The organism is Neptunitalea lumnitzerae (genome assembly GCF_027924185.1).
Lineage (GTDB): Bacteria > Bacteroidota > Bacteroidia > Flavobacteriales > Flavobacteriaceae > Neptunitalea > Neptunitalea lumnitzerae.
In genome coordinates this window covers 1-57,671 of record NZ_BRVO01000003.1, presented here as the reverse complement: position 1 = coordinate 57,671, position 57,671 = coordinate 1, and the positions used below count along the sequence as shown (strand labels likewise).

Below are 57,671 nucleotides of genomic sequence, written 5' to 3'. Positions count from 1 at the left end.
TAGGCGGTAGCCCAATGACTGGAGGAGTATGGTCACCTACGTTAACTAGTGGTACTGGAGTTTTTGATCCGGCAGTGGATGCACCAGGTGTGTACACTTATACGGTAACGAGTCCTGGTAGTTGTTCGCAGAGTAGTTCTGGGGTTAGTGTAGATGTTGTATATGATGTTTCTTCTGGTTCTTATACTGGGTCGCAAGATTTGTGTGCCGTTTCTGGTGATGTTGATTTATTTGACTTTTTGGATGGGTCTGAAGATGCTGGAGGAGTTTGGTCAGATAATGGAGGTAATGCCGTTACAAATCCTATTGATGTATCAAGTTTTTCAAATGGTAATTATACCTATACTTATACAGTTACCAATGCATGTTTTTCTTCTGCAACTGATATTACGTTTGAGATATCTGTGCCAATTACTTCTGGTGTTTTTACTACTACAGCAGAAGTTTGTGTTTTAGATGGTACCTTTGATTTATTTACTTTATTAGATGGATCACAAGATATGACAGGAAGCTGGGAAGATAGCTCTGGTAATCCAGTAAGTAATGTAATTGATATATCAACCTTTGCAACAGGTATTTATGATTATGAGTATTCAGTAGAAAATGTTTGTGGTACATCTTCAACTACGGTGAGTGTTAGTGTATTTAATCCACCGAATGCTGGTACGTTTACAGGAGCAGTTGTTAATTGCTCAACTACAGGTCAATTTGATCTGTCTACTTTATTAGATGGTACTCAGGATACAGGTGGAACTTGGTTAGATAGTACTAATACACCAATAGTAAACCCTATAGATGTTGCCAATTATGCAGCAGGGTCTTATACATATACTTATAGTGTAACTAATGTTTGTGGAAACGATACAGAGGATGTGACAATTGTCTTCCCTGAAGATCCTGATGCTGGTACAAACAGTACTTTTGATATTTGTATTACTAGTGCCAGTGCAGATTTATTTACACTTTTAGGAGGTACACCTGATTCAGGTGGGGTTTGGTCTCCAGCATTAAGCAGTGGAACAAATATCTTCGATCCTTCAGTTGATACTAGCGGTACCTATACATATACAGTAACTTCGTCTGGAGGATGTTTACAAAGCAGTGCTTCTGTAGTAGTAACAGTTCATGATGTGCCTCATTCAGGGGTGTATACTGGTTCTGTTGATATATGTAACAATACAGGTAATTTTGATTTATTTACCTTATTAGATGGTAGTGAAGATGCTGGTGGTCAGTGGTATGATAGCTCTAATAATGCAGTAGCTAATGCTGTTGCTTTAGCCTCATTAAGCATTGGTAACCATACGTATACATATAGTGTTACTAATTTTTGTAATACAGTTAGTACAGATGTAACATTTAATGTTCAAGAATCTATAACAGCCGGTGTTTTTGGTGGTGTGCAAAATGTTTGTGTAACTGCTGGTACTTTTGATTTATTTGATTTATTAGATGGATCTCAGGCTGCAGGCGGACAATGGACAGATGCTTCTAACAATGTGATTAGTAATATAGTTGATATTTCATCTTTTGTTGATGGAGTTTATTCTTATACATATTCGGTATCTAATTCTTGTGGTAGTGATGATACAGCAGTTAGTTTAGCTGTTTTTACGGCTCCGTCTTCTGGTGTGTTTACAGGAATTCAAGAAAATTGTACAACAGCGGGTGTTTATGATTTGTTTGATTTATTAGATGGTACTCAGGATACAGGTGGTACTTGGTATGATAGCTCAAATACGGCAGTAAACAGTAATGTAGATGTTAGTGGATATTCATCAGGTACTTATGATTTCATTTATGAAGTTACCAATGTATGTGGTACAGAATCTACAACAGTTACATTAATGTTTCCTGATACGCCTGATGCTGGTACAGATGGTACAGTTGCTTTTTGTCCTGCAGATACGGGTGCAGATTTATTTAATTCATTAGGAGGTTCACCTGAAACCGGTGGTGTTTGGTCACCTGCATTAGCAAGTGGTACCGGATTTTATGATCCAACAGTAGATGCACCTGGCGTATATACATACACAGTAACTACTTCGGGTGGTTGTTTACAAAATAGTGCAACTGTAACTGTTTCTATTTTACCATTGGCTAATTCAGGTACTGCAACGGGTATACAACAAGCGTGTGCTAATAATGGTACTTTTGATTTATTTACGTTGTTAGATGGTACGCAAGATGCTGGTGGTACATGGTATAATATTGATGGTGTAGCAGTTACTAACCCATTAAATATTTTAAGCCTTGTAGAAGCTTCTTATACATATACATATACAGTGTCTAGTGCGTGTGATACATCTTCTACAGATGTAACAGTAGAAATTTTTAACAATCCATCTTCTGGTACATTTACTGGCTCGCAGTTAGTTTGTCCTTCTGATATTACGTTTGATTTATATGCTTTATTAGACGGAAGTGAAGAAGATTATGGTACCTGGATTGATGGGGCTAATAATGTAGTTACTAATCCTATTGATGTTAGTTTATTAACATCAGGAACTTATGAATATACCTATTCTGTTCTTAATGTTTGTGGTACTAGTGCTACACAAGTATCTTTTGAAGTGCCTAATTTACCAGATGCGGGATTAGATAGTACTTTTAATATTTGTCCTAATTCACCACCAGTAGATCTATTGGTTAATTTAGGTGGTACCCCAGAAACCGGAGGTGTCTGGAGTCCTGCGCTTGCAAGTGGTACAAATACTTTTGATCCAAGTGTAGATGCTGAAGGAATCTATACGTATACGGTTTCATCAGCAGGTAATTGTTTTCAAGCTAGTGCTCAAATGGAAGTAATATTTGATCCATTGCCAAATTCTGGTGTTTTTGCTGGACCACTTGACGTTTGTCCTAGTGCGGTTACTTTTGATCTTGAAACATTATTAGATGGTTCGCAAGATGCAGGTGGAACATGGACGGTAGCTTCTACAACTTCAGTAGTTTCAAATCCTTTAGATGTTTCAGGATTTACATCTGGTACCTATAGTTATGATTATACAGTTTCCAATATTTGTGCAGATTCAGTAACAACAGTTAATTTTGTGGTTCCTGATCTACCTGATGCAGGAGGAAATAGCGCGGTAGAATTTTGCATAACTGGTGCTAGTGACGATTTATTTAATTATTTAGCGGGTACGCCTGAAACTGGTGGTACTTGGTCACCTGCTTTGGCTAGTGGCACAGGAGTGTTTGACCCTAGTGTTGATGCAGCCGGTGTATATACTTATACGGTTACTTCTGCAGGCGGCTGTTTTCAAAATAGTGCTGAAGTTTTAGTAAATGTTTCTTCGGAAGTTCCACATGCAGGTATTTTTACAGGTATTGAAGATGTGTGTATTAACTCTGGAACATTTGATTTAATGACCTTACTATCTGGGTCGTCAACTAATGCAGGTACTTGGGTAGAAACAAGTACAGGAAATATAATTACCAATCCTTTAGATGTTAGTAGTTTTTCTACAGGCGTATATACATATACTTACCAAATATTAAATTCATGTGGAGTTTCTGAACAAGATGTGCAAATCAATGTTTTAGGAGATATTCAGTTTGATAATAGTAGTATCGCTATTCAGTCACCTGTATGTTACGAAGGTGATGCCGAAGTAACGCTTACTAACACTAATATGATAGATGGTGTATATGATATTTATTATACACTATCTGGGGCTAATAACCAACCCTCTCAAAGTATACCTGTAACTATGACAGGAGGATCTGGTACATTTTATTTACCAGGGACTACAGATTTGATTAATGAGGGTACTACTACAATTACTATAGATGCTGTTGATTTTGTAAGTATTAATGGTTGTAACTTTACTGTGGTAGGAGTGTCTGCTGATATTGAAGTAGTGCCACTAATAGACATTTCAAGTAATCAATTAAGTGCTGATAATATTTGTTTTGGAGAAGACGTAATAGTACTACTTTCTGGAACTAATTTAGTTGACGGTACGTATGAAATAGAATATCTGTTAGAAACTACGGGTAGTACTGCTACTTATACAGTTACCGTTGTAGTAGCTGGTGGTGATGCAACAATTATAATACCTGCTGCAAATGTACCAATAGAAGATGATGCGTATTTATTTGAAATTACAGCTATCACTAATTTAGATTTAGGCTGTGCTAATTTAAATGAAAATGCAGCTACTATTTTTGATGTGTATCCATCTTCGGGCATTAATTATTTAGCAACAAAATTAGAAGCGGAGGATACTTGTATAAACTCTGAGGGATATATTACTATTATTAATAATACTGTAGCTGACGGAAATTATGAAGTATCATATGATTTATCTGGAGCTACTATTTATTCAGCTACTAATGTTTCTGTAACATTTGTAAATGGTAGTGCTTTATTAACCATACCAGAAGGAATTTTAACAAGTGGTGGAACAGTGACCTTTTCTATAACATCAATGATTGTGGATGATTTACTATGTCCTGTTACTTTTACAGATATTTTCCAAGTTGATTTTGAAGTGATACAAGGTGAGGCTCCTGTATTAATGGATGAAGGAAATATTTTCTGTTCTCAAGATTTTCCAGTCATTAGAGTATCTGATTTAAACAATAATCTGGAGGCTCCTGTGGATAATGTTTTATGGTATACTACTATAGATGGAACTACACCATTGGATAATGACGCTGTGTTAACAGAAAACCAAACCGTTTATGGTGTATATGTAATGTATGCTATTTGTAGTGCTGTAGAAAGATTACAGGTTACTATTGAAGTAGATTTTTGTGATATAATTATACCAGATGGATTTTCGCCTAACAATGATGGTGTAAATGAAACATTTGACATTAAAGATTTAAGATTATATTATCCTGATTTTAAAATAGAAATATTTAACCGTTACGGTAACATTTTGTATAGAGGAGATTACAATACACCAAACTGGAGTGGTAACGCTACAGAAGGTGGTGTTATTATTGGAGACAATAAAGTACCAGCTGGGGTATATTTCTTTATACTAGAACTTCATGATGAAGAGAACAGAGTTATTCAGGGACGCTTATATTTAAATAGATAGAATTTCAACATTTATAATAAATGAAGAACAATAAGATATTAGTGGTTTTAATTGTTGCGCTTTTCTCACTTGTAGCAAAAGCCCAACAAGATCCTCAGTATACACAGTATATGTATAATATGAGTGTGATAAACCCTGCTTATGCAACAGACAATCCTGATATTGTTAATTTAGGAGGTATTTATAGAGCACAATGGATGAGTATTGAAGGAGCACCTAGAACAGCTAGCTTTTTTGTTCATACCCCTCTTTCTAGAAAAGTAGAAATGGGACTTTCTGTAGTGCATGATGAAATTGGTAATATTGTTAATGAGAATAATGCTTATGTAGATTTTGCTTACGTATTATCTTTATCGGAAACATCAAGATTATCGTTTGGTTTAAAAGCAGGAGCTACTTTTTACGATACTGACTTTAGTAACTTTGTACTTACTGATGATATGCCCGATACTGCCTTTTCTGAAAATATTAGTAGAATTTTTCCAAATGTTGGGGCAGGGGTATTTTATTTTAGTGATAAATATTATTTAGGATTATCTGTACCTAACCTTTTAAAATCGCACCATATAGAAAACCAAGATGGTATTTCGTACCAATCAGTAGAAGATTATCATTTCTTTTTTACCGGTGGATATGTTTTCAATTTAAATGATAACCTTAAGTTTAAGCCTGCTTTTATGGCTAAAACTGTGTTTGATGCTCCAATGTCGTTAGACGTAACTGCTAACTTTTTATTTAATAATAGAGTAGAAATGGGAGCAGCTTATAGATGGGATGATGCTGTTAGTGGTTTGATAAATTTTAGATTGTCACCTAGTTTACGTATTGGTTATGCTTACGATCATACATTGTCTAATTTAGGAAGATTTAATTCTGGATCACATGAAATTATGGTATTATTCGACATCAATAAATTAGGTAAGAATAATGGCTTTGATATATCACCCCGATTCTTTTAACAATACTTGCAAACCTCATGAAGCATAATTTTACTTTAATATTATTTTTTATTGTTTTTGGAGCTTTTGCTCAAGAAAAGCCCTCTGAAAAAAAAGCAGATATTTTGTTTAAGAGCAGAGCGTATCTGGAAGCTTCAGAAATGTATGAAGGATTACCTAAGAACGAGCATATACTTAAAAATCTTGGTGATTGTTACTTGTATAATTCCATGATGGCAAAAGCGTCTGAAGCGTATGGTAAATTGTTTTCAGAATATAAGTCGGATAGTATACCTAAAGAATACCTGTTTAGATATGCACACGCATTAATGGGAACTGAAAGCTATGAGAAAGCAGATTCTATTATGGGGTTATATGATACAAGTAAGTCTTATAATACCAAAGAATTTATTGATAGCTTAACTAATGTAGTGCCTTACGAATATAAAATACAGTTTTTGTATGAAAATTCTAAAGGCGATTTTGGTGTTGCTTTTTTAGGAGAGAAAGTAGTTTTTGCTTCTACTAGAAATAAAAAAAGACCTGTATATACTTGGAATGAAGAGCCTTATTTAGATTTATATATTGGGGCAATAGGAGATAATGGTAAACTTGATAGTGTACAATTGTTTCCAGACAAAATTAATACCGATAGTCATGAAAGTTCGCCAGCTTTTACTAAAGATGGTAAGATTATGTACTTTAATAGAACGGCTGATAAACGTGTTAAAATAGGAGGACAGAAGTTTGCCTCTGTACGTATGTTTAAAGCAGAATTGGTAGACGGTAAATGGACTAATGAACAGGAGTTGCCTTTTTCTTCTGAGAAATGGAATACAGAACACCCTACTTTAAGTCCTGATGGTAAAGTTTTATACTTTGCTAGTGATATGCCAGGAAGTCTTGGTTCCTTTGATATTTTTTATGTAACTATTAATGACGACGGATCTTATAGCTTTCCTATAAATGCAGGTTCAGCTATTAATACTAAGCATAGAGAACAATTTCCTTTTATGTCTGAAGATGGTGTTTTGTATTTTGCTTCTAATGGTTTAAAAGGTTTAGGCGGATTGGATATTTTTAGAACCGAAATTAAAGATTCTATATTCAGCAGACCATTGAATTTGGGTAATACTATTAACGGTGGTATGGATGATTTTGCTTATTCTTTAAAGGCAGAAGAGGATATGGGATATTTTAGTTCTAACAGAGAGGGGTATGATAATTTGTATACATTCACACGTGAAGACAATAAAAACAAGTACTTTGTTGAAGGAGATGTGAAAGATAAAGTTTCTAAGAATTTATTGCCTGGTTCTAAAGTTTCTTTATACGATATGAATGGTAATTTGGTGGATTCTATTACGGTGAAGGAAGACGGACATTATAAGTTTGGTACATCGCCAAATACTACGTATAAAATTGTAGCTGAACGAGACTTTTATATTCCGTTTGAGGATGAGTTTACAACGGGTGAAGATGGAGTTTTCTATTATGCTATAGAATTAGCAATGGAATCGTTTGTAGATAGAATTCCGGAGGTTAAAATGCGTAATGATGGCGTTATTTATATTGAGCTAGAAAATATTTATTTTGACTTTGATAAATGGGATATTAAACCACAATCTGCAACTACATTAGATTTTGTAGTGAAATTATTGAAGGAGTACCCAACTATGGAGATTGAAATTAATGCACATACAGATACGCAAGGTACCGATGCTTATAACATGCACTTATCTGCTAACAGAGCCAAAGCTGCAGTAGATTACTTAGCAAAGAATGGTATTAAGAGAAGTAGATTGCGTTATAATGGATATGGTGAGAGTAGACCGTTAGTACCATGTGGAGATAATTGTTCTGAAATAGAACATTCCATAAATAGACGATGTGAGTTTATCTTAACTAAATAATATAAAAAAAGCCGCTGTATAGCGGCTTTTTTTTATGGACTCATTTTTTAATGAGCTGGTATATGATTTAAAATTTCTGAAATTGGCGCTCGTTCTGTATAGTCTGGATTGGTAAAGCTATATGTTATTTTTCCATCCGTATCTATAACGTAGGTTGCAGGAATTGGAAGTACAGCCTCTCCAGATGAGTTTAAGTCTTCTAGCCCTGTATTTAATCCTTTTTTAAGTTTCCCTTGATAATCATCTGTTACATCAAAATTTACTTTAAAGGCTTTCATGATACTACCATCAATATCAGAAACAATATCAAAAGTAGCTTGTGTATTACTTTTGGTTTTAACTACGTTTTCATAAGACTCTGGGGTAATAGCTATAAGTTTAGCCCCAGCAAGTTCCAATTCTTTGGCTTCAGTAGCCATTTCAGTTAAGTATTTGCTACAATAAGGGCACCAATAACCTCTGTAAAAGAAAACTACTAAAGGTTGCTTAGAAGCAAGTTCTTGTAGGTTTAGGGTAGTTCCATTTTCAAAAGTTAGTGTTACGTCTGGTGCTTTTTCTCCAACAGTTAATCCTAGTGGATTTTCTCCCTCTACAATGCCATATTGTGTAAGGATAGGGGTGGTGTCTTTTACCACTTCTGTGTTAGGTTCTTTCTCCTGTTTTTCTGGGTTAGTAGTCTTTGGTGTTTCATTGCACGAAGCAAATAGTACTATAGCAGATATACTGCAAAGTAGTTTTTTCATAATAGAAGTTTTTTATATTCTATTACTTAGTAGGATAAAAAGATAAAACCTTACTCTTAATGATAAGTAGTTAGTAAATCGTTCGTTTCTTCTGAAAAAAGGAAACTACTCCCTTGTATTCTATATTTATATACAAACAGATTTTTTGTTTTGTTATGGGTTGCAAAGTTGAAGGGATATGTAATAAAGGCATAATAGTTCCATTCAGGATCTACATTACTTAATGTATGTAGTTTAATTTTTGGAGTGCGCTTATTTAAATAGATAAAACTATTAGCCGTTGTAAAAAATAAATAACCCTTTTTACCTGGAACTATAAAAGTGAATTCATCACTTTTCATTTTGGTATGACTGTTTTTAAAGTAAAAGTTGTTATTTTTAAAATAAAAATCTACTCCTTTATCGTTTATGATATCAGTTTTCTTTTGTAGTAGTTTTTTTAAAACTTTCGAAAGTGGACTTTTTTCAATGGTGAGCAATTGCTGTTTTGATAAACCTATATAATGGCCTTCATAAATTTTTTCTGGTTCAAACCAATGTACTGTATAATAATAGGAATTTATGCTATTTTGTTCTTCATGAAGTATGGAGAATTCAATGTATCTTAATATATTTTCAATAGAAATGTCTAGCCCTATATGTCTAATAGAAATTCCTTTGTAATTAGGTCTGTGGCTTTTCCGCTGATTGGTTACAACAGAATCTTGAGGGGGATAATTACTATAATCAATGGGATTAAAAAGTACTAAATCTTTACAATAGTTTTTCTCTACAATCCATAAGTTTTTAGGTCGTAAAGGAGTAGAGCCTAAGTGATGAAACTCGATAAGAATAGTGTCTTTGTAAGCTAATTTATTGGATAATTGTTCAGCTAGTTGACCTATTATTTTAATTTTCTCGGTAACTGCATAATTTTCAAAAGGAATTCTGACAAAAGTAACTACGTTACCATATTTTTCCTGATATATTTTGTTTTTATGAAAAGCATTCCCATGTAAAACAAAACATAATAAAAATATGGTAAGTAGTTTATTCATGTTAAAGAGTTCTATTGTTTAAAAACGATTTTAAATCGGAATACGTATCAATAACAATACTTTTCTTTTCTTTATCTAAAACAGCCTCTATTTGTGTTGGGATTGGTACCTCTATAGATAGGGTGTCAGTAACAACATCTAAAAACTTAACGGGGTGAGCTGTTTCTAAAAATACACATAAATCATTATTCGTTTTCAAATAGTTTTTAGCTCCTAAATAACCAACGGCACCATGTGGGTCTGCTACATAACTAGAAGTTTCATAGATGCTCTTCATAGCTTTTCGAGTATCCTCATCGGTATAACTAAAAGATGAAAAATGGGCTTTTAAAGCTTCTGTATTTTGGTTGTAAATTTCTTGTATTCTCACAAAGTTGCTCGGATTACCAACATCCATAGCATTAGAAATAGTCTGCTTAGAAGGTTTAGGCTCGTATGTACCGGTAACTAAAAATCGAGGTACGGTATCGTTCACATTGGTAGCCGCTACAAAGTGTTTAACGGGTAAGCCTAATTTAGCAGCCATCATACCAGCACAAATGTTACCGAAGTTACCACTAGGTACCACAAATACAAACTCTTTGTTTAGTTGTTTTAATTGTTTGTAAGCAAAGAAAAAATAAAACATTTGAGGTAACCATCTTGCTACGTTAATAGAGTTAGCAGAAGTTAGGTTTTGGTCTTTTAGTTCTTCATCTAAAAAAGCATTTTTAACCATATCTTGGCAGTCGTCAAAAACACCATTAACCTCTAGAGCAGTTATGTTTTGTCCAAGCGTAGTTAATTGTTTTTCTTGTATATCACTTACTTTACCACTAGGGTATAATATTACCACATTAACCCCATCAACACCCAAAAAGCCACTTGCCACAGCACCACCGGTATCACCTGAAGTAGCCACTAAAACTGTAACTTGTTCTTGTTGTACATCTTTATTAAAGTAGCCTAAGCAACGTGCCATAAAGCGCCCACCTACATCTTTAAAAGCCATGGTTGGTCCATGAAATAATTCTAATGAATAAATATCATCTTCCACCTTTACTGTCGGAAAATCAAAAACCAAGGTATCTTTTATAATTTCTTTTAAAGATGCTTCGTCAATCTCATCTCCCACAAATTGAGCAATTACTTTATAGGCTATTTCCTCGTTACTAAATTGTGTTATGTTATCAATAAAATGAGCGTCTAAAGCTGTTATTTCTTCAGGAAAGTACAACCCTCTGTCTGGTGCTATACCATTTATAACAGCTTCTTTAAAACTAACTTTATGTTCTTTATTGTTTAAACTATAGTATTTCATAATGGTAAAACTTTACATCCTTTCGGATTTACTTTAGAGATATGGATGTCAAATTTAATTTCTGAATTTTTATAAATATCGTGTATCGCATCAGCTACTTTGTGGGCAGTATCGGCACCTTTGCTTAAAGCAAAAATAGAAGGACCAGAACCTGAGATACCACTACCTAAGGCTCCTGCATTTTTAGTAGCTACTTTAACTGTTTTAAAGTAAGGTATTAATACCGAGCGTATAGGTTCTACAATTACATCTTCTAACGATCTTGATATAAGGTCATAATCGTTTAAAAATAGTCCGCTTACAAATCCGCCTACATTACCCCATTGCTGTATGGCTTTTTTAAGGGTTACATTGTGTTTTAAGATAGCCCTTGAGTCGGCTGTTTTTACCTCAATTTGCGGATGCACCACGGTAGCATATAACTCAGATGGGGTAGGCAATGCAATTACATCTAAAGGAGTGTAACTTCTTACTAAGGTACAACCGCCCATAAGTGCTGGTGCTACATTGTCTGCATGAGGTGCACCACTAGCTAAAGCTTCTCCTTGCATAGCAAACTCAACTAATTTAGCATTGGTGAACGGGTTTCCTAGTAATGCATTAATACCATATACTGCGCCAGCAGCACTGGCAGCACTGCTACCAATACCGCTACCAGCTTTAATTTTTTTATAAATTTCAATATCAAAACCACCTTCAAAGGTAATTTCTTTGAGCATAGCCAAGGCAGCTACACCAGCTACATTTTTTTTTGTTTCTAGAGGAAGATCTGCTCCTTCAATTTTTGTGATTCGTATACCTGGAACGTCAGATTTGCGTACAATCATTTCATCACCAACCGAATCTAAACATAAGCCTAATACATCAAAACCACATGAAACATTGGCTATAGTACCCGGGCAAAATACTTTTACTGCTTTCATAACTATTAGTTGCTACCTACGCGTATAATGTCGGCAAATATTCCAGAGGCAGTTACATCTGCACCTGCACCTGCACCTTTAATTAATAATGGTTGTTCTTGGTATCTATCTGTATAGAAAAGAACAATGTTATCTTTTCCTTCTAAGTTATAGAACGGATGGTCTGCTGGGATTTCTTCTAATCCTACTTTTGCCTTTCCGTTTTCAAACGTAGCTACATATTTTAAACGCGCTCCTTTTTCAGTTGCTTGTTCATATATATTATTAAAATGTGTATCATGAGTTTTAAGAGTTTCAAAAAATTCTGGTACACTTGGCGCATCTAAACTTTCTTGTGGTAAAAAAGGAATGTTCTCAATATCTTCCATATCTATTTGATATCCACTTTCACGTGCTAGAATTAATATTTTACGAGCAACGTCTACACCACTTAAATCAATTTTAGGGTCTGGTTCTGTATATCCTTCAACTTTTGCTTGTTGAACAACATCATGAAAGTTATGATCATTATCAAAGTTGTTAAAAACAAAGTTTAAACTACCAGATAGGACAGCTTTAATGGTATGTATGCGGTCTCCTGAAGCTATTAGGTTTTTCAAGGTATCTATAATAGGTAAACCAGCACCTACATTAGTTTCAAATAAAAATGGAACGTTATAATTAAAAGCAAGCTTTTTAAGTAATTGATAGTTCTGGTAATCTGAAGCAGCAGCAATTTTATTACAGGTAACTACCGCAATACTATTTTTAAGATACTTATGATACGTAGCAGCTACTACATCATTTGCTGTATTATCTACAAATACACTATTACGTAGGTTACAACTCTTAACTTTTTCAAAGAACCCATCTAAAGAAGCAGCTTCTCCTTCTGCTAATTCTTCTTGCCAATTGCTTAATGAAATACCACTTTCATTAAATACCATTTTTTTAGAATTAGACAGCGCAACTACACGAATATTTAGTTTTAAACGTTCTTTTAAAAATTTCTTTTGCTGATTAATTTGAGCTAAGAATTTTTCTCCAACATTACCTACACCCGTTACAAAAAGGTTTAATTGTTTAGTTTGCTCTTCAAAAAATCGCTCATGTAAAACATTCAATGCTTTGTTTACATCTTTCTCATCTATTACGGCAGAGATGTTTCTTTCAGAGGCTCCTTGAGCAATAGCTCTAATATTTACGTTGTTTTTACCTAGGGTACTAAACATTTTACCGCTAAGCCCTTGATGACTCTTCATTTGGTCACCCACCAAAGCAATAATTGAAAGCCCAGATTCTATAATTACTGGTTTAATTTTATTTAAGGATATTTCGTAAGCAAAAGCTTCATTAACGGCACACTCTGCTTTTTCCGTTTCGGCAGCATTAATACCTAAACATATAGAGTGCTCTGAAGATGCTTGTGTAATTAATACAACACTAATTTCTTCTTGAGATAAAACTTCAAACAAGCGTTTTGAAATTCCTGGTATACCTACCATACCAACACCTTCAAGTGTTAATAACGCTATTTTGTCTACGTTTGAGATTCCTTTTACAGGTAGCTCTTCTTTAAAATCTTCTTGTACTATTAAAGTTCCAACCTCATGCGGTTGAAAAGTGTTTTTTATATGAATTGGAATTTTCTTCTCTAACACTGGTTGAACCGTTGGTGGGTATAGTACTTTAGCGCCAAAATGAGAAAGTTCCATAGCTTCTTCATACGATATTTTAGCTATGGCTTTAGCCTGTTTAACCACCTTTGGGTTTGCGGTATACATACCACTTACGTCGGTCCATATTTCTAATGTTTTTGCATCTACCGCTCCTGCAATAATTGCAGCGGTATAGTCAGACCCACCACGACCTAAGGTGGTAGTTTCGCCTTCTACAGTGCTGGCAACAAACCCTGGTAAAACTGTAACTTGATGTTTGGCACCTTTAAGGTAAAAGTAGCAATTGGTATTGGTAAGTTTAAAGTTAACCTGAGCTTTACCAAAATGCTTGTTAGTTTTAATAAGGTCTCTAGAGTCTTTAAGCGCAGCGTCTAAACCTGCAACTTTAAAAAATTCTGATATAATGTAAGACGATAATAATTCTCCATAACTTACAATCTTATCAGAGGTTCTTGGCGTTATTTCACCTAACAAGTACAAACCTTCATATAGGGTTTCTAATTGGTTAAGATGTTGTTTTACCTTACTAATAATAGCACTTTGAGAAGTAATAGGAATTAGTTGTTGAATGGTTTCAAGATGTCTGTCTTCAATGTGTTGAAGTGTATCTTTATAAGATTCATCTTGTTTAACCGCTAGGTCAGCAGTTTTTAAAAGTAAGTCGGTAACACCACCTAGGGCTGAAACGACTACCGCCATTTTCTTTTCTTCACTTTCTGAAGCAACAATTGCTTGTACTTTTTTTATATTCTCGGCATTAGCAACAGAAGTTCCGCCAAATTTTAAAACTTTCATGAGTTTCTTTTTTTTCTGATAACAGAGATCAATAAATTTATGACTTAAATATAGTTATATCTGATTTTTTATTTGAATAAAAAATAGGAAATATGGACGTGTGATATGTATAAATTAAACCCCTAAAGGGGTAATAATAATGGTGGTAATAATAGAGGTGAATATACCAAAAACTAATCTGGTGCGCCCTAAAATAGATGGCGTACTAGTAAAGAAGTTGTATGTATTAGTTTTTGCTTTCATGTACTCGAAAATTCGAGATTATTATTAAGAGACTTGTCTCTTGCTTAAAAAAATGTTTCTTATCAAAAACTTCTTCGTATCATCAGAAGTATCTATTTTTAATAAGTGGTTTTTCAAATGTAGGCTATTTAGTTAAATAGACAAACAATAAACTTATTTTTATTAAATTAACAATTAAACAGAATAATCATTAATAAATGAAAATTTTAAATGCGAAACAGCTAAAGGAAGCTGATAATTATACAATACAAAATCAAGGAATTACTAGTATAGAGTTAATGGAAAGAGCTGCTAGTGAGCTTTTTAATTGGTTACATAGCAGATTGCAAGGAGCTAATGTTAAGTTACATATATTTTGTGGGGTAGGAAATAACGGTGGAGACGGTTTAGCGCTTGCTAGAATGTTAGTGAAAGAAAAGTATAATGTTGCTGTATATATAGTAAATTTTAGTGAGCAAAGGTCTGCTGACTTTTTAGTAAATTATGAGCGATTAAAGGAAATGAATTACTGGCCTGAAGTGATTAAAGAATCAAATGATTTTCCTGAATTAGCAAAAGAAGACATTATAGTTGATGCTATTTTTGGGCAAGGCTTAAACAGACCCCCTGAAAACTGGGTAGCTAATTTGATACAATACATAAACCAATCGAAGGCCTTTGTGGTTTCTGTTGATATTCCTTCTGGATTGTATATGGAAGCAGTGCCGGAAGATACATCAGCAGTTATACAAGCTAATCATACGTTAAGTTTTCAATTACCAAAACTACCTTTCTTTTTACCTGATACCGGAATTTATTCTAATAATTTTGAAGTTTTAGATATTGGGTTAGATATGGAGTATATAACCCAATCTGATAGTTCAACCTATGTAATAGGAAAACAAGAGGCTCTTGAAATGTACAAACCACGAGAAAAGTTTTCTCATAAAAATACCTATGGGCATGTGTTAGTAGTAGGGGGTAGTTATGGCAAAATAGGAGCTGCTATGTTGAGTTCTGAGGCTGCTTTAAACTCTGGTGCAGGATTGGTTACAGCTTATTTGCCTAAATGTGGTTACCAGATTATGCAAACTGCTTTACCAGAAATTATGGTGTTAACCTCTAAACATGATGAATATATTTCGGAAATAGAATTTGAGGTAAAACCAACGGTGGTAGCGGTTGGAATGGGTATGGATACAAAACCAGTTACAAAAAATGCATTCCGACAGTTTTTAGAAGTTAATACACTACCGCTAGTAATAGATGCAGATGGTTTAAATATATTGGCGCAAGAACAGGATTTATTGGAAAAGCTGCCAAGCAAAACTATTCTAACGCCACACCCAGGAGAGTTAAAACGTTTGATAGGAGCGTGGAAAGATGATTTTGATAAACTTGCTAAGGTAAAAGCTTTCTCAAAAGCATATGATCTGATAGTGGTTATAAAAGGAGCGCATAGTATTACGGTGTATCATGATGCTTTGTACATTAATACTACCGGAAATCCTGGAATGGCTACGGCAGGTAGTGGAGATACTTTAACAGGCATAATTGCTGGTTTAGTAGCGCAACAATATACCGAAGTAGAAGCTGCTGTTTTTGGGGTTTACTTGCATGGAAAGGCAGGAGATTTATCCGTAGAAAAAAATAGTTACCAAGCTTTAACTGCAACAGAAATTATTGATTTTCTTGGAGATGCTTATTTAGACTTATTTTCGCAGGCTTAAATATTAACATCAAAAATAAAAAAAGCGGATTCTTATATAAGAATCCGCTTTTTTATAAGCTAGAGGTATCCTACTTATATATTTTCTAAAGAACTTAGTAAATCTGTTAGCTCTTCTCCGCTAGATGGGTTAGGAGCAGCAGCATTAATAATGTTTCCTTCGGTATCAATAAGAATAAATCTTGGGATGTATTGTACACCATATTCCACCATAAAATCAGAACTCCAATCTTTATCAGCAAATAATTGCGTACCTACCAATTCATTTTCTTCTACAAAAGTTCTCCAAGTATTTTTATCGGCTTTTACATCAACAGAAATACCAACAAACTCAATATTTTTATCTTTAAATTGTTCTTCTACTTGTTTTAAGTATGGGATTTCTCTTTTACAAGGCCCGCACCAAGTAGCCCAAACATCTATGTAAACATATTTACCTTTAAAGTCAGCTAAAGACATTTCTTTGCGGTCAATACTTTCATAGTTTTTAAAGGTAGGAGAAGGTGCTCCTGCAATTAGCTTTTTAAAAAGTTCATACTGAACAATAAGATTTTCTTTAAAAGCTTCATCGGTAGATAGCTCCATAAACTCATCAAAATAATAAGGTGCAATCTCCATATTTCCTGGTCTAATTTCAAAAGCCAATTCGTCCATTATTTTTTGTTGTAGTACCGGACTTTTCTTAGCTTTTAAAAGCTCAATTGTTTTATATTTAAGAGAATCTTCATTTTCTAAAGCATTGGTTTTAGCATAGAAATCACTAATCACTAACCCAGCATAGTTTGAATATGCTTTGGCATCGGCATCGTTATCATAATCAATTTCTGATTTGTAGCTTGTAATAGTTTCAGAAGGTGTATACTCAGGATTTCCTGTGTAATGAGGGTACGCTCTTTGGTAGTAATTTAAATATGTATACGTATCGTATTTTAAGTTCTTAGTCTCTAGAGCTTCAAACTCATCACTAACATCAGCATCGTCTAATTTGTCTTTGTATGCTTTTTCTATACTGTCTACTTTAGCTACAAAAGCTTTTTCATCTAATGAATAAAATTCCTTTTGATTAGCTGTTAACTCTTCGTTACTTAAATATTTTGCTGCTAAATAATTATTTTCAGCAGCTCCTTCACCTGTATATTTTAAGGTTTCGTCAAAAAGTTTAGTGTCTATAGTTAAATCAATATCTCCACCGTTTGCTAAGTAAAAAGTAGATGATTCTTTTCCTATTCGTAAGGTGTAATAACCAGGCTCTTTAATTTTCAAAGTGTCTGAAAATGTACCGTCAGCAGTCAAAGGTAGTTTTTCTCTTAATCCGTGTCCAGAAACCAATACATTTTCTGTATTTGGGTTGGTAACTGTACCACTTAAAACCATGTAATCTTTAGGTGTTTTTTGACAGCTGAATATTGCCAGAGAGGCAAGTAAAACGGAGAATTTTTTCATATTAGTATTCTAAGTAAAATAATTTAAATAATTGTTAGTATCAATAGTTATTAATTTGGAAAATATAATGTTTATGCGGATTTTTGAACTCCTAAGAATTTAATTAAATGACGCAAATACATTATATAAGCAGCAATATACTTGATTTATCGGAGATAAATACAATAATTTCTCAAAATAAGAACATTAAACTTTCGGATGAATCAAAGTACTTAATTGAAAAAAGCAGAACCTATTTAGATGAAAAAATGAAGGCTCATAAAGAGCCTATTTATGGTATTAATACAGGTTTTGGAGCGCTGTATAATGTTAAAATATCTACTTCTAATTTATCTAAACTACAAGAAAATCTAGTCAAATCTCACGCTTGCGGAACAGGAGAAAAAGTACCGGTGGGTATTATTAAGTTAATGCTTTTACTAAAGGTACAATCTTTAAGTTATGGGCATAGTGGTGTGCAATTGGCAACTGTTAATAGGTTAATTGATTTTTTTAATAATGATGTATATCCGGTAGTGTACACACAAGGATCGTTAGGTGCATCAGGAGATTTGGCTCCATTAGCCCATTTAGCATTGCCTTTGTTAGGAATGGGAGAGGTGTATGTAAATGGTGAGATAAAAGATGCTAGTATTTTACAAGAAAAATTTGGATGGGAACCACTTGAGTTACGTTCTAAAGAAGGATTGGCATTGTTAAATGGTACGCAGTTTATGAGTGCTTACGGGGTGTATTGTTTACTAAAAGCTTATAAATTATCTTATTTGGCAGATTTGATAGGAACCATATCTCTAGAAGCTTTTGATGGTAGAAAGGAGCCTTTTACAGATTTAATTCATCTTATAAGACCGCACAGGGGGCAAATAAAAACAGCTGAACGTGTATTGAGTTTTTTAGAAGGAAGTGAATTGATTTCTAGAGAAAAGAAACACGTACAAGACCCTTATTCTTTTAGGTGTATGCCACAGGTACATGGAGCTACAAAAGACACTTTAACTTTTGTTAGAAAAACCTTTAAAACTGAAATAAACTCGGTAACAGATAACCCAAACATATTTGTAAAAGAAGATAAGATTATATCTGGAGGAAACTTTCATGGGCAACCTTTGGCTTTAGGCTTAGACTACCTAGGTATTGCGATGGCAGAATTGGGTAATATATCTGAACGTAGAATTTTCCAATTGGTTTCGGGCCTACGTGAGTTACCAGTGTTTTTAGTGAATGATCCGGGAATTAATTCTGGGTTTATGATTCCGCAATATACTGCAGCAAGTATTGTAAGTCAGAATAAACAACTTGCCTCACCAAGTAGTATAGATAGTATTGTGTCTTCTAACGGACAAGAAGACCACGTGAGTATGGGGGCTAATGCAGCTACAAAATGTCTTAGAATATTAGATAATGTAGAGCGTATATTAGCCATAGAACTTTTAAATGCATCTCAAGCTATTGAATTCAGAAGACCAAATAAAAGTTCTATACTAATAGAGGAGTTTTTAAGTGCTTTTGTTAAAGAAGTTCCTTTTGTAGAACAAGACCGTTTTCTTCACCTAGATATTGAAAAATCAATTGACTTTATAGATGCTTATGAAGTTGATTTTTCAGAAATATACATGAATTAAAACATACAATATCTTAGGAGTTGTTTACTCCTAAGATATTATTAACCCACATAAAAGCACTTTTCTTATCGTAGAAAATCTTCATGTTTGGTTGTTTAAAAAAGAACTTTTCAATTTTAAAATTGAAGAAATCTATTTCTTTTTTAGAAATAACAGCAAATGCTTTTAAATTTTTTTGATTTCGTAATGTAAAATATACAGTAGGATCTACAGAATAAGAGTTTTCTCTTAATGTTATATATGCAAAAGGTTTATCTTCACCAAAGTGATCCGTAAATATATTCATAGCTCTCAGGCATAAATTCTTATCTATCATTACACCTTCTTTAACAACCGAAAGAACAAAATAATCATATATATATAGTACCACTTCATCTAAATTATAGGTGAATTGTACTTCTAAATCACTAATAGTTGATAGCATGTTGAATTAAATTTGTGTGTAAAATTTGGGTGATTAAACTTACAAGTTTGTGATTTATTTCTTAGACCATTTTAAACTTTTTTCTATCGCATTAATCATTAAAGAAGCTACATCTTTTTCTGTAGCAGTTTCAATACCCTCTAAACCAGGAGAAGAGTTAACTTCTAATAATAAGGGTCCTTTAGAAGATCTTATAATATCTACCCCTGCAACTTTTAGCCCCATTGCTTTGGCAGCTTTTACAGCTATTTTCTTTTCGTCAATAGTAGGTTTAATAATACTTGCCGTACCTCCCAAGTGAATATTAGCTCTAAATTCGCCAGGCAAGGCTTCTCTTTGTATTGCAGCAACTACTTTACCATCAATTACAAATAATCTAAGATCTTTACCACTAGCTTCTTTAATAAACTCTTGTACTAAGATGTTTGCTTTTAAACTCTTGAAAGCATTAATAACACTTTCAGCAGCTTTTTTAGTTTCAGCTAATACAACTCCTTTTCCTTGTGTACCTTCTAATAGTTTTACTATAAGAGGAGAGCCACCAACCATTTTAATTAAATCAGATGTATCTAGGGGTGAGTTAGCAAATCCAGTAGTAGGTATATTAATACCGTTGTTAAGTAGTAACTGTAACGAGTATAATTTATCTCTAGACTGGGTAATAGCCGCAGCAGAGTTTAAACAAAAGATATTAAGCGCCTCAAATTGTCTGGTTAATGCACAACCATAGAATGTCATACTAGGTCTTATTCTAGGAATAACTGCATCTAGATCGTTTAAAATTTTACCTCCTCTAAAATGAATTTCAGGAGTCTTAGCATCTAATTTCATGTAACATTGAGCAATGTTTAAAAATATCATTTCATGCCCTAAACGTTCTCCTGCTTCAATAATTCTTTTATTGCTATATAGGTCTGGATTACTAGCTAGTAATCCAATTTTAAGTCCTTTTTTCTCAATGTCTTTAGACTTGTATAATTGACTCAATTCAGAATCTTCTACGGTACCTAACAAAAAGCTGCTTTCTGGATCAACCAAAATTCTTCCGTTCATAGCTTCTCTACCTAAAAGCATGCGGTACCCCATAGAGTCGCGGTTGGTTAAAGTAAGTTCTATCTCCCAAACATCGTCTGAAATATGTAGTAATGTTTTAATTACATACCTGCTCTCTTTGGTGCCTGTAGAACTTTTAATTATACGTTTGTCTGCAATTGGCGATTCACAATGAACAACAGTTTTACCATTAGCTTGAACAGGGTATACATCATACCTAACCCAATGTTCTCCCTCTTTAATGAAAGGCTCAATATTAACCGCGTGTAAGGCAGATGTTTTGGCACCACTATCTACTCTTACTTTAATTGCTGGAACATTAATTTTAGGTAATTTAACCCATTCTTCGCTACCAACTATTATTTTATCGTTCATGTGTATCTAAGTTTTAAAAATCAAATTACGTAAAAATATATACGATTATAATAAAAAAAATATAAAAAAAATCCTGAGAAATGGTTCTCAGGATTTTCAACAACAATACTAACAATATGATTTAATAATAAGTAAATCTTCTCACTTGAGCTATATATTTGGCTAGGCGTATTACTTGGTTAGAGTATCCGTATTCATTATCATACCATATATACAGAATTATATTTTTACCATCTTTATTTACAATGGTTGCCTTGCTATCATAAATAGAAGGGGCAGAAGATCCTACAATGTCAGAGGACACTAATTCGTTACTCAAAGAATATTGAATTTGCTCTACTAAATTACCTTCTAAGGCATATTTTTTAATAATATTATTTACATCATCTACAGAAGTGGTTTTTTCTACCTCTAAGTTTAATACGGCTAAAGATCCGTTTGGAACTGGCACTCTAATGGCATTAGAGGTAAGTTTACCACTTAATGAAGGTAGTGCTTTAGCTACGGCTTTTCCAGCGCCGGTTTCTGTAATAACCATGTTAATGGCCGCAGCTCTTCCTCTTCGGTATTTGCCGTGCATATTGTCTACCAGGTTCTGGTCGTTAGTGTAGGCGTGTATGGTTTCTAAATGACCTTTAACCACCCCAAGTGAATCTTCAATAGCTTTTAAAATAGGAGTAATGGCATTGGTGGTACAAGATGCTGCAGAAAAAATAAATTGCTCTTTAGGGTTGTATGTTAAATGGTTTACCCCATGTACAATGTTTGGTATTTCTTTTCCTGGTGCCGTTAATAGCACGTGGCTAGTACCTTTGGCTACTAAATGTCTGCTTAGTGCTTCTTTGTCTCTAAAGGCTCCTGTATTATCTATTACTAGCGCATTATCTATTCCATATTCGGTATAGTTAATGTTTTCTGGTGCGTGAGATGAAATCATATGCACTGTAGTACCATTAATAGTTAAGGCTTCATTTTCTAGATCTACCGTAACTACCCCAGGGAAATGCCCGTGTACCGAATCACTTCTTAACAAAGCTGCTCTTTTTTCTAAAGACTCTGGAGTATTTTTATCTCTAGTTACAATAGCTCTAAGACGTAATTGACCACCTCTACCTACTTTAGTCATTAACTCTCTGGCTAAAAGCCTTCCAATTCTACCAAAGCCGTATAATACCACGTCTCTTGGTACTATTTTTTTAGTTTTGTTGGCGTCTTTAAGTTTATTAATAACAAAAGAACGCGCATTACCGTGCTTCTCGTCTTCAAGTTGATATTCATACGTAAGTTTACCAATATCTAATTTGGCAGGAGGTAGGTCTGATGAATAAATAGCTTTAGCAATTTCAACCGAATCAAAAACAGAGATTGGTTTTTCTACAAATTCTGCAGCATATTCGTGTAAATTTAAAATTTGACTTACACTGTTGTCTAATAATTGATTTCTGAAGAACACAAGCTCTATAGCTTTTTCATACCATAGATCGCTAACAACTTTAATAAACTCAACAGTGGCACGTCTCCTGTCTGCTTGAAAAGAAAGTTCTTTTTCGTAAGTGGCGTTACTAGTCATTATATATTTGTTTGTTTTTGTGATTTTAGTAATACAAAAATATATAATTCAAACGTTTTCGTAAAATTAAAAATATATACACCTGCTTTATTTTTATACATGATGTATATGTGTTGTTTTCACACTTTCAGAGGTTTAGGTGGTGAGGTATGGTAAACGTTGATGGTTTGAGAGGTTAGGCAGTTAAATTGTGATAAAGAAGCACATAAGAAAGCCGCTGTAAAAGCGGCTTCAAATTTTTAAAGGTTATTTAGTTTGTTAAGTACTACATCTATATGGTAATGAAGTTGCTCTATTTGATTGCTGTACTCAGTAGAGTCTTCTTTAATTGCTTTTTTAAAAAGTTCAAAGGCTTCAAGTCTTAGCTCTGCATAGTTTAAGAGTAAGTCATTTTGCGCCTTTAATTCTGAGGGTAGATTTTTAAATTCATTGGTTTTATGAATTATCTCAATGTTTTCTTTCCACTTCGGAATGATTGAATTTTCTAATTCGTAGATGAGGGTAGCATTCGATTCGGTATCTAAATGGTCATAGAAAACCAATGTCTCATTTTCATTTTCTGAAAAAACAGCTAATTCAGCATCATAACGGTTATATACTTCCTCATCAGTACTTAAGAAGAAATAGCCAAATATTACGGTTACAATAGTTAGTAATGAAATAATACCTATAAGCGCAGCTTTGCCTTGAGAGTAAAACTCATTTCCATTTTCTTTGTGTAGAGTAAGGATGGTACCTTGATATTTTTCAACTACGAAATAAATTATAATAGTATACATAGCAGGTATGATGGCAGAAGGAATTTTATCTATAACCGCATCATCTAATTGTAGTAATATTCCAAATAGGATAAGGGTACTTAAGATACCTATAATAAGAGCATTTTTGCTATGTGTAGGCTCTTCAATATTGCTATAGTTTTTGCTAATTAAATAACCCGCAGCTAATGGCCCGCCTAAAAAGGTGGCTAGTGCAATTGATTTTTGTGAATAGAGTTTTACGTTTTTACTAGGGTCTTTTTGTTCGATCATTTATTTTGTTAGGTTAGGTACTTCTGGTTTATTTTACTTTAATGATAACTCCAAACGTAATGTCATCATTGTGCTCGTTGGTGGCTCTAAATACATAGCTACCATCATTAAAAACTTCTAGAATATCTACTTTAATAGATTCGCCTATGTATTTTTTTAGTCGTTCACTAGGCATTCTTTTGTAAATTAAATTGTATTGGCGATTTGATATCCACTCAATATCATAAATTTGATTGTCATCCTTCGATTTTTCTTTTTGAATTCTTTTTGTCCTTTTAATTACAGTTTTCTGGTAGTAAGGATTCTTATAGCGAAATGCTCCTTTTAATAATTGGGTTTCTGGAGTATTGGCGTTACTTGCAACCTGCATGTGCTCATACTTTGAGTTTATAAAGGTAAAGGTGATATTATGACAAGCGTTTTTCAGTTTAGTATCAGGGTGAAATTCCAGACTTAGTAGATAATCTTTTAATTGTTGTAGAGTCTCTTTATTTTTATAAGTAGACATATTTTCGATGAGATTCACTTCGGTAATCTTAGCGTTGTCGTTAACGCAGAATTCGAAAAAAGCACAGTCAACAGTGTTCACATCATCTACAAAGTAATTTGTTTGAATTTGACTTTTGGCTATGTTGCAAAAAAGAAAAGAGATAATAAGGTATGTATATAATTTCATTAGAGCAGATTGATTATTCATAGTGTTTAAATATACATATTCTCTTGTTTTTATACGTAGTCAAATCTTAATAATATAATTTAGGTATAAGGAATAGGGGAGATGTAATAATTGAAAATATAGCACAATAGCCGAAACATAAAGGTTAAAAAAAGCCCTGTAAAGTTAAACTTTACAGGGCTTACGCAGTACTCAGCGGAGAAAGAGGGATTCGAACCCCCGGAGGTGTGACCCTCAACGGTTTTCAAGACCGCCGCATTCGACCACTCTGCCATTTCTCCTTAGCGGTTGCAAATATAGAAAGATTTTTGAATATTGAAAGCCCAGCTCCCGTTATCATCACACTAGTTGCGGTAATAGTGATAAATTATGTTGGATTTTACCTCTTTAAAGAGGTAGCCTTTTTATTTGTAATAGTTTTAAGTTAAGAAACTTCTTACTATATTTAAATTATTAAAAGTTTTACTTTTTGAAATGCCAATAATTAGCAACTATTATTATGGTACCCACTATTACAACCTTAAAACTAGTATTTGGTTAAGTGTAGTAGACCCGTTGGCGGAGAAATACCTGGGATGGATTTCTTATAATTAATTTTTGACCAACCTTATGGTGATTTACAAAATTTTCAAAACTTGTATACCAGTACTGACAGTAGTATTGATAAAACTAAACTTGAGAACAAATTGAAATATTTGAATTTTTTATTTATTGTATTGCTTTTTAACAGTTGTAAAGAGCAAAATATCAATACCCTAAAAGTGAAGAATGTAAAATTTACGGATTTGCCTGTAGAGATTACTCAATATCTTCGAAATCCAACGGATGTTCAGAATGACATATCTACAATGTTGTTAGAATTACCTAAAGAGAAAGAAAACGAATATAAATTAGAAACTGTTAAGACATGGATAGGTCCATGGGTATCACACGAAAAATTAATAAATATAAAGAATAATACTATTTATAAAATTAATCAAGGAGTTCCAAGTCCGTATATCATATTTGAAAATAAGCTTTATATTCCAAACGGCTATAATATACTTACTACTGTTGATGATTTAAACTCGGTAGAGTTTACCAGGTATGAATTGAAGTGACTTTAAAAGAGGTGAAGATTTTACTATCTACTCAGTTGTTAAAGAATAAACTCAAACATTAAAAATACCAGTTGAGTCATGAAAAGTTTGACCTACATTATGTTTTTTATACTGATGATATCATTCATTACTGAAATTAGCTATTTAGTTCGTAAGACTACTGATAAATTTCACTTACCTTCTAAAGTAGTCTTTATTTTGGCACTTTTATTTTTTGTGCCTAACACATTAATTCCTGGAGTAAAGTATACTATATTGCCAGAGTTTTATTCTATACCTATATTTAGTTTTACTCTTTTCATAACCCTTACTATATTTTTAGTTTATTCTTTATATAGTGTAAATACATTATTACCATATAGACTAAAAAGTATACCGCAAATTGTTATTTCTATTTGTATACTAATTATTGCTATTTATTGGTTTATAGAAATTCCTCCTTATATAGATTATCCAAAAGAGCTTCCCCCTCCTTATAGCAAGAAAAATTACACGCTACACAATACAATAAACTACGTGATGAGTTTTATTATTTACAGTAGTATTCTAGTGTTTCACCTTTATAGTTTATTTAAATTAAAGAGCAATAATGAATAAGTTTTTATTTTTTTTATCAGCACTATTTTTGTTTCAAAATTGTAATGAGTCTAAGCAAAAGAAATCAATAGTTAAAAAAATTGAAATCAGTAATGATCGTGAAAAAACAAAAAAATCATTGACTACTAAGGAGGAAATGATAGATTCTCTTAAACAAATTAAGATTCACTGGGATTCGATACCTATATGTAAATTACCTATTGATACCGATATGATAGAAAATGGTGAGATTAAATTAAAAAAGTATTGTTGTTCACCAAACTGTCATCAAGAATTTAATTTAAATGAACTAGATGTTATGTTTAGTGTTAATACGGAGTATGAGACTAAAGCGAATCATTATGATAATGGGCATCCATCTAAAAAACAAGGTTATTTTGGATTACGTTTGCCAGATATAGATAATAATAGAGTGTTGCTCTTTTCTTATTATGAAGGTGAAGCATCAGATTATAAAACTTGCACTATTGAGTTACAAATATTTAATGATAAGAATGTGTTAGTAGATAAAATGATTATTCAAGATGGCTTGTATTATGAGTGCGGATGGAAAAGAACATTTTCAATTTCAAAAAATTATAGCTTAACCGTAAACGATTTATCATATTGCGCTGAACTAGGAGATGTTAATGTAGAAAAGTATGATGAAATAGAAATAGTGTCTAGGTACAAAATATCAAATGAAGAAAGAATTAAAAAAATTAGTGAAAGCATTTTAAAACCTTTAAAGTAATTCAAGAAACAACGGAGTTAAAAGGAAATCAAAAAGAAAAATATCAATTTAATGTTGGATATGAAAATGAAGTGTTATTTGATCATTAATCTATTTACATATAATACTTTAAAGCAAATTATAAATAGCATCTAAGATGAAGGGATTGTATATATATTTATTAATGATTAGCATATTGGTTTCTTGTAAAGAAAACAATAAAACGAGCGTTAATGAAACTAAAGAATCTGTAATAGATATAGAAACTAATATTAATTTAAATAAAAAAGAGTTTGAAGAGTTTTTGAACGTGAGGTCTTATGATACACTGCCATTTTATTACAACAAGCAATTATTTACAAATGGCTTAACTAATCAACAAGACTTGTTAGATTTTAGCTTTGAAAATTTACCTTATAATAAAGAATGTCAAAAATTTGAATCTTATAAGGACTCGTTGAACTATAAGTTTGATAATGGGTTTGAGGCAAACTTTGGTATTTGTAGTTGTGGTATTATTAAAAAGATAAAAATAAATGATTCTGTTTCTCTATTCCTATCAAAGTTAAATTCTAAATCACTGTCCGCTTGTTTTATATTCACCTATAAACCTGATGAAGGAATAATTGATTATTCCTTTTTGGGTGTTACAGATTATTTGAGGTACGATATGTACGTATATCAAGGAGTTATTGTATCAAAAGATTTAACAATTGAAGCTATAAACTTTTCATATTACGAAAGTACCCCAGATGTTTTTAATAAAAAGGTTAAGGTTGATAATTATGGAAAAATAGAAACCCTTTTTGAAAAAAACTATACAGTAGGAGATGATATCTATGAAAACTAAATAGAAAAAATACCACAGGTATTATCTAATAGAACAAACTCATTCAGGTAGATAAAATACCTGAACCATTAAAGCAGCACCAGCTCCCGTTAGCGTAACGCCAATGGCGGTAAGAGTGAAGAAGATAAAAAGCTGACCGGTACTTTGCAGTTGTAGTTAAGTTTATTACTATCATTATGGAGCATCTATACTTCTTTCCAGCTGGTTGGGTATTTCCTATCAGGGATGCTTAGTTAGTCTACTTTTTGGTTGTGAATTTAGGCAGATATAGAACACAAAAAAAACCTGTAAAGTTAGACTCTACAGGGCTTAGGTTAGTTTGCCGACTTACTCAGCGGAGAAAGAGGGGTTCTCTGAGTTTTTGTTTTTCTTGTATTTATAGGGGCTTAGAAACTATTAAAAGAATATTGTGACACCTAATTAGTCTCTATATTCTAATTTTAACTAAAATTAAAGTTTGGAAACATTCAATCTATATTTAATAAAGTCTTTTTGGCCATAAGTTTTTTTCTATTTTGAAACCAAATAAGTTGATTTGGATTTTCTGATGATTTCATAAACTTAATACCTGAGGAAACATCCAACAATACATTGGGTTCGTAACTTACTAATGGAACTTTTAGGTGTTGCATTTGAAAATAGATGAAATTCTCTTTTTCAAAAATGGAAAACTTTATGTTAAGTCCATCTAGGACATATTCGCCAATAAAATCTTTAAATTCTTTCGTTTTATACGTTCTAAATTTTGGAATTGATTGATGATTTAGTATGGCTTTCAAATCTTTATTTAAACTATTTTTCATGGGAACTCTGAATCGATTAATAAAATAGAGTATCATATCCCCAGTTTGTGGGTTGTAAAAATTTCTGAAAGCGTAGCCGTAGTTGTTTCCTCCATGTCCCCAATATTCAGTTTCATCGATGGTTAATTTTTGAAGGCCTAAGCCATATTTGCCATTTTTAAAATTGGTCATTTGAAGTAAACTTTTTTGGCTAATTAAGGTTTGCTTTTTATAGAGATGTTCATAAAATAAAGCCATGTCTTCAAGATTTGAAGCAATACTCCCGGCAGCAAAGGCATAATCTGCAAAAAACTTGTAGTTAATTCCTTGGTATTGATCTTGTTCATTTAATTCATCAGTGGGATGAACTAAATTTGTTATGCTTTTGGAGACATAGGGATAGGTGTTCTTAAGACCACAGGGAGTGAATATTCGGTTTTTTAGTAAGTCAAAATAACTTTGGTCATTTATTTTTTCAAGAATTTGCCCTAGTAAAATGTAATTGGTGTTTGTATATACAAAATGACCTATTTGTTTTTTGTTTTGAGGTTTTACATTTTGCAAGACATCAGCTCTTAAAATACTATCAGTAGGTATGTGATATGCATCCCATTCTTGATTACCCACAGTTTCAGCGAGTCCCGTTTCATGCCTTAGCAATTGCTCCACGGAAAGACTCCCTGATATATTTTGTATTGGGCTCAAGAATTTACCAATGCTATCAGATAATTTTAAGGTACCTCTTTCAACTTCCTGTAAAATCAGTATAGCAGTGAATGTTTTAGTCGCACTTCCAATGTTGAAAACAGTATTTCTATCATTATCGAAATTTAACCGTGTAGCTAAGAAATGATCGTTTTGTTTTAGTAAAATTCCCATTTTAATATGGGTAGCTTGGTAATAAGGCTCATATTTATTTTTTAGCTCATTTAGAAGAGCAGATTGCTGACCGTACGTAAGGAAACTTAGAAAGAGTAGTGTTATGGTTGCTGAAATTGATTTCATAAAAATTAATTTTTAGTTATAAATAATACATTGTTATGCTATGTAATAATGTAAATTTTTTTCTTTTCATTCTTAGTAAAAGAGTAATGAGTATATAAAGAACTACGATTATGAATAGCATTGTAGGAATAAACCAATATCCTAATACCTCGGTAAGTTCCAGAATTTTCACTTGATGAGAATTTCTAATACCCAATAAATGAAATTTACCCTCTTTGAAAAAAAGACCTACTTGATTGGGATGTAGAATTTTGGCAATAATTAAATAAACAAAACCAAATAATGTCAAGTACAAGAATGCGAAGACTATGTACAGTACACCATTAGAAAGGTTGAGAGCTAATGCTTTAAATATATGTTTAGGATTGAAAGTTTTTGTTGCTTGCTCTAATTTTTTTTGAGCAACTAAGGGCTTCAAAACTTCTTCGGGAGCTCCTAATTTGTCAAGTAAATTAACTAAATTTTCAATTTCGTTTGTAGGGTCAAGCTGAAGTAATCCTTCGTAAATATGACTGTTGAGTTCCATTAGAATTTCTTCTTGGTCCTTTTTATCCAATGGCTGAGTGGTACGTTTAATTCTTGTGATATAATCACTGTATATTTTTTGTGCCGTTTGATTGGTGAACTGTATAGGTTTCATTAGGATATTCTTTTTATTGATTTTTCTAGGTCAAACCAAAAGTTGCTCATTTCTGATAAAGTGGCTTCGCCTGTATTGGTTAGGGTATAGTATTTTCGTGGAATACCGGATGTTTGTTCAACCCATTTAGATGTGACAAGCCCTTCTTTTTTTAAACGGTTCATTAAAGGGTAGAGTGTACCTTCTGCAATTTCAATTCGCGTATTTTTTTTTATTTGCTCTATCAATTCGTAACCATAATATTCATGGTCTTTCAAGACATTTAGAGCAATAAAAGCAAGTGTTCCTTTTTTAACTTGCGATTTCCATTTATGTAAAAAATTCTCATTCACATGATAAAGGTATAATAAAATACATAGTTATGCAATGTGTTTATGGAATAAAGTGATGTATCCTTCCTATTTGGTATTCAGGGGTACTTCTTTCCAGCTGGTTGGGTATTTCCTATCAGGGATGCTTAGTTAGACTACTTTTTGGTTGTGAATTTTGGTGATATAGAACACAAAAAAAACCCTGTAAAGTTAGACTCTACAGGGCTTAGGTTAGTTTGCCGACTTACTCAGCGGAGAAAGAGGGATTCGAACCCCCGGAGGTGTGACCCTCAACGGTTTTCAAGACCGCCGCATTCGACCACTCTGCCATTTCTCCTTTGCGGTTGCAAATATAGAAAGATTTTTCAATAGTGAAACACTTTTTTTGAAAAAAAAATAGATTAAAAACTAACTACTTAAAAATGAACTATTTTCTAGCAAAAAAAATGCTCGTACAATTATTGATTCACTAATTCAGGAAACTTCATGGTACCATTTTCAATTAAATTGGTATGCCAGCTAAACGCCTTTTCTAGGATATGTGGCGTTTGCCCTCCGGCAGCTGAGGCTTCTTTAAAATAATCTAACAATTGCTTTTTGTAAAATGGGTGCACACAATTTTCTATAATTACTTCCGCACGTTCTCTTGGCGCTAAGCCGCGTATATCGGCTAGCCCTTGTTCTGTTACTAATATGTCTACATCGTGCTCTGTATGGTCTGTATGAGATACCATAGGCACTATATGCGATATTTTATTTTCTTTTGAGATAGATGGGCATACAAATATGCTGAGGTAGGCATTTCTGGCAAAATCTCCAGAGCCTCCAATACCATTCATCATTTTAGTACCGGTAATATGGGTAGAGTTTACATTGCCATACATATCAAACTCAATGGCGGTATTAATGGCAATAACTCCCAGTCTACGTATTACCTCTCCGGCATTACTTATATTTTGAGGTCGCAGAATTAATTTGTCTTTATACTTGTCAAAATGCTGAACCATGTTTTTTAAACATCCTTCCGTTACGGTAATAGAAGAGGCAGAGGCAAAGCTTAGTTTACCAGAATCAAACAGTTCAAAGGTGCTGTCTTGCAGTACTTCTGAGTACATGGTAAGGTTGTCAAAGTTACTTTTGGTAAATCCGCTTAACACGGCATTGGCAATTTTACCAATACCAGCTTGTAGAGGTAATAACGAGTTGGTTAATCTACCAGCTTCTACTTCTTTTTCTAAAAACGTTAGAATATGCTTAGAGATCGCTGAGGTTTTATCATCAGGTGCGGCTATTACGGCAGGGCAATCGGGTACGTTGGTGTACACTACGGCAATAACCTTATCTGGCGCTATTTTAATGTATGGCTCGCCAATTCTATCATCTACTTCGGTAATGTTTATTACCTCTCTGTGGGGTTGCTTTTTCTGTAGTTTTACATCGTGCATCCCCTGAAAGTCTAGTGGCATAGAGGTGTTAACCTCTATAATTATTTTATTAGCGTTTTGCGCAAAGCTAGCAGAGTTGCCTACAGAAGTTGTGGGTACTATATAACCATCTTCAGTAATACTAACGGCCTCTATAATGGCAACATCAATTCGGTATTCAGAAATATTTTGCAACATTTCGGCAGTGTAGCTCAAATGTTGGTCTACATAAAGTACTTCATGGTTATTTATAGCCTTTCTAAGAGTAGGGTCTGCTTGAAAAGGTAACCTTTTATGTAAGGCTCCGTTTTTAGCTAAATCGGCGTCTGTATTGTAGCCTAAAGAAGCACCGCTTAACACGGTTAACGAAAGTTCTTCTGATAACGCACGTTTCGCTATCTCTGGTAAAACACTTTTACTATCGCCTGCTTTGGTAAATCCACTAACGCCTAATATGTCATTTTTATTAATCAGTTTGGCTGCTTCAGAAGGGGATGTAATAAGCTTATGATATTCACTATATCGTATTCGTTTAATATGCATTTGGTGTTTGGTTTTAATATGTTATAACCCTAAAAAATTATAATTTGTTAATTTGATGTATATTTTAATAGGGATATGTTTTATATTTATATCTAAATTAGAAAATATGTTAAGTCGTATTTTATTAAAAAAAGACAATTACTTATTCAAAACGGACAATCGTATTTATTTTCATGAGTGAAAGCATACAAAAGAAATATTATCTTACAGAAGTTGATAAAATTCCAGGGAGTGTATATTGTTATCATGATTTAATGGGAGAAATCTTAATTGAATCTCATATACATAAGAAAGGACAATTTATTTATACAGAAGGCGGAGTGGTTTTTATTAAAACAAAAACTAAAACGCATTATTTGCCTGCGCGCCATTTTATGTGGATACCACCTAATGTGCCACATGCCATTTACCCAAGTTCTCCAAAGGTAATTATGCGTAATTTATATTTTCCTATCAAGGCGTTAGATCATAACTTTTTTTTTAAGGAAGGTATTTATCCGGTGAATAATTTACTTTTTGAGATGTTGCTACATACCAAAGACTGGAAGGGAGATATTATAAAAAAGACAAAAAATAAATATGTTATAGTAATGGCGTTTAAAGCATTGCTAGAGCAATGTGCTACACAATCTTTATTATTGAATTTGCCACAAGCGTCAGATGAACGGTTGAACAAAATTATTAATTACATAACCACTCATGTACATGAGCCACATACGTTGGCAGCGTTGTCTGAGCGGTATGGGGTATCAGAAAAAACATTGTATCGTTTGTTTAAAAAAGAGGTAGGCATGCCATTTATTCGTTACTTTGCATTGTTGCGCATATTTAAGTCGTTAGAGCTGTTGGTAGATCATACGTATACCATTGCCGAGATTGCTAATAAGGTTGGATATACTAGTGTGCCTACGTTTAGTAATACTTTTGAGAAACTGATGGGGAAGCGTCCATCTGAATACAGAAAGGCAAACGAAATATATGTGGCTTCATAAATAAAAATTGCAATAAAAAATTAGAATATTCAGGTATGAGCGTAATTGAACAATTGAATTGGAGATATGCTACTAAAAAATTTGATACTGAGAAGAAATTGACGGTTGATAAAGTAACTTTACTGAAAGAAGCTTTTAATTTGACTGCTACTTCATACGGATTACAACCGGTTACTTTGTTTGTAATTAGTAATGATGAATTAAAAAAGGAATTGCAAACGCACGCCTATAACCAAAGCCAAGTGGGAGATTGTTCTCACCTGTTGGTTTTTTGTATAACTACCAATGTAGATGATAATTTTATAAAAGAGTATTTTACCTTGGTAAAAGATATTAGAAACACGCCAGATGATATTTTGGAACCGTACCAAAATTTTTTAGTGAATGATTTTGGAGGTAAAAAGTTAGAAGAGATAGAGGTTTGGGCAGCTAAACAAGCGTATTTAGCCTTAGGAAACTTAATGACGGTATGTGCGTTAGAAGAAATAGACGCTTGCCCTATGGAGGGCTTTAAAACGGATATGTTTGATCAAGTGCTCGATTTGAAAAGTAAGCAATTGAAATCGGTATTAATTATGCCGGTAGGGTATAGGGCGGTAGATGATATGTTTGCCGACTTTAAAAAGGTTAGAAAAAATGTAACAGATACGGTAATTGATTTGTAATCAATAATGTAAATAATAACTTAAATAAAAATGCTCCTAATTTGTAGGAGCATTTTTTATGATGTGGAATACTATTGTTTCTAATAGTTTACATACTCTACAATGTCTAAACCATACCCAGAAATACCAACTCTGTTTGTTTTAGGGGTAGAGTTAGATATCAAACGTATTTTAGAAATATCTAAGTCATGTAAAATTTGGGCTCCAATTCCATAGTCCTTATCGTCCATTACAATTTTAGGAGCTTTTACCTCACCGTTTTCTTGTAAACTTTTTAGCTCAGCCAATCTGCTTAGCATGCTTACACTTTGGTTGTTCTGGTTGATAAAAATAATAGCACCTTTTCCCTCTTTATTAATCAAATTGAACATATCTTTCAATTTGTCATCAGCATCGTTTGTAAGCGTACCTAAAAGATCGTTATTTACTAAGGTGGAATTAATTCTGGCTAATACTTCATCACCTTTTTTCCAATTTCCTTTGGTAAGTGCAATGTGAATTTGATGATTGGTGGTTTGTTCATAAGCACGTAATCTAAACTCACCAAATCGGGTAGTAATATCAAAATCTTCACGTTTTTCTATTAAACTGTCGTGTTGCATTCTGTAGGCAACTAAATCTTCAATAGAAATAAGCTTAATGTCAAATTTCTGTGCTACTTCCACTAAGTGCGGTAAACGTGCCATAGAACCATCCTCGTTCATAATTTCACAGATCACACCTGCAGGTTCAAAACCAGCTAATCTGGCTAAGTCTATTGCAGCCTCTGTATGTCCGGTTCTTCTAAGTACACCACCTTCTTTTGCAATTAATGGGAAAATATGCCCAGGGCGTGCCAATTCGTGCGATTTAATTTCAGGGTTTACTAAAGCCTGAACTGTTTTGGCTCTGTCTCCGGCAGATATACCAGTAGTTACTCCATAACCTCTTAAATCTACAGAAACTGTAAAAGCAGTTTCCATATGGTCTGTGTTGTTTACTACCATAGAGTGTAAGCCAAGTTCTTTACAACGGCTTTCGGTTAGTGGGGCACAGATTAGACCTCTACCATGAGTGGCCATGAAGTTTATCATTTCAGGTGTAACTGTTTCAGCAGCTGCTAAAAAGTCTCCCTCATTTTCTCTATTTTCATCGTCAACTACAATAACTACTTTACCATTTCTAATATCTGCAATGGCTTCTTCAATAGTATTAAGTTGTATTTCTTTTACTAACGTATTCATAGTGCAAAGGTATTATAAAGCGTTTAAAGCTTTATAGATTTTCTTAAAAAAGGCGCCTATAGGTGCAAAATACTTATACAATTCTGCAACAGGTCGGTCTTTAGAAGCTCTATCGGTAAGGTAAATACCAAATGGTAGCATTATAATGGTAGGTAACCAAGCTGCCATAGTTGGACTTACCGAACCATCTTCAGAGAAGTTTTCTAAGAACATACCTAAAAAGTGATATGCTAAGAAAATTACCATAGAGATAATAATAGGCAATCCTAGTCCTCCTTTTCTAATAATAGCACCCAATGGAGCACCAATAAAGAATAATACTAAGCAGGCAACGGATAATGAAAACTTCTTTTGATAGGTGATGATATGTTTATTCAAAAATTTTTTTCTGAAAAAGAAATCACCTTTTTTACTTTTCAATGTATTGTATTTGTTTGATACACCGTTTACAGCAATATCAAGTACTTGTTTTTTCTTGTTTGCAGATATTAAATTGATCAATTCGTCAGAGGCTATAATACCCGCCTTGGTAGCTGCAGTAACAGTTGTATCCTTTTTATTTTCTTCGGGTTTGGCATTATATATTTCTGTAAATCCAGAACGGCGATACAAGTTGTCACCAAAAGAATGCATATTGTTTAAATACCCATTTTTAAATGAATCGATGGCATAATTTAGCTCCGTTACATTCATCATTTTAAAGGTATTCTCAATTTTTATCTGGTCAAGATCTTCATTATCAAACCCAGATACGTCTACATTAATAATATATTTTTCAAACTTAGCTTTCGCATGTGGAAAATTATCTCTTTTCTTCGGGTCTTTAGATACAATGTCTTCGTAATAATTACCATCTTTTAGTATTAACTGAAGAATATTAGACTCCTCGCTACTAAATAATTCACCTTCTTTGGCTTTAATTACCGTATGGTTTTTTTTGTCTTTAGAATTTTTGTGAATTACTACGTTTTTAAGAAAACGGTCGTTTTCTCCGTATTTTTCATCCACTTTTAAATTCAAAGATTCTAAATTGTTAAAAGCTCCAGTGGTAATGGCTAAGGCAGGTTTTGCTTTTTTAATATTATTCTTAAGGTTAACGTTGGTAAGCTCTGCCGCTGGTATAACATTGTTGTTTATAAAAAAGGTAGCAATGCTTAATAAAATCATGAAACCAATTAAAGATTTCATAGCTCTAATAAGAGAAAACCCTGTAGATTTCATGGCGGCAAACTCATAGTTTTCGGCTAATGAGCCAAATGTTAACAGCGATGCTAATAAAACCGTTAACGGCAAAACCAGTGGTGTTAACCCAGGTATGTTGTATAAAATAAATTTAGAAATAATTAAAAGGTCTAACCCTTTTCCTGCTAAATCATCTATAATCATCCAAATAAACTGGAAGATGAAAATAATAGTTAAGATGATGTAGGCACTAAGAAAATTAGTTAAAAAACGTTTTAATATATAGCGGTCTAATATTTTCATTCTAAAGGTTCATTGTTTCTTATAATAGAAACAAATTTTACAAGTGCTTATTCACTAATATAATATCCTAACTTTTTGTATTTGTCTTTGTTAAAAACAAATGTGTTTTTAGGTAATGGCTGGTTCGTTTTCATGGTATTCACCGTAATAGTTGTAGCGGTACCATTTTTGCCATTTTCTACCAAACTATAAATGTGTTTTGTTTGGGTGTCAATACCTAAAAGTAAGTTAGTAACTTCTGCATTTGCAGAAATAGGTACTAATTCAATAAACTGAATTTCTCTACCTTTTATGTTTTTAGATTCTTTCCATTTGTAGTTATAGCCATCTTTGTAGAAGGTTAGCATTTTAGAAGGTGTAATGGTACCTTCGTCATCGGCTCCTTTATTTTCAATGGTAACTTCTTCGTTGTCAGGAATGATAGTGTATATTTTATGACCATCAAAAATTTTGGTAGCCCCTAAATAATTTAATACATACTTATCTCCGTCAATGGTTACATTTCCTTTAGTTTCTTGGTGAATACCTTCTGTTTTATTGTCTAACTCAAACTTAAAGTCAATGTATAAATTGTTATAGCTTTTAACTTTGGTATATACTTCATCTAACAAAGTTTTTGCTTTAGATGAGCTTTGTGCTACTAAAGAGTTTATTCCTATACATACCATCAATGCTGTTATAGCAAATTTCTTCATGTTTAATTTTTTAATTATTTTTTTCATTTTCTAATAACTCTTCTAAGGCAATTAAATCAGGTACCAAAACTTGTCTGGCTTTACTGCCTTCAAAAGGACCCACAATACCCGCAGCTTCTAATTGATCTATAAGTCTACCGGCGCGGTTATATCCTAATTTCAATTTTCTTTGCAATAATGATGCCGAACCTTGCTGTGCGGTTACAATTACTTCTGCTGCATCTTTAAACAATTTATCTCTTTCAGAAATATCTATATCTAAAGAAGATCCTTCGCCTTCTTCTCCTACGTATTCTGGTAATAAGTGCGCATCTGGATAAGCCTTTTGTGAACCAATGTATTCAGCTATTTTATCTACTTCAGGGGTGTCTACAAAGGCACACTGAATTCTAGTAAGCATATTACCTTGGGTATATAACATATCTCCCTTACCAATTAACTGGTCTGCCCCCGGGCTATCTAAAATAGTTCTGGAGTCAATTTTAGAGGTAACCCTAAATGCCACTCTGGCAGGGAAGTTAGCTTTAATAATACCGGTAATAACGTTTACCGATGGTCTTTGGGTAGCAATAATTAAGTGAATTCCAATAGCACGGGCAAGCTGAGCTAAACGTGCAATAGGTGTTTCTACTTCTTTACCAGCCGTCATAATAAGGTCGGCAAATTCATCTACTACCAATACTATATATGGTAAAAATTTATGACCGTCGTTAGGGTTTAATTTACGTTGCTTAAACTTATGGTTATACTCTTTAATATTTCTAACCATGGCATTTTTAAGCAATTCATAACGGTTGTCCATTTCTATACAAAGTGAGTTCAATGTATTAATAACTTTACCGTTATCTGTTATAATAGCCTCTTCAGAATCTGGTAGTTTCGCCAGATAATGTCTTTCAATTTTGTTGTATATAGTAAGCTCTACCTTTTTAGGGTCAACTAGTACAAATTTAACTTCTGCAGGGTGCTTTTTGTATAGCAATGAAGTTAAAATAGCATTTAATCCTACCGATTTACCTTGCCCTGTAGCACCTGCCATAAGCATGTGTGGCATCTTGGCCAAGTCTACAACAAAGGTTTCGTTACTAATATTTTTACCAAAAGCAATAGGTAGTTCCATTTCTGCTTTTTGGAATCGTTGCGAAGCAATTACCGAACGCATAGAAACCATAGATGGTTTTTTGTTAGGCACTTCTATACCAATGGTACCTTTACCAGGAATTGGTGCTATAATTCTAATACCTAATGCCGCTAAAGAAAGCGCTATGTCGTCTTCTAAATTTTTAATTTTTGAAATACGAATACCAGCTTCAGGAACAATTTCATACAAGGTTACTGTAGGTCCTATGGTAGCTTTAATTTGCGCTATTTCAATTTTATAATTCTTTAGCGTGTTTACAATGGTATTTTTATTTTCTTCTAACTCTTCTTGGTTAATGGTAATACCACCACCATCACCGTATTCTTCTAAAAGATTTAGGGTAGGGAATTTGTAATTACCTAATTCTAGCTTAGGATCAAATTCTCCAAAGTCTTTTACTAATTTATCAGAAAGGTTGTCTTTAACTTCTTTTTCTTCTTGAACTTTTTCAACCTCCATAGCTAAATCATCTGTTTCCTCTTCTGTCGGTTTTTCTATTTGTAAAGATGATTTTAATACAGGTTCTTGTTCAATTGTTAATTCTTCTTCTAAATCTATTTCTTCTTCACCACCAGTTTTTACTTCAAAAGAATTTTCAATGGCTACATCGTCATCTTTTGATATCGTAGAAAAATTATTAATAGTCGGTTGCTGATTTTCAATAGCCATTTCAAAAGAAGAACGTTTTGGTTGTTCTTCTACGTTTTCAAACGGATTGGCATTTTCTTCTAATATAGAGTAATCAGTAGTATCGTTGTTGTTTGTTATTGATTCTGTTGTTTCTTCTTCATTTAAATCGGCAGCTTTTTTAAAGCTCTCTTTCTTTTTGTTATAGAAAGAAACAAAATGTTCAGGGGTTAGTTTTAGTTTAAATACTAAATAAAATATCAGTCCAAATAATAGGAGAAGTGTTACCCCAATTTTACCAATATAGATTTGAAGAAAGTCATTCATTTCAAATCCAATTTTTCCGCCCAATAAAGGAGCTTGGCTAGCAAAGAAACCAAATAATATGGCTAACCATGTAGCAGAGAGTAATCCCCAAAACCATTTGTTTACTAAAGCTTTTTTACTGGAGTTAAACACCAGTGCTAGTCCTGATATAAAAATTAGGTAACTAAAAACAAAAGCTGCAATACCAAAGCCATTATAAATAAAAAAATGACTTACGGCAGCACCGAATTTTCTTAGTAGATTTTGTGTAGGAACGTTTCTGTCTGTAAATTCAAATAGCTGACTTTGGTCTTGTTTCCAAGTAAAAAAGAAAGATATAAAGGATATAAATAATGCTACACTAAATATCATAAGCATTACACCTATAATAATTTTATAGGGTCTACTTAATTTAATTTGCGGAATAGAAAATTTAGATTCTTTTTTTACTTTTTTACTTTTTTGTTTGGCCATGGGCTATCACAGATTTGCGGACAAAAATACAATAAACATACATTTATTGTTATAAAAATTTAGGGAGATAAATAATAGCCCCAATAATTATTGCAGCAATGGCTGTAACTAGCACAGCCCCTGCTGCAAGGTCTTTAATAATGCCAATTTTTTTATGCTGTTCAGGATGTACAAAGTCACATAGTTTTTCTACAGCAGTATTTATTGCCTCCATGCTAATTACCAAGGCAATGGCTAGGGTTTGTAATATCCATTCTGTGGCAGATAGCTTAACCATAAACCCTACAACGGTAATTGTAATTGCAGCTACTAAATGTACTTTACTGTTTGGCTCAGAGGATAATAAATGTAAAATACCCTTAAAGGCGAAACCAAAGCTTTTAATCCTGTTTTTTAAAAAATTGAGCATTCAAAAAAATATACTTTTAACTTAAAGCAGCAATTGCAGCTTCGTAATTAGGTTCTTCCACTGTTTCTGCTACTTGTTCAGTGTATACTACTTGTCCTTCTTCATCTACCACTACAACCGATCTAGATAATAAGCCGTCTAATGGTCCGTCTGTAAATACTACTCCGTATTCTGCAAATCCGTTTTTAAAATCAGAAAGGCTAATTACGTTATCTAACCCTTCTGCACCACAAAAACGAGCTAGTGCAAACGGAAGATCTTTAGAAATACATAACACTTTAGTGTTATCTAATTTAGATGCCTCTTCATTAAACTTTCTTACAGAAGCGGCGCATACTCCTGTATCAACACTTGGGAAAATATTTAATACTACTTTACTTCCTTTAAAGTCTTCAAGTGTTTTAGTACCTAAGTCAGTATCGGTTAATGAAAATGCAGGTGCTTTAGAACCTTCAGCAGGTAAGCTACCAGCGGTATGTACATCGCTTCCTTTAAATTTTACAGTTGCCATAATTTTGGTTTTGATTTTTTAATTAAAGTTTGAAGATAAAAAAAAGTCCTCTATGGATAGAGGACTTTAGTACTTTTTTATAAAGAGCAATTAATTATTTGTCTATAGAGCCTAAAACACGTTTCATAAAAGCGTTTAATGCCGCTTTTTTATCCATGCCTTCTTCTTTTATCATTTTATCTACTTCAATGGCTCCGTACATATTAGAAATTAATTCTCCAATAACATCTAATTCTTCATCTTTTAATGAAGGAACTTCTGTTAAAGCTTCCAGTGTTTCAATGGTCTCAAGGATATAATCCTGATCATTCTCTTCAATAAATTGAGTTAAATGTTTAATTACCGGTAACTTCATCTACAAGTTCTTTTAAATTTTCAAACTTATTTGTTTGTACCTGTTTTACAAAGGCACCTCCTTTAAAAGTAGCAAATGTAGGTAAGTTATCTACTGTTGCTAATTTTCTTGATTCTGGGAACTTTTCCGCATCTGCCATTACAAAAACTGCATCTTCATGTTCTGCAGAAAGTTTTTTGAATTTAGGCTTCATAATACGGCAGTTACCACACCAAGTAGCAGAGTATTGTACAATAACGGTATCGTTATTTTCAATTATTTCTGCTAAATTATCTTGTGCTAAATCTTGAACCATAATACTAATTTTTATTAGTTAGAACTTAAATAGCTAGCAACTCCTTTTCTGTCGGCAGTCATAGCTTCTTTTCCTTCTTCCCAGTTAGCAGGACAAACCTCACCATGAGTTTGAACGTGAGCGTAAGCGTCAATCATTCTTAAGAATTCACTAACGTTTCTTCCTAATGGCATGTGGTTAACACCTTCGTGGAATACAGTACCTTCTTCGTCAATTAAGTAAGTAGCTCTGTAAGTTACGTTATCTCCTTCAACAATGTATGAATTAGTTTCTTCGTTGAAAGTTTCTTTCTGAATATCAAGAATACCTAAAACATTTGCTAAGTTTCTGTTGCTATCTGCTAAGATAGGGTAGGTAACACCTTCAATACCTCCATTATCTTTCTCAGTGTTTAACCAAGCAAAGTGTACTTCTGGAGTATCACATGAAGCACCAATAACCATGGTATTTCTTTTTTCAAATTCTCCTAAAGCAGCTTGAAACGCATGTAATTCTGTAGGGCAAACAAAAGTAAAATCTTTTGGATACCAGAATAATAATACTTTTTTATTATTTTTTTTAGCTTCTTTTAAAACATTTAATTTAAAAGTATCACCCATATCATTCATTGCGTCAACTGATAAATTAGGGAATTTTTTACCTACTAGTGTCATATTTTTAAGTTTAAAGATTAAATTTTCTTAATTTTTCTATGGCAAATTTAGGTAAAGATTACCGTTTAAGAATAGGTTTTGATTACTATTTCTTATGAACTAATAAGTATGACTAATGGGTTTATTATAGTAGTTGTTTTTTTGATGATTTAATAATTAAGGGTAGCTATAATTTAGAACCTCTTAATATTTTAGTATTTGGATGCTAATGCGCATTAAAATCTACTGTTTTAAATTTTGTCTTTAATCATTCTTATTTTAATTGAAAGTGCTGCGAATAATAACGTCATAAACGGACTTAGTATGTTGAAAAAAGCATAGGGAAGATAACTAACAGTTGGTACACCTAATACACCACTTTGGTAAGCTCCACAGGTGTTCCAAGGAACTAAAACAGAGGTTACAGTACCAGAGTCTTCTAAAGATCTACTTAAGTTTTCAGGAGCTAAACCTTTATCTTTATAGGCTTGTGCAAACATCTTACCAGGAACCACAATGGCTAAATACTGGTCAGAGGCTGTTAGGTTAAGTGTTAAACAACTTGCTACTGTACTTGCAAATAAACCAAAAGCAGAATTAAATAATTTTAATAAAAACTCTGTTATTTTTGAAAGTGCTCCAATAGCTTCCATAATTCCCCCAAAAGTCATTGCACATAAAATTAACCAAATGGTGCCTAGCATACCTTTCATTCCTCCTGATGAAAATAAATCGTTAAGACTTGCATCTTCAGTGGCTACAGAAACATCAACTGTAATAGCATTCATAACACCCTTATAAAATTTAGATGCGTAACTTAGCCCTTCTACATTGTCTCCTGCAACTTGTAAGACAATATTTGGTTGAAATATTAAAGCAAAAATACCTCCTAGTAATGTACCAATTAGTAAGGCTATTAATGGCTGTGTTTTTCTTACAATCATTAAAATTACTATGGCAGGTACCAAAAATAACCAAGGACTAATATTAAAAGATTCTGAAATTGTTTTTTGTATAACATGAACATCAGGTCTTCCCGAGGTGTCTATAGATAATCCTATAATAATAAAAAGTATTAATGAAACCACTAAACTAGGTACCGTTGTATATAGCATATATCTAATATGAGTAAACAAATCTGTACCAGCCATAGCAGGAGCAAGGTTGGTGGTGTCACTTAAAGGAGATATTTTATCACCAAAATAAGCACCAGATATAACAGCACCAGCAGTCATCCCCATAGGTATGCCTAGGGCATTACCTATACCTACTAACGCAATACCTACCGTAGCAGAGGTGGTCCAACTACTTCCAGTAGCTATAGATATTATAGAACATATTATTACAGAAGCAGGTAAAAATATGGTTGGATTTAAGATGTCTAAACCATAATAAATCATAGCCGGTATAATACCACTTATTAACCATGTGCCAGAAAGTGCCCCAACAAATAAAAGTATTAAAATGGCACCTGCAGTAGATTTAATATTCTTAGCAACTTCTTCTATCATGGCTTCATATTTTACTTTATGAGAAAAACCTACGATAGCAGCTACCGCTGCTCCTAATAATAAGATAAATTGATTTGAACCACTTAATGCATCATCTCCAAAAACACCTCTAACATTATACGTCAACATACCTACCAATGCAATAATAGGAATCAACGCAGAAAAAAGGCTGAGTTGTTTATTGGTTATAATTTCTTCTTTGTTAGGATCTTGAGGCTGGATGTCTTGACTTTCCATGTTAAGGTTTAGTTAATTAAAATATGATTTGTAATGTTACAATATTCCTTTGGATTATGCAAAAACTACATTTATCGATAAAATATTACAGTTGTCGAATAAACTATTGATCTGTTGTTGTTTCTTAATGATTACGAGTAACTTGCGCCAAGTTTGCTATTAATTATTACTAAAGCTATGAATAAACATTTTATCATCCCCTTGTTTTTTTTCCTTTTAATTTGTGGAATTACACAAGCACAAGTAGGTGTAGGAACTACTAACCCTGATGCATCTTCAGCACTAGATATTTCTAGTACAAGTTCAGGACTATTAATACCTAGATTAACTACGGCCCAAAGAGATGCAATTGCTAGCCCAGCAACCGGATTAATGATTTTTAATACAGAATATAACTGTTTAAGTCAGAATGTTGGTACGCCCTCTGCACCAGATTGGATGTGTTTAAAGACCGAGGCAGCTACACGTTTTTTCTATTTACCTAGTATAAACATTAATGCTTCTGCTACAGGTACAGGTTTTACTGTTGATTTGTACGAAGCTTATAAATCACAATTTTCAGCACCTTTAGTTTCTAGTTCAGGTGCTTCTGGAAGCATTCCTTATTTTCAGGATAATGAATTAGAATATTACGTTACCGCATATGATACAGAAGTTTTAGAGAATTTATCTATTAGTGCTGATGGTGTTATGACGTATGATGTAATTGGATCTGCTTCAGCTTGTTCTTTTATCAATGTGGTACTGGTAGTTAAGTAATTGTAAGCTTAAAATAATTCCTTTTAAATTATGAAAAAGATTTTAAGCCTGTTACTTATTATAACAACCGTTTGGGTTAGTAAAGCACAATGTAATTGTAGTGCTGCAGATGTAGTTATAAATTCTAATTACTCATCATATACTTTTTTGGCTAATACCAGTTATTGTATAGATGGTAACGTTCAGATACAATGGACTGGAGCTACTTTTCAAGATAATGTTACCCTATGTATTTCTCCTGGTTCTACTTTTAGAACTAATGACTTAATTGGAAATGCAGATAGTAATGTTACTGTAAATGTATCTTCTGGGGCAACATTTATATTTGCAGGTGATATTCCGTTTTCGATGGATGTTACTATTGAAGATGGAGGCGTTATGCAACCTTTATGGGGAAATTTAGATGTTATTGGAACTAATTTTGACTTAACCATTGACGAAGGTGGATTATTTGATTTTAGTACTACCAACCTTAACTCTCCACAAAATGTTACTATTATAAATAACGGAACATTTGATGTGAGTAACTTAACATTTAATCAGCCTAGTAACATAGATATAACTAATACAGGTGACTTTAATGCTACCACAACCTCGGTTTTTGCTTCTAACAGTTTTTCATTAGAAAATAGTGGTGAAATTAATCTTAATAATCTTACTTTACGTAATGCTTCAACTGTAGATATTCATAATACTTCTTTAATAGATTTAACTTCTTTTAGGTTAGGATCTAATATAGGTACTATGAATTTCACAAACTCTTCGGAAGCAGAATTTATTTTAAGTTCACATATTTCTTTACTGTATGGGAATTCTATTATTGTGAATGATGGAACAATAACTACTGGTGGTGAAATAAACTTAGATGAAGGGGTTTTGAACCTGACTAATAATGGTACTATTACTACAAGTGGAAACTTCAATTGGGGGGAAAGTGGAGCTTCTAATTATTTGTTTAATTATGGTGCTTTAAATATAGGAGGGCAAATGAGTAGTGAACAATGCCAGTTAGAATTTTATAATTATGACGGGGCTTCATTATATATGAATAATCATTTAACTTATGGAACTGAAGGGCCTAATAAGTTTGAGAATTACGGTAATTTTCATGCTGATGGATTGTATTCTAACGATCCTACGTTGCATTTGAAAAATGAAGGTTATATGGTGCTAGAATCTAATTATGGTGATACACCTACAAGTGTTTTCTCTAATTGTGGGACACTAGATATGGAAAACTGGTTTGATTTGAATGGTAAAATTATTAATACTGGTAATTATAATGTACCAAATGGAAGTATAGGATTTGAAGTGGGAGCTTCCATAGAAAACTATAGTGTTATGCATTTAAAACAAATTGTAATGGATAATTCAACCATCTTTTATAATGAAGGAGCAGTTATATTTTCAGAAGCACCTAATACCACTATTAAATTTGCAGGTCCTGGTTCTACTTACCAACCTAGTCATTCTACTTCATCTAATTATGGAAGATTTTCATGGCCAGGTTCTCAAAGTAATCAAAGTGGTTTTGTAGACGGTAATTTAATGTTTACTACCACTACTCCTGGAACTGTGGATGATACTTCGTATCCGGGAATGTTTGGTCAATGGACTTCTGTTACCTTTGGGCCCGATATTGTTTTTGGTACCTGTAGTACATGCACGGTTATAACAGACTATGATCAATGTGCTAATGCCGATGGAACATGGCCAAGTGACGAACCTGTGTATGACTGTATTCCAGTTAATAGAAATGTAAGGTCTTATTTTTCTGGATCTTACCTAGGAGGGTCTTAGAAAAATATTAATATAAAAACAAATTAAGCCTACGTTTTACGTAGGCTTAATTTGTTTTTATACGTAAGATTTATAGTAAGCTTATTCTAGTGTTGCATTTAATCGATGATTTATGCATTTTGTCTGATTTAAATATTCGAGATAGGGCTTATATCTATTTTTATACACCAAATAATTGTAAAATATGACCCCCTTTAATTTTTCTTTCAAAGTTATAGCGTTGACTGTAACTTTCTTATTATGTTTTTGTTTTTCAACTTATTGTCAAGTTGGTATCGGTACTACAAATCCTGATTCTTCATCAGCTTTAGAGATTTTTAGCAATAATAAAGGGTTATTGATACCCAGAGTAAGTTTATCATCTACAGCAGATGTTTCTACAATTTCTAATCCTACAGAGTATTTATTAGTATTTAATACAGCAACTACGACTGATTTAACACCTGGATTAGTATATTGGAAAAATGGTACTTGGTTACGCCTTTTAAATACGACAGATGTATCATCTGAAGTTGATGTAGATAGCTTATGGGCTTTAGGTGGTAATAATATAAGTAATGGACAATTTTTGGGTACTACTAATTACCAACAACTAAACTTTAGAGCTAATGACGTAACTATAGCCCAATTTCATCCCAATGGAAGTGTGGCATTAGGTAGGGATGCTGTTATAAGTCCCAGTTATCATTCTTTTGCAATAGGAGAGGGAGCAAATGCTAGTGGACAGCAAGATGCTTATGCTTTTGGAACATATTCAAATGCATCTGGTAATGCCTCTGTTGCAATAGGTATGAATTCTGTTGCTACACAAACAAACTCTATGAGTTTCGGTCCGTATGCTGTATCTAGTGGATATAGAAGTATGGCTTTAGGCTCTAATGCTAGTGCATCTAACAATAATGCTGTTGCCTTTGGTGCATATAGCAGCGTTAGTGGTCAGAATTCTTATGCCTTGGGTTATTCAACTGTTGTTTCTGGAAGTAATTCTGCAGCAGTTGGTTATGATTCTGAAATTATATCTTATAATTCATATTCATTGGGTAGTAGAGCTTATGTTTCTGGAGCTAACTCTATTGCTATAGGGTACGAGGCAGTAGCAGATAATCCAAATACTATTATTTTAGGAAATACATCAACCAATACTTATAACCGTACTAAAGTTGGTATTGGTTTAACTAATCCAACTGCTAATCTTGATATTAGTGGTACCATGAAATATGCTGATGGAACGGAAGGAACAGGTAAGCTTTTAGTATCTGATGCAAATGGTAATGCAAGTTGGGTAGATTCTTCTGTAGCTTTAGGCGGTGGTTCAGCAGTTTTTGGCGAGATATACAGCAGTGGATCTACTGAGCAAACTTTCAACTGGAATGGAAATATTTCTGTGTTAACATTTGGTTCTAGTAATTATGAGAATAATGTAACAGCTACTAACAGCACCATTTCGCCAGATGTTTCAGGATTATACAGAATTACATTTACTATTTCTTTAAGAAAAGGTAGTGGTAATAGTATAGATTTACGTATGTTTTTAGCAACTAACGGAAATACTAGTAACCCTGTACCAGCTTCTTCAGCCTATGTTTCTCTTGATAGTAATAGTACTAACAAAACTATTACTATTAATAAATTTATTCACTTAGATGCAGGTGATAATATTGGAGTATATTGGGAAAAGATAGGAGGTAACAGCAATGTATTTTATCTTTTACCTCAAGGGTCTTCGTTTAATATTGAGTTATTAAATTATAATTATTAAGAAATACATTCTTAAATAGAATATACAAAAAAGGCCGAATAGATATCTATTCGGCCTTTTTACAAAACTAACTAACTAAAAAATATAATTAAAGATAAGTACACTAAAACACCATCTTCGATTATTTCTGTTTATAATGGAATGTTTCCATGTTTACGAGAAGGTGCAACTACCTCTTTGTTCTCTAACATACTAAATGTTTTCATTAATTTTCTTCTCGTATCGTGTGGCAATATAACTTCATCTATAAAGCCTCTTTGAGCAGCTTTAAACGGATTCGCAAAAGTTTCAGCATATTCTGCTTCTTTTTCTGCTAGTTTAGCTGCCGGATCTGAAGCACTATTAATCTCTTTTCTAAATATAATTTCACTGGCACCCTTAGCACCCATAACTGCAATTTCTGCACTAGGCCATGCATAATTAAAATCTGCTCCAATATGTTTAGAGTTCATTACATCGTATGCTCCACCATAAGCTTTACGTGTAATTACGGTTACTCTTGGTACGGTAGCCTCGCTTAAAGCATATAATAATTTGGCACCGTGCACAATAATACCGTTCCATTCTTGGTCTGTTCCAGGTAAAAATCCAGGTACATCTACTAAAACCAATAGAGGAATATTAAAGGCATCACAAAAACGAGTAAAACGTGCAGCTTTAATTGAACTTTTTACATCCAATACCCCTGCTAAATACATTGGGTTGTTAGCTATAATACCCACACTTCTCCCTCCAATTCTTGAGAAACCAACAATAATATTTTCTGCAAAATCTTTATGAATTTCAAAAAAAGAATCTTCATCAATAATACCTTTTATCACATCATGCATGTCATAGGGTTTATTGGCATTATCCGGAATTAGACTATCTAGTACTTCTCTTTTTTCGTCATTTGCAATATAGGATAACTTTTGAGCTTTTTCTTTACTATTTTGTGGCAAATAGCTCAATAGTTTCTTAACATCTTCTAAGCACTGAATATCATTAGAGGAAGTAACATGTGCAACCCCAGATTTTGTAGCATGCGTGCTCGCACCACCTAATTCTTCAGAAGTTACAGTTTCGTTGGTTACGGTTTTAACTACATTAGGTCCGGTAACAAACATATAACTGGTATCTTCTACCATTAAAGTAAAGTCTGTCATTGATGGAGAATATACAGCACCACCGGCGCAAGGTCCCATAATAGCGGATATTTGTGGAATTACTCCAGACGCCTGAACATTTCTGTAAAAAATATCGGCATAACCACCTAAGGATCGAACTCCTTCTTGTATTCTAGCACCACCAGAATCGTTTAACCCAACTAAAGGAGCTCCGGTTTTAACTGCTAGATCCATTATTTTACAAATTTTTTCAGCGTGTGTTTCAGATAAGGCTCCACCAAAAACGGTAAAATCTTGAGCAAATACATACACTAATCTACCATTAACTGTTCCGTATCCTGTAACAACACCGTCACCGTAATATTGTTCTTTATCCATACCAAAATCTGTGGTACGGTGGGTTACTAATATTCCTATTTCCTCAAAAGATCCCTCATCTAAAAAATAATGAACACGTTCTCTTGCGGTAAGTTTTCTTTTTTCGTGTTGTTTTTTTATTCGTACTTCACCACCTCCTAAATGAGCCTCGGCTATTTTGTCATTAAGTACTTCTATTTTATCTTTCATGGTAATGTTCTTAATTAGGTAAGCGTAATACTTCTTTGTCTTCTAAATATTTCTTTACAGCTATTAAAGCAGCAATTTTTGCTTCTTTTTCGGTTTGCTCATGCAGCATTTCTGGTTGATAATATTTTTTTACAAAATGAGTATCAAAGTTACCAGAGCGAAATGCTTCATGTTCAAAAACAAATTTTCCAAAAGGCAAGGTTGTTTGTACGCCTTCAACTTGATATTCTTCAATTGCTTTTAGCATGAGTCCCATTGCAGCTTCACGATTTTCAGCATAAGTGATTAGTTTAGATAACATAGGGTCATAATAAATAGGAATATCCATACCTTCATCAAAACCATTATCCACACGTACGCCTTCACCCGTAGGAAGTTTATATATATCTAAATGTCCTACACTAGGTAAGAAATCATTTAAAGGGTCTTCTGCATATACTCTTAGTTCTAAAGCATGCCCCTTAATTGTTAAGTCTTCCTGAGAAAAAGGTAATTTTTCTCCTCTTGCTACTTTAATTTGTAGTTCTACTAAGTCTAATCCTGTAATCAATTCGGTTACCGGATGTTCTACTTGTAAACGGGTATTCATTTCTAAAAAGTAGAAATTATGATTGTCATCTAGCAGAAATTCTACTGTACCGGCACCAACATAGTCACATGATCTGGCTACTTTTACAGCAGCTTCACCCATTTTTGATCTCAATTCAGGGGTCAATACAGCAGACGGAGCTTCTTCAACTACTTTTTGGTGTCTTCTTTGTACGCTACACTCTCTTTCAAAAAGATGTACAATGTTACCATGTGTATCTGCCATTACTTGAATTTCAATATGTCTTGGAGAGGTCACATATTTTTCTATAAAAACGGAGCCATCACCAAAGGCAGATGTAGCTTCACTAATGGCTCGGTTCATTTGTGATTCTAAATCTTCTGCTTTAGAGACTACACGCATTCCTTTACCACCACCACCTGCTGAGGCTTTTATTAATATTGGATATCCAATTTCATCGGCTATTTCTTTTGCTATTTTAACATCGGTTATAGCTTTGTCTATACCGGGTACCATAGGTATATCATAAGCTTTAACAGCATCTTTTGCTGCTAACTTACTACCCATTATTTCTATTGCTTTTGGTTTGGGACCAATAAAAGCAATACCATTTTCTTCTACCTTTTGAGAAAAAGTGGAATTTTCACTTAAAAAACCATAACCTGGGTGAATACCTTCTACGTTTAAAGATTTTGCAACTTCTATTATTTTATCAGCTAAAAGGTAACTTTGGTTAGAAGGAGCCGGACCTATGCAAACGGCCTCATCTGCAAAACGTACGTGAGGAGCAAATCTATCGGCTTCAGAGTAAACTGCTACCGTTTTAATTCCCATTTTTTTAGCTGTTTTCATTACTCTAAGAGCAATTTCACCTCTATTTGCTACTAGTATTTTTTTCATAATGCTATTCAAATTCTATTAATAGAGCATTCTTATCTACAGCTTGCCCTTGGGATATTACTATTGATTTTATAACTCCATCTCTAGGGGATGATATAACGTTCTCCATTTTCATAGCTTCTAAAACTAATAATGGGTCGTCTTCTTTTACTTCCTGACCTTCTTTGATATTAATATCAAGTATCAAACCAGGCATTGGGGCTTTAATATCATTCACATGCTTAGCACCTCCAATGGAGAATCCCATTTCTGAAATTAACTTATCTAAGTCATCAGATATGGCAACTTCATAGGTCGTATTATTTACTTTAACGTTGTAGTTCTTTAGCAAAAAATCAGCCGACGAAATTTCTATGTGATAAGATGTATTATTAACTAATAAGTGGTATGCATTTGGTTTTGTAATAACAGTATCTAAAGAGGTTGCTTCCTCTTCAGAAAATGTAAACTCCAAACTACCATTTACTTTAGTATTAAAGGTAGAACTCATATCTCTATATATATTTGGTTAATGTAAAGATACGGATTACAAAGAGTTACGTGTATATTATTTATGTATTTGTAGCTAAAATACTATACACGCTATTTTCTTATGAGTGATTTTAGAGTAGATTCTGGTTTAAATTTTAAGCGAGCAAGTATTTTTAAAAATGCTTGAGCAGTTAGCATAGCATCTCCAGCAGCGGTATGCCGGTCTTTAATGGGAATGTTTAACTCTTTACAAACATCATCTAATGAATACCCTCTATCATTTTTCAATAACGTATTGATAGCTTTTGTTTTTTTGAATAAGTATCCGGTATCTAAAGTTCTATTTAATAATGGAGGTAAACCATTTCTTTCTAGTACTTTGTTCATCATGGTAATATCAAAATACACATGATGCGCCACTATTACGGCATCTTTAGTATATGCTAAAAACTCTCTTAACGCTTTTGTTTCCTGAATTTTTTCAAATTTGGTGTTTTTCATTATACCATGTATCTCAACTGTTTCAGGATTAAAGGCAGTTTGGTCTAGATACACTTCAAAAGAGGTTTTAACATCTATAATATTACCTATTACTTTCACAGCACCTATAGACAATACTCTGTCATTGGCATAATTAAAACCAGTAGTTTCGGTATCAAATACAACAAAAGTAACATCTTTAAGCGGAATGTTTAATTCTTCCTTTTCAAAGTAACTCTTGTAAGTGTTCCAAAACTTAGGATACTTTATTTTAGTTTTTTTCTTGAACCAACTACGCATTATAAAAATTGTGCAACTTTAAATCTTATTTTAATTAATTCTTGTAATTCACTAATCGTTTTAAAACAACGTTTAAGTTTTAAACGCTCTTCCTTAGTAAGTTCTTTAAGCACAATATACCTACCTGTGCTATGGTAAAGTAATCCATGTTTGGTTCTAAATTTTATCAAAGCTTTTACGGCATAAGAACAAGAAAGATAAAAATCTTTATTTGCCGGCTCTAGTTCGGCTAATCGCTCATAACGCTCTGCGGTATTATTTACCGATTTTATTTTGTGTGATAAGATTAAAATTCTGGCTCCATCAATTAAAGGCATTAATGCACGGGCTTTTATATCAAACATATCTTTATGTTCCCCGTCTTGTTCTACCAAAAATTGTCTAAAAAATCCTAGAGGGGAAGGGTTCTGAAGTGCACTTCTACCCATTAAGGTAAAAAATAATGGATTGTATTCGGTAGCAGAAAATATACTATCAGATAATTCCTTTACTATTTCTTTGTTACCATAGGTTCTGTTAAAATCAAAGAAAATAGAACTATACAGTATATCTTCATTATCTACATGGTGAATCCAATGGCTAAATTGTGTTTTCCATTCTGTTAAACTTTGGCACCATTTAGGGTTACGTGCCATCATATCTGCCGGGCAAAATTCATATCCTACCTTATTTAATAGTATATTCACTTTAGTAGCAAGTATAAGAAAATACTTTTTAACCTCTTCATATTTATCTTCTGGGACATCTTCAAAAACCAAAGCATTGTCTTGGTCGGTTACCAAAAGTTGTTCTTTTCTACCATGGCTACCTAAGCTTAACCAAGCAAATTGTACAGGTGGTTTTTCGGGCATTCTATCTAAAGCTATCTCAATAACTCGTATCGTAAGTGCTTCATTAAGCTCATGTATAATTTGAGTTATAATAGTTAAAGGAATGTTCTGGAATATATAGCCCTTTAATAATTGGGTAATTTGCTGGCGTATTTTTCTAAGTTCTTTAGAGCTTCTGCTTCTTCTAATAGCTTTCATTAAACCAGAAGCGCTGTTACCTTGCGAAATAACCACATCATGTTCAGTTAAAATACCAATAGCCTTTGTTTGGTCGGTTCCGTCTTCTGTAATAACAAGGTGGCCGGTTTTGTTTTTTACCATGGCCAACTGAGCTTCTGTAACCGTTAATGTTTTTTTAAAGGTTTCTACAGGAAACGACATAATTTGGCTAACAGGAACCTTGGTACTAAACATACCGGTAACTATTTTGTGTCTAAAATCCTTATCGGTTAAAATACCAATAGGTAAATTATCATCATCTACTACAATTAAGCTACCAACTTTGTTTTCAGACATCCTTGTAGCAGCTTTTATTACTAAATCGTCCTTGTCTATACAAAAAGGATCTTTTGTATATCTAATTACTTGTAGTTCCTGAAAATCTTTTTCTCCAACATTTAATGCTTCAGTGTTTTGGTATAAATCGTCACTGTACTTTTTAGTAAACGGATTTTTTGTTTTAGAAGTGAAGCTTTCAATTAAAAACAATCCCACATTCTGTTCTTTGGCTAATATAGGTTTAAAAACTTCTATTGGTATGCCATATACTAAGGCTTCTTCTTCGGCAATGGCTGTCATCATATAACTGTCATTAGTTATAAGAGGTCTAAGTCCAAATACATCACCTTCATCACAAATGTCAATTATTTCTGCATCAGCAAGCTCATTCTTTTTTAAAACAACACCACCTTCTTTTACTATATAGAAATGTTCATGCCTGTTGTCATCGTTTTTAAAAAGTACTTTTCCTTTTTCTAGATAAGCAATAATAACATTTTCTGCAATGGTAATTAAATCTTCTTTCTTTATAATATCAAAAGGAGGGTATTTTTTAAGGAAGTCATATACCCTGTCTGCAATTGTATTTTTCATAATCACCTGTGTTTCATTCTCAAAATCTATAGACCATAAACAGACCTTAATGTGTAGTTATCGGTTAAAGTTTAGAGATGGTATTTAGAATACTAAAGATACGTATTTTTTACCTATCTAAAGTTTCGTAGAGTAGATTAAGAATGTTTTGGTAATAACTTTTTTGTCGAGGAACAAAAGAGGTAAGGTAGCTATTGTTGTTTAAAATAGATTCAAACTCTTTAATCGATGTAAGTTTTAATTCATCTACTTCTTCTTTTTGTCTGGAAAGTTGAGAAAACGGAACAGTAAGCTCACAAATAAACACATGATTGAATTCGGCATCAATAAATTCGTTGCTATGTTTAACTAACTTTTCTTCAATTCCTATATTATATAGGTCTGTTGCTTTAACAGATACACCAATTTCTTCATGAATTTCTTTAATAGCAGCTTCTATAATGGTTTCGCCTGCGGAGACGTGTCCGGCTACTGAAATATCCCAAAGACCTGGAAATGTTTCTTTTTTGGTACTTCTTTTTTGAAAAAGTATTTCATGGTTTCTAGTGTAGAACCAAATATGCACGGTAGCATGTAAGTATCCATACCGATGCGCCTGATCTCTGGTACAGGTAGTACCGGTTTTTTCACCGTGCGCATCGAGTATGTCTACATATTCTTTCAAATCAATTAGTCAAAATAACTAAAAGTTTCTCCTTCTTTAATAGTAAGAAGTGTTTCGTAAATTAAACGAATCACATTTTCCATGTCTTCTTTCTGAATCATCTCTACTGTAGTGTGCATATAGCGTAATGGTAAAGATATCAGTGCAGAAGCTACACCACCATTGCTATATGCAAAGGCATCGGTGTCAGTTCCTGTAAATCTTGAAGATGCTAAACGTTGAAAAGGAATTTCTTTACCTTCAGCGGTTTCAATAATGCGTTCTCTCAATTTGTTTTGTACTGCAGGAGCATAACTAATTACCGGTCCTTTACCTATTTCAGTATGGCCTTCAGTAATTTTGTTAATCATTGGGGTAGTGGTATCATGGCACACATCTGTTACAATAGCAACATTAGGTTTAATAGTTTGTGTAATCATTTCAGCACCTCTTAATCCAATTTCTTCTTGAACAGAATTGGTAATATAAAGCCCAAACGGTAATTCTTTCTTATTTTCGTGTAACAATCTTGCAACTTCCGCAATCATAAATCCACCTGCACGGTTGTCTATTGCTCTACAAACAAATTTATTCTCGTTTAAAATATGGAATGTGTCAGGGTAGGTAATTACACAACCCACATGAACTCCCATTTTTTCAACTTCTTCCTTATCTTTAGCTCCTATGTCAACAAAAATGTTTTCTAGTTTAGGAGATTCTTCTTTACCTTGTTTACGGGTGTGAATAGCTGGCCATCCGAAAACACCTTTTACTATTCCTTTTTTGGTATGAATATCTACCCATTTAGATGGAGCTATTTGGTGGTCGCTTCCTCCATTTCTAATCACATAGATTAATCCATTGTCTGTAATATAATTTACATACCAAGATATTTCGTCAGAGTGGCCTTCAATAACTACTTTATAAGGAGCATCTGGGTTAATAACTCCAACGGCAGTTCCGTAGGTATCTGTAATAAAAGTGTCTACATAGGGTTTTAAATACTCCATCCAAAGTTTTTGCCCTTCCCATTCATATCCTGTAGGTGACGCATTATTTAAATAGCGCTCTAAAAAATCGATTGATTTTTCTGTTAGGATGCTTTTTTTTGTCATCTTAACTGTTTTAAATTAGTATTTGTTTTAAAAAAAGTATTCCTTTAAAAACTTAAAGTGAAACGAAGATACTGAATGTTTTTTTACTTTCGGTATTGTTTTTGAAGCATTGCTTGGAAGATTTAAAATACATGAATAGACTATACATATATATAATACTATTAATAGGAATACATGGTTTTGCTCAAGTAAAAGATGTAGAACCTGTATATGAGCAAGAAGAAGCTGTAGATACTACATTGGTTGAGGGTTCTTATAATAGTTATTTTGAGTTAGGGGAGGTGGTACTTTTTGATAAATTGAAATTTACATCACACAGAAAGAAAGTAGACTATTATATATTAAGGAGAAAAGTGCATAAGGTATATCCGTATGCGAAAATGGCAGCAGAGAGGTTGATGACTATGAATGCTATGTTAGATTCTTTAGATTCGAAAAGATTGAAGAAAAAATACATTAAGCGAATGCAGGATTATATTGAAGATGAGTTTACGGAAGAATTAAAGAAAATGACACGTACAGAAGGGCAAATACTTATTAAGTTAATCAATAGGCAAACAGGTGAGAGTGCTTTTTCTTTAATAAAAGAATATAGAAGTGGATGGAAGGCCTTTTGGTATAATACAACTGCAAGTATGTTTAATCTTACTTTGAAAGAAGAGTATGATCCTTATAATAATAAAGAAGACTTTTTAATTGAAGATGTATTACAACGAGCTTTTGCGGCTGGTACATTAGAAAAACAAGAGGATGCCCTAGGATTAAGCTACGATATTTTGGCGGCTAAATGGAAAAAGTGACATAAAATTTGTGTAATTCATCTGTTTGTATTAATTTTAATCTTCCAGCTAAATTTTTAAAGTACTAGTTTAAAGCGTATTGCAAAAAACTGCATTTTTTTATTTCAAAAGCCTTGTTTTTTGAAATAAAAGAGTTCTATATTTGCACCCGCTTTCAGGGCGATGTTCCTATAGAGATTGGTACTAGAAATAAGCTTACAAAAACTTTTTCAAAAAAGGTTTTGTAGTTTAAAATAAAGTACTACTTTTGCATCCGCTTTCAGAGAAGGCAGTTCTTTAAAATATTGAGTAAGTATAAAGCTTTTGAGTGACTTTTTAAGAGACGGAAGTTTCGAAAAAAAAAGATGAAAAAAGATTTGGATTAAGAGAAATAAAGTTTTTATATTTGCACCCGCTTTCGGAGAGAAGGCGAAAAGATAAAGAAGATAAGTTCATTGAAAATATTGTTGACAGCACGACTTTGTAGCG

47 protein-coding genes and 2 tRNA genes (1 of these 49 running past the window's edge) are annotated in these 57,671 nt (G+C 33.2%); 14 read left to right on the top strand and 35 right to left on the bottom strand.

Features of this window, described 5'->3' with window-relative positions; genetic code table 11:
• The 3 genes in view from Y10_RS12550 to Y10_RS12540 are tightly spaced (at most 20 nt apart) and all read left to right on the top strand, a layout consistent with a single transcriptional unit that may run on beyond the window.
• On the top strand, positions 1-5,057 hold the 3' portion of the coding sequence (locus Y10_RS12550; RefSeq protein WP_281765754.1) for a gliding motility-associated C-terminal domain-containing protein. 1,111 nt of this gene lie to the left of the window's left edge; only the last 5,057 of its 6,168 coding nucleotides appear in the window; the start codon falls outside the window, past its left edge; its stop codon occupies positions 5,055-5,057.
• Between the two features lie 20 nt (positions 5,058-5,077).
• The gene (locus Y10_RS12545; RefSeq protein WP_281765753.1) at positions 5,078-6,016 is read left to right on the top strand and encodes a PorP/SprF family type IX secretion system membrane protein; all 939 of its coding nucleotides are present in this window, start codon (positions 5,078-5,080) and stop codon (positions 6,014-6,016) included.
• Between the two features lie 17 nt (positions 6,017-6,033).
• The gene (locus tag Y10_RS12540; protein ID WP_281765752.1) at positions 6,034-7,908 is read left to right on the top strand and encodes an OmpA family protein; all 1,875 of its coding nucleotides are present in this window, start codon (positions 6,034-6,036) and stop codon (positions 7,906-7,908) included.
• Between the two features lie 47 nt (positions 7,909-7,955).
• Here the strand turns inward: Y10_RS12540 and Y10_RS12535 are convergent, their stop codons facing one another.
• The 6 genes from Y10_RS12535 to Y10_RS12510 all read right to left on the bottom strand — a co-directional run bounded on the left by Y10_RS12535 (position 7,956) and on the right by Y10_RS12510 (position 14,607).
• Entirely contained in the window at positions 7,956-8,651 is a 696-nt protein-coding gene (locus tag Y10_RS12535) for a peroxiredoxin-like family protein (RefSeq protein WP_281765751.1), read from the bottom strand.
• Between the two features lie 56 nt (positions 8,652-8,707).
• Positions 8,708-9,688, bottom strand: coding sequence for a hypothetical protein (locus Y10_RS12530; protein ID WP_281765750.1), 981 nt, complete (start codon positions 9,686-9,688; stop codon positions 8,708-8,710).
• A 1-nt stretch (position 9,689) separates the two neighbouring features.
• The gene (thrC, locus tag Y10_RS12525) at positions 9,690-10,988 is read right to left on the bottom strand and encodes a threonine synthase (RefSeq protein ID WP_281765749.1); all 1,299 of its coding nucleotides are present in this window, start codon (positions 10,986-10,988) and stop codon (positions 9,690-9,692) included.
• Positions 10,985-11,911, bottom strand: coding sequence for a homoserine kinase (locus Y10_RS12520; protein WP_281765748.1), 927 nt, complete (start codon positions 11,909-11,911; stop codon positions 10,985-10,987). The genes thrC and Y10_RS12520 overlap by 4 nt, the downstream gene beginning before the upstream one ends.
• Positions 11,912-11,916: 5 nt before the next feature.
• The gene (thrA, locus tag Y10_RS12515) at positions 11,917-14,397 is read right to left on the bottom strand and encodes a bifunctional aspartate kinase/homoserine dehydrogenase I (protein WP_281766183.1); all 2,481 of its coding nucleotides are present in this window, start codon (positions 14,395-14,397) and stop codon (positions 11,917-11,919) included.
• Between the two features lie 81 nt (positions 14,398-14,478).
• Complete coding sequence (locus Y10_RS12510; RefSeq protein ID WP_281765747.1) at positions 14,479-14,607, bottom strand: hypothetical protein; 129 nt, start codon at positions 14,605-14,607, stop codon at positions 14,479-14,481.
• 197 nt (positions 14,608-14,804) lie between these two features.
• Between Y10_RS12510 and Y10_RS12505 the strand changes: the two genes are divergently transcribed.
• Positions 14,805-16,316 (top strand): NAD(P)H-hydrate dehydratase, encoded by a 1,512-nt coding sequence (locus Y10_RS12505; protein ID WP_281765746.1) that lies wholly within the window; start codon positions 14,805-14,807, stop codon positions 16,314-16,316.
• Between the two features lie 74 nt (positions 16,317-16,390).
• On the opposite strand, the gene Y10_RS12500 is transcribed toward Y10_RS12505, so the two are convergent.
• The gene (locus Y10_RS12500) at positions 16,391-17,758 is read right to left on the bottom strand and encodes a TlpA family protein disulfide reductase (protein WP_281765745.1); all 1,368 of its coding nucleotides are present in this window, start codon (positions 17,756-17,758) and stop codon (positions 16,391-16,393) included.
• Between the two features lie 107 nt (positions 17,759-17,865).
• On the opposite strand from Y10_RS12500, the gene hutH reads away from it, so the two are divergent.
• On the top strand, positions 17,866-19,380 hold the full coding sequence (gene hutH, locus Y10_RS12495) for a histidine ammonia-lyase (RefSeq protein ID WP_281765744.1): 1,515 nt from the start codon (positions 17,866-17,868) through the stop codon (positions 19,378-19,380).
• A 13-nt stretch (positions 19,381-19,393) separates the two neighbouring features.
• On the opposite strand, the gene Y10_RS12490 is transcribed toward hutH, so the two are convergent.
• The 6 genes from Y10_RS12490 to Y10_RS12465 all read right to left on the bottom strand — a co-directional run bounded on the left by Y10_RS12490 (position 19,394) and on the right by Y10_RS12465 (position 24,790).
• Positions 19,394-19,804 carry an STAS/SEC14 domain-containing protein gene (locus tag Y10_RS12490; protein WP_281765743.1) on the bottom strand — a complete coding sequence of 137 codons (411 nt, stop codon included), beginning with the start codon at positions 19,802-19,804 and terminating at the stop codon, positions 19,394-19,396.
• Between the two features lie 54 nt (positions 19,805-19,858).
• Positions 19,859-21,232: a 30S ribosomal protein S6--L-glutamate ligase gene (gene rimK, locus Y10_RS12485; RefSeq protein WP_281765742.1), complete on the bottom strand. Its 1,374-nt coding sequence runs from the start codon at positions 21,230-21,232 to the stop codon at positions 19,859-19,861.
• A gap of 121 nt (positions 21,233-21,353) precedes the next feature.
• Positions 21,354-22,802 carry a glyceraldehyde-3-phosphate dehydrogenase gene (locus tag Y10_RS12480; RefSeq protein WP_281765741.1) on the bottom strand — a complete coding sequence of 483 codons (1,449 nt, stop codon included), beginning with the start codon at positions 22,800-22,802 and terminating at the stop codon, positions 21,354-21,356.
• Between the two features lie 239 nt (positions 22,803-23,041).
• Positions 23,042-23,833, bottom strand: coding sequence for a coiled-coil domain-containing protein (locus tag Y10_RS12475; RefSeq protein WP_281765740.1), 792 nt, complete (start codon positions 23,831-23,833; stop codon positions 23,042-23,044).
• Positions 23,834-23,861: 28 nt separating this feature from the next.
• On the bottom strand, positions 23,862-24,509 hold the full coding sequence (locus Y10_RS12470; protein ID WP_281765739.1) for a hypothetical protein: 648 nt from the start codon (positions 24,507-24,509) through the stop codon (positions 23,862-23,864).
• A gap of 196 nt (positions 24,510-24,705) precedes the next feature.
• Positions 24,706-24,790, bottom strand: a tRNA-Ser gene (locus Y10_RS12465).
• Positions 24,791-25,195: 405 nt separating this feature from the next.
• Here Y10_RS12465 and Y10_RS12460 point away from each other — a divergent pair.
• The 3 genes from Y10_RS12460 (at position 25,196) to Y10_RS12450 (ending at position 27,768) form a co-directional block, all read left to right on the top strand.
• Positions 25,196-25,609, top strand: a complete 414-nt coding sequence (locus tag Y10_RS12460) for a hypothetical protein (RefSeq protein ID WP_281765738.1) — start codon at positions 25,196-25,198, stop codon at positions 25,607-25,609.
• A 715-nt stretch (positions 25,610-26,324) separates the two neighbouring features.
• Positions 26,325-26,939 (top strand): hypothetical protein, encoded by a 615-nt coding sequence (locus tag Y10_RS12455; RefSeq protein WP_281765737.1) that lies wholly within the window; start codon positions 26,325-26,327, stop codon positions 26,937-26,939.
• A gap of 136 nt (positions 26,940-27,075) precedes the next feature.
• Entirely contained in the window at positions 27,076-27,768 is a 693-nt protein-coding gene (locus Y10_RS12450; protein WP_281765736.1) for a hypothetical protein, read from the top strand.
• A 467-nt stretch (positions 27,769-28,235) separates the two neighbouring features.
• Here Y10_RS12450 and Y10_RS12445 read toward each other — a convergent pair whose 3' ends face one another.
• From Y10_RS12445 to Y10_RS12425, 5 genes are all read right to left on the bottom strand, one after another.
• Positions 28,236-29,555 (bottom strand): serine hydrolase domain-containing protein, encoded by a 1,320-nt coding sequence (locus Y10_RS12445; RefSeq protein ID WP_281765735.1) that lies wholly within the window; start codon positions 29,553-29,555, stop codon positions 28,236-28,238.
• 16 nt (positions 29,556-29,571) lie between these two features.
• Positions 29,572-30,195: an HAAS signaling domain-containing protein gene (locus Y10_RS12440; RefSeq protein WP_281765734.1), complete on the bottom strand. Its 624-nt coding sequence runs from the start codon at positions 30,193-30,195 to the stop codon at positions 29,572-29,574.
• A complete protein-coding gene (locus Y10_RS12435) occupies positions 30,195-30,527 on the bottom strand; it encodes a PadR family transcriptional regulator (protein ID WP_281765733.1) in 333 nt (110 codons plus the stop codon). Before Y10_RS12435 ends, Y10_RS12440 begins: the two co-directional genes overlap by 1 nt.
• A gap of 231 nt (positions 30,528-30,758) precedes the next feature.
• Positions 30,759-30,843: transfer RNA gene (locus Y10_RS12430), tRNA-Ser, on the bottom strand.
• A 121-nt stretch (positions 30,844-30,964) separates the two neighbouring features.
• Complete coding sequence (locus tag Y10_RS12425; RefSeq protein WP_281765732.1) at positions 30,965-32,473, bottom strand: succinate CoA transferase; 1,509 nt, start codon at positions 32,471-32,473, stop codon at positions 30,965-30,967.
• Between the two features lie 173 nt (positions 32,474-32,646).
• Here Y10_RS12425 and Y10_RS12420 point away from each other — a divergent pair, with 173 nt between their 5' ends.
• Positions 32,647-33,465: a helix-turn-helix domain-containing protein gene (locus Y10_RS12420; protein ID WP_281765731.1), complete on the top strand. Its 819-nt coding sequence runs from the start codon at positions 32,647-32,649 to the stop codon at positions 33,463-33,465.
• Between the two features lie 35 nt (positions 33,466-33,500).
• Complete coding sequence (locus Y10_RS12415; protein WP_281765730.1) at positions 33,501-34,130, top strand: NAD(P)H-dependent oxidoreductase; 630 nt, start codon at positions 33,501-33,503, stop codon at positions 34,128-34,130.
• Between the two features lie 80 nt (positions 34,131-34,210).
• On the opposite strand, the gene ribB is transcribed toward Y10_RS12415, so the two are convergent.
• The 10 genes from ribB to nhaC all read right to left on the bottom strand — a co-directional run bounded on the left by ribB (position 34,211) and on the right by nhaC (position 44,031).
• Complete coding sequence (gene ribB / locus Y10_RS12410) at positions 34,211-35,353, bottom strand: 3,4-dihydroxy-2-butanone-4-phosphate synthase (protein ID WP_281765729.1); 1,143 nt, start codon at positions 35,351-35,353, stop codon at positions 34,211-34,213.
• A 12-nt stretch (positions 35,354-35,365) separates the two neighbouring features.
• Positions 35,366-36,838: an LptF/LptG family permease gene (locus Y10_RS12405; RefSeq protein WP_281765728.1), complete on the bottom strand. Its 1,473-nt coding sequence runs from the start codon at positions 36,836-36,838 to the stop codon at positions 35,366-35,368.
• Positions 36,839-36,885: 47 nt separating this feature from the next.
• Complete coding sequence (locus tag Y10_RS12400; protein WP_408733624.1) at positions 36,886-37,506, bottom strand: LolA family protein; 621 nt, start codon at positions 37,504-37,506, stop codon at positions 36,886-36,888.
• 37 nt (positions 37,507-37,543) lie between these two features.
• Entirely contained in the window at positions 37,544-40,081 is a 2,538-nt protein-coding gene (locus Y10_RS12395; protein ID WP_281765726.1) for an FtsK/SpoIIIE family DNA translocase, read from the bottom strand.
• A 49-nt stretch (positions 40,082-40,130) separates the two neighbouring features.
• Positions 40,131-40,490: a diacylglycerol kinase family protein gene (locus Y10_RS12390; protein WP_281765725.1), complete on the bottom strand. Its 360-nt coding sequence runs from the start codon at positions 40,488-40,490 to the stop codon at positions 40,131-40,133.
• Positions 40,491-40,506: 16 nt separating this feature from the next.
• Positions 40,507-41,001: a thiol peroxidase gene (gene tpx / locus Y10_RS12385; RefSeq protein ID WP_281765724.1), complete on the bottom strand. Its 495-nt coding sequence runs from the start codon at positions 40,999-41,001 to the stop codon at positions 40,507-40,509.
• Positions 41,002-41,095: 94 nt separating this feature from the next.
• The gene (locus Y10_RS12380; RefSeq protein WP_281765723.1) at positions 41,096-41,356 is read right to left on the bottom strand and encodes a DUF6952 family protein; all 261 of its coding nucleotides are present in this window, start codon (positions 41,354-41,356) and stop codon (positions 41,096-41,098) included.
• Positions 41,337-41,651 (bottom strand): thioredoxin family protein, encoded by a 315-nt coding sequence (locus Y10_RS12375; RefSeq protein WP_281765722.1) that lies wholly within the window; start codon positions 41,649-41,651, stop codon positions 41,337-41,339. The genes Y10_RS12380 and Y10_RS12375 overlap by 20 nt, the downstream gene beginning before the upstream one ends.
• A gap of 14 nt (positions 41,652-41,665) precedes the next feature.
• Positions 41,666-42,304, bottom strand: a complete 639-nt coding sequence (locus Y10_RS12370) for a peroxiredoxin (RefSeq protein ID WP_281765721.1) — start codon at positions 42,302-42,304, stop codon at positions 41,666-41,668.
• A gap of 230 nt (positions 42,305-42,534) precedes the next feature.
• Positions 42,535-44,031, bottom strand: coding sequence for a Na+/H+ antiporter NhaC (gene nhaC, locus Y10_RS12365; protein WP_281765720.1), 1,497 nt, complete (start codon positions 44,029-44,031; stop codon positions 42,535-42,537).
• Between the two features lie 177 nt (positions 44,032-44,208).
• Here nhaC and Y10_RS12360 point away from each other — a divergent pair, with 177 nt between their 5' ends.
• The 3 genes from Y10_RS12360 to Y10_RS12350 all read left to right on the top strand — a co-directional run bounded on the left by Y10_RS12360 (position 44,209) and on the right by Y10_RS12350 (position 48,349).
• The gene (locus tag Y10_RS12360; RefSeq protein WP_281765719.1) at positions 44,209-44,790 is read left to right on the top strand and encodes a hypothetical protein; all 582 of its coding nucleotides are present in this window, start codon (positions 44,209-44,211) and stop codon (positions 44,788-44,790) included.
• A gap of 30 nt (positions 44,791-44,820) precedes the next feature.
• Positions 44,821-46,590: a hypothetical protein gene (locus Y10_RS12355; protein ID WP_281765718.1), complete on the top strand. Its 1,770-nt coding sequence runs from the start codon at positions 44,821-44,823 to the stop codon at positions 46,588-46,590.
• A 337-nt stretch (positions 46,591-46,927) separates the two neighbouring features.
• Complete coding sequence (locus tag Y10_RS12350; RefSeq protein ID WP_281765717.1) at positions 46,928-48,349, top strand: hypothetical protein; 1,422 nt, start codon at positions 46,928-46,930, stop codon at positions 48,347-48,349.
• Between the two features lie 131 nt (positions 48,350-48,480).
• Here the strand turns inward: Y10_RS12350 and Y10_RS12345 are convergent, their stop codons facing one another.
• From Y10_RS12345 to Y10_RS12315, 7 genes are all read right to left on the bottom strand, one after another.
• Positions 48,481-50,022 carry an acyl-CoA carboxylase subunit beta gene (locus tag Y10_RS12345; protein ID WP_281765716.1) on the bottom strand — a complete coding sequence of 514 codons (1,542 nt, stop codon included), beginning with the start codon at positions 50,020-50,022 and terminating at the stop codon, positions 48,481-48,483.
• 10 nt (positions 50,023-50,032) lie between these two features.
• Positions 50,033-51,472 (bottom strand): acetyl-CoA carboxylase biotin carboxylase subunit, encoded by a 1,440-nt coding sequence (accC, locus tag Y10_RS12340; protein ID WP_281765715.1) that lies wholly within the window; start codon positions 51,470-51,472, stop codon positions 50,033-50,035.
• A 4-nt stretch (positions 51,473-51,476) separates the two neighbouring features.
• Positions 51,477-51,962 (bottom strand): biotin/lipoyl-containing protein, encoded by a 486-nt coding sequence (locus Y10_RS12335; RefSeq protein ID WP_281765714.1) that lies wholly within the window; start codon positions 51,960-51,962, stop codon positions 51,477-51,479.
• Between the two features lie 92 nt (positions 51,963-52,054).
• Positions 52,055-52,723, bottom strand: a complete 669-nt coding sequence (locus tag Y10_RS12330) for a 3'-5' exonuclease (protein ID WP_281765713.1) — start codon at positions 52,721-52,723, stop codon at positions 52,055-52,057.
• Positions 52,723-54,645, bottom strand: a complete 1,923-nt coding sequence (locus tag Y10_RS12325) for a DUF294 nucleotidyltransferase-like domain-containing protein (protein WP_281765712.1) — start codon at positions 54,643-54,645, stop codon at positions 52,723-52,725. The genes Y10_RS12330 and Y10_RS12325 overlap by 1 nt, the downstream gene beginning before the upstream one ends.
• 109 nt (positions 54,646-54,754) lie before the next feature.
• On the bottom strand, positions 54,755-55,309 hold the full coding sequence (locus Y10_RS12320) for an NUDIX hydrolase (protein ID WP_281765711.1): 555 nt from the start codon (positions 55,307-55,309) through the stop codon (positions 54,755-54,757).
• A 5-nt stretch (positions 55,310-55,314) separates the two neighbouring features.
• The gene (locus tag Y10_RS12315) at positions 55,315-56,403 is read right to left on the bottom strand and encodes a M42 family metallopeptidase (protein WP_281765710.1); all 1,089 of its coding nucleotides are present in this window, start codon (positions 56,401-56,403) and stop codon (positions 55,315-55,317) included.
• Between the two features lie 131 nt (positions 56,404-56,534).
• Between Y10_RS12315 and Y10_RS12310 the strand changes: the two genes are divergently transcribed.
• Positions 56,535-57,203: a DUF4294 domain-containing protein gene (locus Y10_RS12310; protein WP_281765709.1), complete on the top strand. Its 669-nt coding sequence runs from the start codon at positions 56,535-56,537 to the stop codon at positions 57,201-57,203.
• Positions 57,204-57,671 lie beyond the last annotated feature (468 nt).

Excerpts from the sequence above, each read along its gene's own strand:
- Y10_RS12545 (WP_281765753.1), top strand. The coding sequence starts at position 5,078 with ATGAAGAACAATAAGATATTAGTGGTTTTAATTGTTGCGCTTTTCTCA.
- tpx (WP_281765724.1), bottom strand. The coding sequence starts at position 41,001 with ATGGCAACTGTAAAATTTAAAGGAAGCGATGTACATACCGCTGGTAGC.
- Y10_RS12510 (WP_281765747.1), bottom strand. The coding sequence starts at position 14,607 with ATGAAAGCAAAAACTAATACATACAACTTCTTTACTAGTACGCCATCT.
- Y10_RS12400 (WP_408733624.1), bottom strand. The coding sequence starts at position 37,506 with ATGGTATGTATAGGAATAAACTCTTTAGTAGCACAAAGCTCATCTAAA.
- thrC (WP_281765749.1), bottom strand. The coding sequence starts at position 10,988 with ATGAAATACTATAGTTTAAACAATAAAGAACATAAAGTTAGTTTTAAA.
- hutH (WP_281765744.1), top strand. The coding sequence starts at position 17,866 with ATGACGCAAATACATTATATAAGCAGCAATATACTTGATTTATCGGAG.
- Y10_RS12335 (WP_281765714.1), bottom strand. The coding sequence starts at position 51,962 with ATGAGTTCTACCTTTAATACTAAAGTAAATGGTAGTTTGGAGTTTACA.
- Y10_RS12505 (WP_281765746.1), top strand. The coding sequence starts at position 14,805 with ATGAAAATTTTAAATGCGAAACAGCTAAAGGAAGCTGATAATTATACA.
- Y10_RS12380 (WP_281765723.1), bottom strand. The coding sequence starts at position 41,356 with ATGAAGTTACCGGTAATTAAACATTTAACTCAATTTATTGAAGAGAAT.
- Y10_RS12390 (WP_281765725.1), bottom strand. The coding sequence starts at position 40,490 with ATGCTCAATTTTTTAAAAAACAGGATTAAAAGCTTTGGTTTCGCCTTT.
- Y10_RS12520 (WP_281765748.1), bottom strand. The coding sequence starts at position 11,911 with ATGAAAGCAGTAAAAGTATTTTGCCCGGGTACTATAGCCAATGTTTCA.
- nhaC (WP_281765720.1), bottom strand. The coding sequence starts at position 44,031 with ATGGAAAGTCAAGACATCCAGCCTCAAGATCCTAACAAAGAAGAAATT.
- Y10_RS12310 (WP_281765709.1), top strand. The coding sequence starts at position 56,535 with ATGAATAGACTATACATATATATAATACTATTAATAGGAATACATGGT.
- accC (WP_281765715.1), bottom strand. The coding sequence starts at position 51,472 with ATGAAAAAAATACTAGTAGCAAATAGAGGTGAAATTGCTCTTAGAGTA.
- Y10_RS12540 (WP_281765752.1), top strand. The coding sequence starts at position 6,034 with ATGAAGCATAATTTTACTTTAATATTATTTTTTATTGTTTTTGGAGCT.
- Y10_RS12445 (WP_281765735.1), bottom strand. The coding sequence starts at position 29,555 with ATGAAATCAATTTCAGCAACCATAACACTACTCTTTCTAAGTTTCCTT.
- Y10_RS12395 (WP_281765726.1), bottom strand. The coding sequence starts at position 40,081 with ATGGCCAAACAAAAAAGTAAAAAAGTAAAAAAAGAATCTAAATTTTCT.
- Y10_RS12420 (WP_281765731.1), top strand. The coding sequence starts at position 32,647 with ATGAGTGAAAGCATACAAAAGAAATATTATCTTACAGAAGTTGATAAA.
- Y10_RS12480 (WP_281765741.1), bottom strand. The coding sequence starts at position 22,802 with ATGACTAGTAACGCCACTTACGAAAAAGAACTTTCTTTTCAAGCAGAC.
- Y10_RS12425 (WP_281765732.1), bottom strand. The coding sequence starts at position 32,473 with ATGCATATTAAACGAATACGATATAGTGAATATCATAAGCTTATTACA.
- Y10_RS12470 (WP_281765739.1), bottom strand. The coding sequence starts at position 24,509 with ATGAAATTATATACATACCTTATTATCTCTTTTCTTTTTTGCAACATA.
- Y10_RS12415 (WP_281765730.1), top strand. The coding sequence starts at position 33,501 with ATGAGCGTAATTGAACAATTGAATTGGAGATATGCTACTAAAAAATTT.
- ribB (WP_281765729.1), bottom strand. The coding sequence starts at position 35,353 with ATGAATACGTTAGTAAAAGAAATACAACTTAATACTATTGAAGAAGCC.
- Y10_RS12490 (WP_281765743.1), bottom strand. The coding sequence starts at position 19,804 with ATGCTATCAACTATTAGTGATTTAGAAGTACAATTCACCTATAATTTA.
- Y10_RS12360 (WP_281765719.1), top strand. The coding sequence starts at position 44,209 with ATGAATAAACATTTTATCATCCCCTTGTTTTTTTTCCTTTTAATTTGT.
- Y10_RS12530 (WP_281765750.1), bottom strand. The coding sequence starts at position 9,688 with ATGAATAAACTACTTACCATATTTTTATTATGTTTTGTTTTACATGGG.
- Y10_RS12450 (WP_281765736.1), top strand. The coding sequence starts at position 27,076 with ATGAAGGGATTGTATATATATTTATTAATGATTAGCATATTGGTTTCT.
- Y10_RS12440 (WP_281765734.1), bottom strand. The coding sequence starts at position 30,195 with ATGAAACCTATACAGTTCACCAATCAAACGGCACAAAAAATATACAGT.
- Y10_RS12475 (WP_281765740.1), bottom strand. The coding sequence starts at position 23,833 with ATGATCGAACAAAAAGACCCTAGTAAAAACGTAAAACTCTATTCACAA.
- Y10_RS12315 (WP_281765710.1), bottom strand. The coding sequence starts at position 56,403 with ATGACAAAAAAAAGCATCCTAACAGAAAAATCAATCGATTTTTTAGAG.
- Y10_RS12355 (WP_281765718.1), top strand. The coding sequence starts at position 44,821 with ATGAAAAAGATTTTAAGCCTGTTACTTATTATAACAACCGTTTGGGTT.
- Y10_RS12535 (WP_281765751.1), bottom strand. The coding sequence starts at position 8,651 with ATGAAAAAACTACTTTGCAGTATATCTGCTATAGTACTATTTGCTTCG.
- Y10_RS12330 (WP_281765713.1), bottom strand. The coding sequence starts at position 52,723 with ATGCGTAGTTGGTTCAAGAAAAAAACTAAAATAAAGTATCCTAAGTTT.
- Y10_RS12370 (WP_281765721.1), bottom strand. The coding sequence starts at position 42,304 with ATGACACTAGTAGGTAAAAAATTCCCTAATTTATCAGTTGACGCAATG.
- Y10_RS12345 (WP_281765716.1), bottom strand. The coding sequence starts at position 50,022 with ATGAAAGATAAAATAGAAGTACTTAATGACAAAATAGCCGAGGCTCAT.
- Y10_RS12500 (WP_281765745.1), bottom strand. The coding sequence starts at position 17,758 with ATGAAAAAATTCTCCGTTTTACTTGCCTCTCTGGCAATATTCAGCTGT.
- Y10_RS12375 (WP_281765722.1), bottom strand. The coding sequence starts at position 41,651 with ATGGTTCAAGATTTAGCACAAGATAATTTAGCAGAAATAATTGAAAAT.
- rimK (WP_281765742.1), bottom strand. The coding sequence starts at position 21,232 with ATGAACGATAAAATAATAGTTGGTAGCGAAGAATGGGTTAAATTACCT.
- Y10_RS12325 (WP_281765712.1), bottom strand. The coding sequence starts at position 54,645 with ATGAAAAATACAATTGCAGACAGGGTATATGACTTCCTTAAAAAATAC.
- Y10_RS12405 (WP_281765728.1), bottom strand. The coding sequence starts at position 36,838 with ATGAAAATATTAGACCGCTATATATTAAAACGTTTTTTAACTAATTTT.